Source organism: Mycobacterium sp. C31M (genome assembly GCF_053345865.1).
On the sequence record NZ_JBKFAX010000015.1, the window covers coordinates 113,091 to 166,981 of the forward strand.

The following is a 53,891-nucleotide window of genomic DNA, read 5'->3' on the forward strand; positions in this document are numbered from 1 at the left end:
GGATGAGCGCGACGCCGAGCGCGGGCAGCACGGTGCCCAGTACGTCGCCGGCGGGCACCGCGATGACGCCGATCATGAGACCGGTCAGGGTCAGGACGTTGACGAGGATGTTGAAGCCCAGTCCGAAGAAGGCGTTGGTGTCACCCTTGGTCCACCACGACACCGTGGGTGCGGTCTTGGGGGCGGGCGGATCTACAGGCGGGTCGGTTATCTCAGTGCTCATTGTGAACTCCTCTCAGGCGGCGTTGACGGCGATGGTCTGTAAGGCGGGAATGACGGCCGCACTGTCGGCGACCCAACCGAAGATGCCGCCCTGGGCGGCGATCATTTCCAGCCCGACACGCTGGAACTCCGGGAAATACGAACCGACACAATCGGATACCACCAGGCACTCGTATCCGCGGTCGTTGGCCTCGCGGGTGGTTGTGTGCACGCACACCTCGGTCGTGACGCCGGTGACCAACAGCTGGGTGATGCCGGCTGAGGTCAGCACATCCTGCAACTCGGTGGCGTAGAACGCGCCCTTGCCGGGCTTGTCGATCACCACCTCGCCCTCGATCGGGGCGAGCTCGTCGACGATGTCGTGCCCATATTCGCCCTGGATCAGGATGCGGCCGTACTTGCCCGCATCGCCGATCCGTTTCGACGGCGCCCCGCGATTCAGCTTGGCCGGCGGGCAGTCCGACAGGTCGGGCTTGTGACCCTCGCGGGTGTGGATGACCAGGATGCCGGCCTCCCGCGCCGCGGCGATCAGCGCAGCCAGTGGCGGGACCACCTTGAGCAGCTGGTCGACATCATTGCCCAGACTCTCGCCGAAACCACCGGGCAGCAGGAAGTCTCGCTGCATGTCGATGATGATCAGGGCGGTCTTCTCGGCGACCAGGTCGAACGGGCCGGGGGTGGCGGGGACGGGCGTGGTTTGGGTCATATGCGCTCCTGGGTGACGGCGGGGACGGTGATTTCTGCGGCGGTGTCGGTGGTGCGGGGCTCGTCGAGGATCTGGGCGGCCACCTGCAGTGCCAGGTCGTCGCGCTGGGCGGCCGAGAGCACGGTGGCGCTGTACGGGCGGCCGTCGGCGGTGCGGCCCAACGGGACTGCCACGCCCAGCAGGTCGAGCAGATTGCCGAAATGTGTGTAGTGCCCGAGCATCGTGTTGGTGTCGATGGGGCGCTCCAACACCTGCTCGACGGTGAAGGTGGTGCCGATGGTCGGCACGATCAGCACGTCGATATCGCGCCAGATCCGGCTCACCTTGGCGCGCAATTCCTGCAGCCGCTGCAGCGCGGCGAAGGCGTCCACGGCGGTGTAGCGTTCGCCGCTGCGCAGGATGTCGCGCACCACCGGATGGATCGAATCCGGGTGCTCGGCCAGGAAATCACCGAACACAACCAGCCTTTCGGCGACCCACGGGCCCTGGTACAACAGCTCGCCGGCAGCCAGGAACGGTGCCAGCGACACCTCGACGGTGTTCACCTGCCCGGCCAGGCGCTCCCGGAAGGCGAGGTGCGCGCGCGCCATCTCGTCATCGCCGAAGAACTCCAGCTCGGCGATCGCCGGAAGGCCGACCGTGATCGGTGCGCCGGCATAGCGCGGGCCGCGGTCGCGTGACCACCCGTCGGCGTCATCGCGGCCGGCCATCACGTCGAATACCCGGTCCACATCGTCGATGCAGCCGGCCATCATCGTGATGCAGTCCAACGATTTACACGCCGGTACCAGTCCGACGGTGCTGATCAGCCCGCGGGACGGTTTGAACCCGATGACACCGTTGAGCGCGGCGGGCACCCGGCCGGAGCCGGCGGTGTCGGTGGCGACCGCGAACGGCACCTGACCGAGCGCGACGGCCAGGGCCGAACCCGAGCTCGAGCCGCCGGAGATCATCTCGTTGCCGTAGACGCTGCGCGGCACCGTGTAGGGCGTGCGGGTGCCGTTGAGCCCGGTGGCGAACTGATCGAGGTTGGTCTTGCCGACATACAGCGCACCGGCGTCGAGCAGTCGCTGGACCGCGGGTGCGGTCTCGGTCGCCACATAGCTGTAATCCGGGCAGGACAGGGTTGTCGGCACCCCGGCCACGTCGATGCTGTCCTTCACCCCGAAGGGCACCCCGTAGAGCGGCAGGGTGCGCGCGCCGGGGCGCCGCTCGATCTCGGCGGCAGCGGTCAGCAGGTCATCGCGGGACACGGTGGACAGCCAGGTGCCGTCATCGCCACGTGCGGCAATGGCGTCGGCGACCCGTGCCGCGGTTTTTGTCGGCGATCCGCTGCCACTGGCATGTGAGGACAGAATCTCGGCCACCGACGGACCGATCGAAGGACCAAGTGCATCAAAACCCATGTCTGTCGATTGTCGACAGAATTGCGGCGATCTCGGAACGCTTGTGTGTCGATCGTGTTAGCGATCCGGCGGCAGATCCAGGAATTGCAGGTGGCCGTGATCGGCCAGCGCGGTGATCACGGTGTCGGCATCGTTGCTCTCCAACGCCGTCAGGATCGCGCGGTGCCGGTCGATCCCGTCGGTGGCCCGGTGATGCCGGGCCTCCTCGCGCAGGTTCATCGCCATCGGCAGCTGCAGTTTCAGCAGGATGGGCGCCAACGCGATGTCGAGCTGACGGTTGCCGGCCAGACCCACCACCGCGGCGTGGAACCGCCGGTGCGCGTCGTCGCGCTCCATTTCGTCGGCGGCGCAGTCCATCTCGTCGAGCATGCGGCGCACCGGTTCCAGCTCGACCGTCGGATCCGCCATCGGCAATGCGAGCTGGATGGCGTGCCGTTCGAGCACATTGCGCAGTGCGAACAACTGCAGGATGTCGGAGGGCGACCAGACCGTGACCCGCGATCCCCGGCGGGGCAGGTGCTCGACGAGGCCCTGCTGGGTCAGCAGCCGTAACGCCTCGCGTAGCGGGGCCCGGCTGATTCCGAAGTCGGCGCACAGCTGCTCCTCGACGAGTTTCTCGCCGGGGCCCAGCGCGCCGCTCAGGATGGCGGCACGAAGCCGGTCGGCGGCCACGTCGACGAGTGTCGCGGGCAGCTCGTGAACCGGGCCGTCCATCCTGGGTGCCGCCATGGCTGCTGTCATCATCCCTTCGCGTCGACATCGTCGGCTCTGCGGCCATCGTAGAAACATTTGCCGGCTCGCGTCGCGGCGGGGGAACGCCGCAGACTCGACAGGGTCGGTAGAACGTGTTCTAGTTCTTGGATGCTGGACTTCACACTCGAGGACCTCAGCGCTGAGGATGTCGAGCAACTGCGTCTCATCTACCGGCCGCTCACCCAGTCGGTACGCGAGCTCATCGACGCCACCATCCGCACCGCGACCGACGCCGACACCGTCGCGGCGGCCAAGGCACAGATCGACGCGGCGACCGCGGCGTTGCGCAGCAACCAGCTCGACGGTCCGTTCGGTGTCCGCGTCACCGCGCACGGTGACCGGATGCCCTGGGGTAACGCGGTGATCGGACTGCGCAATCCGATCGCGCCGCCGCTGCTGGTCCAGCGCGCCGGCGACGGCTCGGTCGCGGCCGAATTCACCCTGGGCGCCGCCTACGAGGGTCCGCCCGGACATGTGCACGGCGGTGTCGCCGCGCTGATCCTCGACCATGTACTCGGTGAGGCCGCCAGCCCGGCGACCAGCCCGCGGCTGACGGGCACCATCAGCATCCGCTATCTGCGACCCACGCCGCTGGGTGCGTTGCGTACCGAGGCCGCGATTGTCCGCACCGAAGGTGTCAAAACCTTTGCCGCCGGCACGATATCGGATGCCGAAGGCCCGACCGTGCAGGCCGAAGGTGTGTTCATCCGGCCCAAGTGGGCACGCGACTAACGGCTCACCTCGATATCCCGGGACGCCACCTCGGTCACCACCGCGGTGATGGTCGCGATCTCACCCACCAGCACCCGTTCGGCGGCGTCGGCATCGGTCAGCAGCGCCGCGGCCTGCCGCACCCCGGCGCCTGCGGCGAGTAGCGCGTCGGTGTCGACCCGCCAAGGCGCGGCCGGGGTGGCGGGATCCCCGGACAGTGCCTTGACGTATTCGTCCACCGCGGCCACGAACTCGCGATTCAGGGTGGCCGGCGGATGTGCAGGCAAATGCGCCTCCAAGGTCGCGCAGGACGTGGTGACGGCGTTCAGTGCCGCGCGGTAGGACCGCATCCACGGACGCAACTGCTGCCAGTCGGTGCCGGTCGCCCCGGCGCTGGCCTCGAAGGCGGTGCGGGCATTGACCGCCCGCGCCCAGGCCGCCTCGAGGGCTTCCTTGGGATGGTCGAGATCGTGGACGAAGGCCCGCACGACCATTGCCGCATAGTCGATCTCGGTCTTGAGCAACTCACCGGCGCGTTGCCGCAGCCGAACCAGCCCGTTGTCGGGCAGCGCGACGTGCACGGTCACCGCCAGCGCACCGCCGATCAGCACCGCCAGCAGTCGGTCACCGATCGCCTCGGCATCGGCGGTACCGCCGGTGTTTATGAGCAGCACCAGTGCCGCCGAGATCGCGGCGTGCACCGCCAGATAACTGAACTCGGCACTGGCATATGCCAGGGCCATGATCGCGACCGCCAGCACCGCCGACACCACGGCCGACGGCTCGAAGACGGCGATCAGCACCGCCCCGACCGCCACCCCGGCGGCCGTCCCGCTGATCCGCCATACACAGCGGGTATAGGTATGCGCGGTCTCCGGGCGCAGCACCATCAGGACGGTCAGTGCGATCCAGACGCCGTGTGGCACACCGGCGAACCGCCACACCACCACCCCGATCACGGTGGCCGCGGTGAGGCGCACCGCGTGCCGCAGGATGGGGGAGTTGCGGTCGGCCTGTTCGCGGACCAGGGCCGCCACCGCGATCACGGCGTGCGGCACACCCGGGCGGCGCAGGTGCGCGAGCTGCTCGGGTTCGAACTGTCCGAACCGCAGCTCGACGGCCTCGCGTAGTTGACTCGCCAGTCGCAGCGCCGGTTCGCGGGCCGCGCCCGTCACCGCCTCGGCCGCCCCGTCGAGTTGGCCGGTGGCATAACCGAGATCGCGGCGCGAACGCCGCCGCGCATGGGCGATGACCACCAGGAGCTCGGAGGCACTGCGCAACAGCCGGGTGACGGCGTCGTCCCGGGTGTGCGCGCCGAGTTCGGTCAGCGATTCGGTGATCCGCTCCGGCAGTCCGTACCAGCCGCGGTAGATCGGTGGGCGACGTTTGGCCAGCGCCTCGCTGACGGTGAACGCCTCGCGCAGCTTGAGTAGCGGCTCGGTGTCGACCGGAGCCTGCGGGTCGACGGCAATCCGGTCGGCATCGGCGGCCAGCGACAGGTAGGCGCGGGTGAGGGCGCTGCGTTGGGTGCGCCAACGACGTTGCGGCCACACGGCGATCAGCACGGCCTGGGTCAGCCCGGCCGCCAACGCGAGCCCGGCGGCGCCGAAGGCGGCGGCCGTCGACCCGGGTGGTTCGGTGGTCAACAGCAGCGCCGTACTCGCGGCGGCCACGAGCCCGGCGTTGGCGCTCAACGTCCAGTGCAGCCCGGCGGCGACGCACCACACCGTCAACACGATCAGCAGGGCGATATCGTCACCGCCGGCCAATGCGCCGAGCAACACCGCCAGCGCCATCTCCACCGAGACGACTACGACGATCGGGAATCTGCCCCGCGGGCTGTCCTGCAGCGCGCTGGCCCCGGCCACGATGCCGGCGACGGCGGCACCGGCGGCCGCGGACACCTGGGCCGGCACACCCAGCACCAATGACACCGCCACGATGCCCAGCACCCCGGCCAGGCTGCGCAGCACCGCGCCCGAGTCGTACAGCGTCAGTCGCAGCCGGCGGCTCCAGATCATCCCGCCATTGTCACCCGAGTCGCTCTGGTACCACCGGTATTCGCCGCCGACGTGACCGACTCGCGTCCGGACCCGACCCCGGTTGCTAGGTTCTGCTGGTGGAAAAGGTGATGGTCGCCATGCGTTCGGCCGATGCCGATGAGCAATGGTGTCAACGACTCCGGACCCGGGTCGCCTCGGCGCTCTCCGAGCTCGACCTGGCCGGGCTGACGGTCAACGTGCGCGACGACGCGGTGCGGGCATCGATGATGACGCTCACGACGCTGGATCCGCCCGTCGTCGCGGTGGTGAGCATCTGGACCCAGCAGTACTACGGCGCGGCACTGGCCGCGGCGCTGGCGCAGTTGAGGGCCGAATGCCAGTCGCTGGCCGCGTATCTGGTGACCGAATCGGTACCGCTCGCCGGCCCCGATGTGCCACCGAGCGCGCGCACCCCTGGCCTGGCCAATATCGCGCTGTTGCGCCGGCCCGCCGACCTGGATGTGTCAACGTGGTTGGCGCGCTGGCATATCGACCACACCCCGGTCGCAATCGCCACTCAGTCGACCTTCGGCTACACCCAGAACACCGTGGTCCGTGCGCTCACCCCGGACGCCCCGGCGATCGACGCGATCGTCGAGGAACTGTTCCCCATCGAGGCGATCTCGGACCTGCGCGCGTTCTTCGGCGCGGCCGACGATGCGGATCTGGCCGACCGGATGGGTAAGATGGCGGCCAGTGTGGCGCGCTTCGGCGCCGACCGGAATATCGACACGGTGCCCACCAGCCGGTACGTGCTGTGGACCCCTGCGCATACAGTGCAGGCGTGACACTTCTGATCTCCGATGACAACCGGGTCCGGACCCTGACGCTGAATCGCCCCGAGGCGCTGAACGCCTTCAGCGAGGCGTTGTACGACGCGACCACCGAGGCGCTGCTGGCCGCGGCCGAGGACCCCGAGGTGTCGGTGGTGTTGGTGACCGGCGCGGGCCGTGCGTTCAGTGCCGGCAACGATCTGGTCGAGATGCAGAAGCTCGTCACAGATCCCGACTACAAGCCGGGCAAGTATGGCTTCCGCGGTCTCATCGAGGCGTTGACGGCGTTCCCGAAGCCGCTCATCATCGCGGTCAACGGTGTCGGCCTGGGCATCGGCGCAACCATCCTGGGTTATGCGGACCTGGCGTTCATGTCCAGCACGGCGCGGCTGAAATGCCCGTTCACCAGCCTGGGGGTGCCGCCCGAGGCGGCCTCGTCCTATCTGATGCCGCGACTCATCGGGCGGCAGAACGCGGCCTGGTTGCTGCTGTCCTCGGAATGGGTGGACGCCGACGAGGCCATGCGAATGGGGTTGGTGTTCAAGGTGTGTGAGCCCGAGGAGCTGCTGGCCGAGGCACGCCGGCACGCCGAGGTGTTGGCCTCGCGCCCGCTGGGCAGCCTGCTGGCGGTGAAGCAGACGATGATGGAGGCCATCCGGCCGTCGATCGTCGCGGCCTCGGAACGGGAGAACGCCCTGTTCGCCGAACTGCTGGGACAGGCCGCCAATGTCGACGCCCTGGCCTCGTTCAACGACGGGCGCGGCTAGCGACCGGCGTGCACCGGGCATTCGGCGGTGCGGGCGGCCGCAAGAATGGCGCGCACTGTGCGCCGGCACCGCCCGCAGTCCGAGCCCGCTCCGCAGGCATCGGCAACCTGCCTGGACGTGGTCGCACCGGCGGCGACGGCGTCATGCACGGCCTGGGTGGTGGCACCGGTGCACAGGCAGACGAACATCGCTCAGCCCACCGACGTCATTGCTCGGGGGAAAAATCCGGCGGGCCCCGCACCGGCGCATGAATTCAGGCGTCCAGCCGCCGTGAATATCGGCGAAATACCGGCGTGGAAAGCAGTCGAAGAATTCGAATGGTAAATTTTGAAATTCGAGACGTGATCGTTCGGGCGGAAATTGCGCACGGCGGGCGAGGGAATCGAATTGAATCGACTATCGCTCACTGTTTCCGTCCTTGCTGTCCTGGCGACCGGAGGGTTTCGGCGGCCGATCCGACGACATCGTCCCTAAGTTAGGTCAGTGTAACCTAACTTAGGGAAGCCAGTCCATAGAAAGGCCTCTGACTAGGGTTAGCCTCACCTATGGCGCGCCGACAAGGGCCAAAAAATCATCACGAACCTCCCGTCGCACCCTCGCTGCGGACCGTTGCCTGGACTAGATTCAGAGACGCACGGCTTTAGCGACACCTGACCAGCCCTCAAGGTGCTTAGGAGCGACATGCAAGGCGATCCGGACGTTCTGAAACTGCTCAATGAGCAGTTGACAAGCGAACTCACGGCGATCAACCAGTATTTCCTGCATTCCAAAATGCAGGACAATTGGGGATTCACCGAATTGGCCCGTCACACGCGGGAAGAATCATTCGAGGAAATGCGTCACGCGGAGACCATCACCGACCGCATTCTGCTTCTCGACGGGCTGCCCAACTACCAGCGACTGTTCTCACTGCGGGTCGGCCAGACGCTGCGCGAGCAGTTCGAGTCCGACCTGGCCATCGAGTACGAGGTGGTCGAGCGGCTTCGGCCCGGCGTCATCATGTGCCGCGAAAAGGGTGATGCCACGTCGGCGAGCATCCTGGAGACCATCCTGGCCGACGAGGAAAGCCACATCGACTATCTGGAAACCCAACTGGAGTTGATGGGCAAGCTCGGCGAGGAGCTCTACTCCGCGCAGTGCGTGTCCCGCCCCCCGCAGTAGTTTCGGTGCCCCGGCTCGGCGTATATTAAGTAGCGAAGCTAAATATTCGTTGGGTCGGGGAGACCCAGGGGGAGTTCGTGACGGCTGTTGACGCCGGTTCGACCGCTGCGGTGATCAGTCCGCAGCGGCGCAACATCATCTTCGTCGCCGTGTTGCTCGGCATGCTGCTCGCCGCGCTGGACCAGACCATCGTGGCGACTGCGTTGCCCACCGTCGTCGCCGACCTCGGCGGCGCCGGTCACCAATCCTGGGTCGTCACCAGCTATCTGCTGGCATCGACCATCGCCACCGCGGTCGTCGGCAAGCTGGGCGACCTGTTCAGTCGCAAGCTGGTGTTCCAAGCGGCGATCCTGTTCTTCCTGGCCGGGTCCGTGCTGTGCGGCCTGGCCGGATCGATGTCCATGCTGGTGGCCGCCCGCGCCCTGCAGGGCATCGGCGGCGGGGCCATCATGGTCACGGCCACCGCGGTCATCGGTGAGGTCATACCGCTGCGCGATCGCGGCCGCTATCAGGGGGCGCTGGGTGCGGTGTTCGGGGTGACGACCGTGATCGGCCCGTTGCTCGGTGGCTTCTTCACCGACCATCTGTCCTGGCGGTGGGCGTTCTGGATCAATGTGCCGGTGGCGATCGTGGTGTTCGCGGTGGCTGCCATCGCGATCCCCGCGTTGGCGCGCAACGCCCGGCCCGTCATCGATTACGCCGGCATCGCGCTGGTCGGTCTGGGCGCCTCGGGGCTGACGCTGGCCACCAGTTGGGGCGGTGCCGAGTATGCGTGGTCCTCACCGGTGATCATCGGGCTTTTCGTCGGTTCGGTGCTGGCGCTGGCGGCCTTCGTCGCGGTGGAACGGCGTGCGCCCGAACCGATTCTGCCCATCCGGCTGTTCGCCGATCGGGTGTTCACGGTGTGCTGTGTGCTGGCGTTCATCGTCGGTTTCGCGATGTTGGGCGCGATGACGTTCCTGCCCACCTTCATGCAGTTCGTCGACGGAGTGTCGGCGACGGTGTCGGGTCTGCGGACATTGCCGATGGTGGCGGGCATGCTGATCACCTCGATCGGCAGTGGCTCCATCGTCGGACGTACCGGCCGCTACAAGGTGTTCCCGGTGGCCGGCACCGCGACCATGTTCGTCGGCTTCCTGCTGTTGTCGACGCTGGATGCCGACACATCGTTGTGGATGCAGTCGCTGTATCTGTTCGTGCTGGGCGCCGGTATCGGACTGTGCATGCAGGTGCTCGTGCTGGTGGTACAGAACACCTCCAAATTCGCCGACCTCGGTGTGGCCACCTCGGGTGTGACGTTCTTCCGGACCATCGGAAGTTCCTTCGGCGCAGCCATCTTCGGGTCGCTGTTCGCAAACTTCCTGGCCGGTCGCATCCCGGCAGCGTTGGCCGCCGGCGGCGCACCGCCCGCGGCGGCGCAGTCTCCACAGTTGCTGCGTGAACTCGATCCGGTCGCCGCGGCACCGATCGTGGCGGCCTACGCCGATGCGCTCGGTCTGGTCTTTCTGTGCGCGGCGCCGGTGGCCGCCGTCGGCTTTGTGGTGTCGCTGTTCCTCAAGGAAGTCCCGCTGCGCGAGATGGAGACGGTATCGGCCTCCGACCTCGGCGAGGGCTTCGGCATGCCGGTCCTGGAGACCTCCGACGAGATCCTGGAGATGGCGGTGGCGCGGATATTCCGGGACTCTCCCGACATCCGGCTGCGCAAGCTCAGCGGTCACCCGGGCTGCGAACTGGACGTGGCCAGACTGTGGGCCGTCGTGCAGATCTACCGGCACAACCAGATGTACGGTTCGGCGACATTGACCCAGATTGCGGACGCCAAGCGGGTGCCGCCGGAGATCCTGGAGCCATCGTTCGTCCGTGTGGTCGACACTGGGTACGCGCTGCGCACCGGCGATCAGCTGTGGCTGACACAATCCGGCGCGCAGCAGGTCAGGGTGGCCATCGATGCGCTGGTGAGCAAGTTGATCGAACGCCTCGAGCAGTCCCCGGGCCATGCCGGGCGACCGGACCGCGAGCAGGTCGAGACCGCGTTGGAGCGCATCGCCCAGCGGATGATGCTGCAGCCGCAGTGGGTCGAGGATCGCGCCGAGATCACCGCCGGAACGAAAAACTAGAACACGTTCCAATTGGGTCGGTTCGGGCGTACGCTCCACCTCATGAGCCGTATCGGAGATTTCGCAGACGACGACGCCGCCGCGTGGATCACCAAGTCGCCCGATATCGGGGTCGCGATGGCCGGATTCACCCACGCCGTCTACAACAAGAACCGATTGCCCATGCGGGTGCGCGAACTGGCCCGGATGGTCATCGCGCTCAACAATGAATGTGTCGTCTGCCAGAACACCCGGGACTCCGAGGGTGCGGCGGCCGGGGTGGACGAGGACCTGTACGACCACGCCGCGGTCTGGCAGACCTGGCCCGGCTACAGCGAGCAGGAACGTGTCGCTGCCGAATTCGCCGAGCGGTTCGCCATCGACCACACCGGGCTGCGTGACGACGAGGAGTTCTGGGAGCGGTGCCGCGCACAGTTCTCCGAAGAACTGCTGACCGATCTGGCACTGTCTTGTGCGATGTGGCTGGGCATGGGCCGCATGCTGCGCACCCTCGACATCGGGCAGAGCTGCAAGATCACCCTTTGACACCCGCCGCCGCGACCGCCGTCGCACTCATTTTCGTCTGGCTCGGCATGGTGTCGGCCATCTCGTTCCTGGAGGCGCCGCTGAAGTTCCGGGCGCCCGGCGTGACGCTGCCGCTCGGGCTCGGTATCGGGCGGTTGGTGTTCCGTGCGCTCAATGCCGTGGAGGTGGGGTTGGCGATCGGAATCGTCTTCGCACTGGCTGTTTTCCGGCCCACACCCCCGGTGCTGATCGCGGTCGGTGTCGCCGTGACCTGTCTGGCTGTGCAACTACTCGCCGTCCGGCCACGGTTGGCCCGGCGTTCCGATGCGGTGCTGGCCGCCGGTCAGCGGGCCGCCGAGCTACCCCGATCACGGGCCCACATCGCTTATGTGGCATTGGAATCGGTCAAGGTGGTGGCCCTGATCGCCGGCGGGATCGCGCTGCTCGCCGGATGACCGCACCGGCACCCAAGGCCGCCGCCAACAGCACCAGCCACGGCCATCCGCCGTACGCGTGTACCCAGGCTGCCAGCGCACCCTGAACCCGCCCGGCCGCTGCGACGACCGGATCCACGGGTAAGGCGTCACCGTGGAACAACCGAATTTCGTAAGCGCCGTAGTACCCGACGTAGAGCCCGACCAGAACCAGTAGCGCACCACCGAATCTGTTGGCATGCGGCAGAATTCCCCGTATCCGATCTACCATCGCGGTGCTGGTCACAGCCAACGACACCGCCAGCGCGCCGACGATCACCGCGAAACCCGCCGCATAGGCCACATACACCGGCACGGCCTGTGCCCACCCGCCACCGCGTGCGGCGCTCGCGGTGACAGCGAGGAACGGGCCGACGGTGCACGACAGTGATGCCAGCGCAAATCCGATGCCGTAGAACAGCATCGAGCCGATACTGCCGGTGGGCGCCCAGCGCGACCCGGCTCGCAGCGGTAGCCCCAGCGTTCGGCCGGACAGCAGCCACCCGCCCAGCAGTACGAGGGCGGCACCGATCACGACGGTCGCGAACGGCACATACCGCTGCACGATCGAGGCCAGCGACACCGTCAACGCGCCGAATGCCGCGAACACCGGGAGCACACCGAGCGTCATGGTCACCGTCGCTGCCGCAGCCCGGCCGACCGCGCGAAACAGCCCATCGCCGGGCGTCACCACCAGGGCCAGATAGCCCGGCAGCATCGCGAATCCGCACGGGTTCACAGCGGCGACCAGACCGGCGCCGAAGGCCGGCCCGATCAGATCGAGGGCCATCTAGTCGGTCAGCGCACGGACCCGGTCGGTGAGCTCGCCCTCCGAGATCGCCGTAGTCGGATTGTTGACGAATGTCGACGCACCGTCCGGCCGGACGAACAGATACGCGGGCTGCCACGGCACGTTGAAGCGTGACCACAACGATCCATCCGCATCGTCGAGATTGGTGAACCCCAGCCCGTACTTGGCCACGAAGCCCTGCATCGCAGCGATGTCGGAGCGGGCCGCGATGCCGACGAAGGTCACGGCGGGGTGGGCGGCTGCCACACGTGCCACCGTCGGCGCCTCCTGATTGCAGAACGGGCACCACGGCGTCCAGAACCACAGCACCACCGGTTTGCCCTGCAGCGTGGCGCCGTCGAACGGCGCCCCGGACAATGTGGTGCCGCTGAATGCGAGCCGGTCGTCGGCGACGGCGGCCGGTGGTGCCGCGACACCGAGCGATGACAGTGCGATCGCCAGGATCACGATCTGGCGGCGGATATGCGGGAATCTCATGGGGCGACCTCTCCGTGATGGGCACACGGCGTCACCGCACGCCCTACTGCTGATACGAGGCGTGTGGTGTTTCGGTTCGGTCGCCGACAAGCGGGCACGCCGGGGCGGCCCGCCTGGCCCGCACCCGGATCCGTGCGCCGCGGTGCGGGATCAGGATGACACCCTTGACCCGCTGACGTTCACCGCGTGCGGTCGTGGTGTCCAGGTCGACACGCGCCAGCACCTCGCGCAGCACGATGCCCATCTCGACCATCGCGAAATTGGCGCCCAGGCAACGACGATTGCCACCGCCGAACGGTAGCCAGGTGGTCGGGCCCAGAGTCGCGCCGAGCATCCGGTCGGGATCGAAGCGCCCCGGCGCGACGTACTGGTCGGCGTCGGCATGCACCAGCCCGATGGTCGGGGCGACCATGACCCCGGCCGGCAGCCGGTACCCGGCGATCTCGACCGGCTCGGTGAGGATGCGGCCGACGTCGAACACCACCGGCCGGATCCGCAACACCTCCTTGCAGACCGCATCCAGGTATTCGTCGTCTCCGCTGCGTGCCGCCGCGACGGCCTTGTCCAACAGCACGGGATGGCGGGTCAGCCGCTCCAGCGCCCAGGACAGCGCGGTGTCGGTGGTGTCGTGTCCGGCGACCAGCAGCGTCATCAGTTGATCGCGCAGCTGTTCGTCGGTCATCCCGCCGGTGCGGATCAGCATCGCCAGAGCGTCGGTGCGGGAATCGAGTTCGGGATCGGCGCGGCGTTCGGCGATTTCGGCATACAGCAGCCGGTCGGCCGCGGCCAGCCGGTCGGCGAATGGTCGCCACGGCGCCAACCGCTGCAGTCCGGGGGTGTTGATCGCCAACGATTCCCAGGCGCCGACACTCAGCAGTTTGGGCATGATGGCCCGCAGCTGGGCCAGCCGGTCGGGGTCGCTGGCGCCGATGACCGTCCGCAGGATCACCTCCAGGGTGATCTCGGACATCTTGGGCGCCACCGCGAATCGTTGCCCGACCGGCCACCGGGCGATGTTCTCGGCGGCGATCGTCGCGATCACGTCGGTCTGGCGGGCCACCGCCTCCCGACGGAACGGGGCCAGCATGACCCGACGGCGTTCCTTGTGGGCGTCATCGTCGACCACCAGCACCGAGCTGGCGCCGAGCAGCCCGGCCAGCATCGAGTTCGCCTCGCCGGCATGGTAGATCGACGGGTCGCCGCCGAACACGGTCTTGATATCGGCCGGGTCGGACAGGTAGATCACCGTGCCCATCGAGGCGATCCGCAGGGTGAAGACGTCGCCGTAGCGACGTCGGCAGCCGGCAAGCAGGCGTGGCCAGAACTTGAGCAGCAACGCTGCCTGCACCCCGGGTGGCAGGGGTGGTCCGGGCGGCAGCGCCGATTCGGTCACCTGTATGAGTCTACCGACGGAGGCAAGCCTCAGAGCTGATCGGTGGCGTTGTACAACCAGGACATGTCGGCGCCGGCGAAATCGGCCAACCAGCTTGCCGGCGCATGATTGGTCAGCCCGCCCATATCCCAGTAGTCCTTCCACATGGTGATGCGGCCGTCGTCGACGTGGTGCACGGTGACGAACGGCAGCACCGCCCGTTCGCCGGTGGGCCACGTCCAGGTTTCGGAGTGCTCGTACATGACGTGGCGGCCGTCGGCGACCAGCAGCCCGTCATGGTTCTCGTAGGCCGCCAACGGTTCCAGTCCGATCTTGAGTCGCTTGATGATGTCGACCGGACCGCGCGCGGCGGCTGCCGGCCCGACCGGCATGTCCGCGTAGATGCAGTCCGGGGCCAGCTGGTCGGCCACGCCGTCCCAATCCCGTTTTGACAGCGCACGCCACATACGCAGAACGGTCTCCTCAGCCGACACTGGCCAATTCGCTCTCCTCGGCGGTGAGTGCGGGGGAGCGGTGCGCGACCCGCAGGAACCGTCCGGTGCGCCGCTGCCCGACCAACTCGGTCGGCTGCCCGTTCCGCACGACGGTGCGGCCGCCGACCAGCACGGCGGTCACGGTGTCATCGTTACGGTTGACCATCCGGGACAGCCCGCCGTAACAGTCGACAGACTCCTCGGCGTAGGCATCCAATTCGGCGTCCAACCGGGCCGGGTCGACGATGACCGCATCGGCGCGGTCGCCGATGCGCAGATGGCCGGCATCCAGCCGGTACCAGTCGGCCAGCTCACCGGTGAGCCGGTGCACGGCAGCCTCGACGCTCATGAACGGCGCCCCGGCGTTCTGGGCATCGCGGACATGACGCAACAGTCGCAGCCCCATGTTGTAGAACGCCATGTTGCGCAGATGTGCGCCGGCATCGGAGAAGCCGAGCTGGATGCCTGGTTCGCGCGCCAGCTGCTTGAGGACATCGGGCCGGTGGTTGGAAATGGTGGTGCGCCAACGTAATCCGTGTCCGTGCTCCAGCACCAGATCCAGGAAGGCGTCGACCGGATGCAGTCCGCGATCCTGACCGACCTGCCCGAACGACTTCCAGACGACGTCGCCGTCCGGGCAGCCGACGATCTCGGCGTCGAAGAAGTCGCGGTGCCAGACGCGGACCCCGTACTTGTTCTCGTAGTCCTTGCGGAACTGGCGCCGGTAGATCGGATCGGCCAAGAGGTGGTTGCGTTGCACCTCGTCGCGCAGGTGCAGAGCCGCCGCGCCCGAGCCGAACTCCTCGAACACCACCAGGTCGATCCCGTCGGCATATACCTCGAACGGGACGGGCAGATGCTGCCAGCGGAAGTTGCCGCCGAGGGCGTTGATCAGCCGCGCGGACGGGCCCAGGATCTTGATGGCATACGGGTTGGCCTTGATATCAGCGGCCGAGAGCAGGCTGGTCTTGAGCGGATTGCGCAGCACACCGAGTGACTGAGCCAGCTGCGACAGCAGGTTGAGTGGGTTGGCGATATCCGGCCCGGACTGCAGGGCGCGGCCGGTACGCCGCAGCAGCGACTTGAGCCGGCGCAACTCGCGCGGCTTGGCGTACGTCGACGGCAGCGTGCGCGACCGGCAGGTGTCACCGTCGATCTTGTCGAAAAGCAGTTGCTGTGACGACATTCCGACGAACCCGGCGTCCAGCGCCTCGGTCAGCATGCGCTCCATCGCGGCCTGCTCGGCGCGGGTGGGTCGCTGATCGGCACGGGTCGCGCGGTCCAGTCCCATCACTGCGGTGCGCATATCGGAGTGACCGATGAACGCCGCCAGATTCGGCCCCAGTGGCATCTCCTCCAGGGCGGCGACATACTGCTCGGCGTTGGCCCAGGTCTTGTTCCGGTCGACGACGTCGATGACGTGCTCACGCGGGATCGCCTCCACCCGGCCGAACAGGTCGCCGGCGTCGGTACCTCCGACGTGCACCGTGGACAGTGAGCACGAGCCGAGCATGACCGTGGTGACACCGTGGCGCAGCGATTCCGACAGCGACGGCCGGCCCAGCACCTCGACGTCGTAGTGGGTGTGGATGTCGATCATCCCCGGCAGCACCCAGCGGTCGGCGGCATCGATCACCTGCGGGCATCCGGTGGCATCGAGTTCGTCGGCGCTGACGGCGGCGACGTGGCCGCCCCGGATGCCGATGTTCCGGACGGCCGATGGCGCGCCGGTGCCGTCGAACCAGCGTCCGCCGAGGATGATTGTGTCGTAGGTCACCCAGACATGACAGCAGCGCGGTGACGTGAGTGTCAATGAAAATCGTGAACAGATCTGGAAATATGTCTACACAGCCGGGCGCATACTCGACATGTGACGCCGCTACAGCGCTACATCGCCGAAGAGATCGCCACCGACCACGTCGACGGCCTGCTGTCCCGACGCGAGGCGCTGCGCCGGCTCGCGCTGCTGGGCGTCGGCACCGCCGCGGCCACCGCGCTGATCGCCGCGTGTGGCGATGGCGAGCAGTCCGCTGGACAGGGCACTGCGGAAACCGGCACCGAGTCAGCCGAGACGCCCACATCGTCCCCGCCGGGCATGGCCGCCGCCCGCCCGACCGAGGCCGTCACCTGGGCCGGGCCGGCGGGCGAACTGCAGGGGGCCTGGGCGGCCGCCGAGCAACCGCGGGGCGCCATCCTGGTCATCCACGAGAACAAGGGCCTCAACGACTGGGTGCGCTCGGTGGCCGGCCGGCTCGCCGGCGCGGGCTACTCGGCGTTGGCGATCGACCTGCTGTCGGCCCAGGGCGGTACCGCCACCTTCGCCGACCCGGCCGAGGCCACCGCGGCCCTGGGTAACCGGCCGCCCGAGGGCATGGTCGCCGACCTGCGATCCGGCATCGCCGAGGTGCAGACCCGCACCCCTGGCGTGCGGGCCGCCGCGGTCGGCTTCTGTATGGGCGGCGGGCTGGTCTGGCGACTGCTGGCCGCCGGTGCGCCCGAGCTGGCCGCGGCGTTCCCGTTCTACGGTCCGACCCCGGATGCCCCCGATTTCTCTGGCTCCAAAGATGTTGCGGTACTGGGCTTCTACGGCGAGGTCGATCAACGCGTCAACGCCACCGAGCCGGTGGCGGCGGCGGCCTTACAACAGGCCGGTCTGGTCCACGAGCTGGTCACCGAGGCCGGCGCCAACCACGCGTTCTTCAACGACACCGGGGATCGGTACGACCAGCGCGCCGCCGACGATGCCTGGCAGCGGATGCTGGACTGGCTGACGACCCACGTCGACTGACCCGCTCAGGGTGCGGCCCAGCCGTCGGGCCGGGCGCCGTCGATATCGGTGAAGCCGTACTCGCGGGCCAGCTGTGCCGAGGTCACCGACCGTTGGTTCCACCGCGCCCGGTTGCCGTCGGCGGCGATCGCGGCCACCGCGCGACCCACGAAGCGCGGGGACTCCGAATCGGCGAACCCTGGCGGGGCGGTGGGATGGCCATCGGTGCGGCCCGGCCGCAGGGCATCCTGCCAGTTCTGCTCGGCCACACCGTAATTGTCGAGCATCATCTCCGATCGCAACCAGCCCGGCGTGACGGCGACCGCGGTGGCGCCGACCTGCTGCAGCTCATGCCCGTGGCTGAACGCCAGCCGGTTCACCGCCACCTTGGCCAGGTCGTAGAACACCGACAGCCGGAAGTTCTCGGCGTTGTATTCCCATGTGCCGTCCGTGATCTCGACGAGCAGGCCACCCGGTCGGGTGACCATCAGCGGCAGCAGGCGATGCGCGGTGATCAGGTGGGTGCGCACCCCCAGATCGACGATGCGCAGCCCGTCGGCCAGGTCGTGCTCCCAGATCGGCCGGCCCCAGGACGACGGCGGACCCTTGAGCAGTTCGGCACCCCACACATCGTTGACCAGGATGTCGATCCCGCCGAAATCGGCGCGCAGCCGGTCGGCGAGGCTGTCCACCTGGCCGATATCGAGGTGATCGACCTGGATGGCCACGCCCGTCCCGCCCAGCGCATCGACCAGTTCCGCGGTCTCCTCGATGGTTTCGGGGCGGTCGTAGTCGGAGCCGGCGCGGCCACGCCTGCTGCTGCGCCCGGTGCAGACGACCGTGGCCCCGGCCTCGCCCAAGGCGGCCGCGATACCGCGACCGGCGCCGCGGGTGGCGCCGGCCACGACCGCGATCCGGTCACGCAACGGTGCGGTGCCGCGGTGTGCCATGGACGCAACGTACGCGTGGATGCGTCGCCGCGTGGGCGATCGGCAGGGCCGTTCGCATCGGGGCACATTCACCGCCCATTAACGCACCGGTAGACCGGCCGTGTCCGTCCGCACATGGGTTGCGGCTACTCATTGACCATGCGGGTTGTCCAGGTCGCGAACTTCTACGGTCCGCGCTCGGGTGGGCTGCGCACCGCTGTCGACCGGCTGGGCGCGGAATACACCGCGGCCGGCCATGACGTCGTCCTGGTGGTGCCCGGCGCGACGGTCGAGCGGCGGCGGCTGGACACCGGTGTTCTGCGGCTGTCGCTGCCGGCCCGGTTGATCCCGTTCACCGGCGGCTACCGGGCGGTGCTGCCCGGCCCGGTGACCGCGCTGCTGGAGGATCTGGCGCCCGATGCTCTGGAGGTCTCCGACCGCCTCACGCTGCGCTCGCTGGGGCCGTGGGGACGCCGGCACGGGGTGGCCACCGTGATGATCTCGCACGAACGGCTGGACCGGCTGGTCGGCCAGATCCTGCCGGGCCGTGCCGCCCGCACCGTCGCCGATATCGCCAACCGGCGCACCGCGGCCAACTACGACGCCGTGGTCTGTACGACGGCATTCGCCCGGGAGGAGTTCGAACGGATCGGGGTGGGCAATGTGGTGACCGTCCCGCTCGGCGTGGACCTCGAGCAGTTCCACCCGCGGTACCGCAGTGCGCAGTTGCGCAGCCGGTGGGCGCACCCCGAACAGACCCTGCTGGTGCACTGCGGCCGGCTCTCGGTGGAGAAACATGCCCACCGCAGCATCGACACCGTCGGCGCGCTGCGCGATTCCGGGGTCGACGCCCGACTGGTGGTGGTCGGGGAGGGCCCGATGCGTACCCGGTTGGAACGTCAGGCGGTCGGACTGCCGGTGGACTTCACCGGATACATCGGTGAACGCGACACCGTCGCCGCCATCCTGGCCTCGGCCGATGTCGCGCTCGCGCCCGGTCCGCACGAGACCTTCGGACTGGCCGCGCTGGAGGCGCTGGCCTGCGGCACGCCGGCCGTCGTCTCGCGCACGTCGGCGCTGGCCGAGATCCTCACCGCCGACAGCGGCGCCGCCGCCGACAACGACCCACGGGCCATCGCGCACGCGGTGTCCACCGTGATCAGCAGGCCCGAGCCGGTACGCCGCACCAGCGCCCGTCGGCGCGCCGAGCAGTTCACCTGGCCGCGCTCGGCGGCCGGAATGCTGGACGTGCTGAGCCGGCGCTGAGCGACAAAGCGGGCTGCGCCCGAGCCCGGGTGTCCTACCATCTGGGCATGAAACGGCTTGCGGTGGTTCTGCCGACACTCGGCGTTGCGGCGCTCATCGGCAGCGGCCTGGCGGCCGCAGCGCCCAATGAGCAAGGGTGCGCGGTCAACCTGGTGTCGCCGCACGTCGTCGAACAGAACGGGGTCACCGCCGTCATCGCGTCGGTGCGCCCGGGCGCCTGCAGCCGTGCCGAACCGCAGCTTCAGGTCGCCTGCTTGCAGAAGGTCGGCGCCCCGGTCGCGCCGCTGTGCGTGCAGTCCGAGGGCCCCGGTACCGCCGAGGTCCGGCTGACGCCGTACGTCCCGGGCGCTGCCTACACCGTCAGCGGGCGGGTCTGCGCCAATGCCGGCAGCCCGCCGGTCACGTACTGCACCACGGCCGGACCCACCACCGTCACCCTCTGAGCCGGCTCAGGCCCGGTACCGGTCGGTGTCGGCCGGCAGGTAACGCACATCGGGACCCGCATCGAAGCGGTAGCCGCTGCCGCGGATCGTGGTGATCACGTCCGCGTAGCGACCCAGCTTGACCCGCAGTCGGCGCACATGGGTGTCGACGGTCCGGCCGGCGCCGGGCCGGTCATGCCACAGGTCGGTCATCAGCACCGCCCGCGAGACCGTCCGCCGCGGACGCTCGGCCAGAAAGCACAGCAACTCGAACTCGCGGTAGCTCAGCCGCACCGGGACCCCGTCGACACTCACCCCGCGCCGGGCCCGGTCGATGTGCAGACCGTCGGATCGCCGCGACACCGTGTCCGCGGGTGCCGTGCCCGCCGGCGCGACGACGGCCGGCAGTGCCCGCACCCCGGGCACCGAACGGGCGATCACGCTGCCGTACTCGTCGGCCAACTGTGCTGTGCGCAAGGGTAGTTCGGTGAACCCGGGCGGTACCTCCAGTACCAGCACCACCTGGACCGGTTCGGTGGTCTCCGCCGCCGGATACGCACCCGCTTGGTACATCGGCTCAGATTTGTTGACCGCCGCCCGGAGCACCATGGTTTTCCGCGTCGTGAGTCCAACCCGCCGCGGCCACCTGCCCCGAATACGTCGTCTCGATGAACCGCCGGGTCTGCTCCCCGGTCAGGGCGGCGGCCAGCACGGCAATATCCGGGTCGGCGCGCAGGTCGGGGCGGGTAACCAGATACTCGGCATAGGTGGGATTGCCGCGGTCGCAGTGCAGTGCGGTATCGGTGTGCACATTACGTTCCATTGCCTGATTGCCGAACAGGAAGACCGCGTCGAAGTCATCGAGGGCCGACGGCATGGTCCAACTGGTCAACTCCTTGAACACCAGGCGGAGCGGATTGGCGTGGATGTCGACGGTGCAGGCCAACTGATCAGGATCGGGTAGGCAGTCGATCAGACCCAGCCGGTCCAGCAGCATCAGCGAGCGGTCGGCGTTCACGGGATCGGCGGGCAGGGCCACCTCGGCGTACTCCGGCAGCGCGGCAAGGTTGGTCACGCGGCTGGAATACAGCCCGAAGGGCTCGATGTGCACGGGCGCCACCGCCACCAGGCCCGCGGCGGTACGCCGGTTGAACTCGTGCAGAAAGGGCAGGTACTGGAAGTAATTGGCGTGCAGACGACCGGCGGCCAACCAGTCGTTGGGCTCGTCGAAGCTGTCGAACACGACGATCTGCAGATCGATACCCGCGGCGGCCACCGTGGCACGGACGTTCTCCAAGATCTCGGCGTGCGGCACGGGCGTCGCGCCGACTCGCAGCGGCCGAAGGCCTTTCGTGCTGACTGATCGCACCGAGCTGGTCAACATGGCCCCGAGGGTACTGGTGTGAGCGCCGGACGCAAGGCGGCCGTGCGGCCAATGTGTCGCCATGTTACGGACTTTGACGCATGGTGACCGCAGTGATGGTCCGGCGCCCATCGGTCACCCTACGGTCACCGCAGCATCTACCCCTACGTCGATCGGCCCAGCATGTCTGAGATCACCGCTGTTCCCGAGGAATTGGGCAACTTTGCGGACAAGCCCGAGCGTCGCCTGCGTGGCAACCTCGGAGTGGCGTCCATCGTGTTCATGGTGGTCGCGGCCGCCGCGCCGCTCGGAGTCGTCGGCGGTGTCTTCCCGCTGGGCATCGCCAACGGCAACGGCGCAGGCTTCCCGGCCACTTTCATCCTCTCGACGGTCATCCTGCTGCTCTTTGCGGTGGGCTTCACGGCGTTGACCCCGTTCGTCGCGGAGGCGGGCGCCTTCTTCTCCTATATCCGTCATTCCCTTGGCTTCCCGGTTGGTATCGGGTTCGGCTTCGTCGCCCTGGTGAGTTATGTGGCACTGGAGGCCGGTGTCTACGGGCTGCTCGGGCCGGCCGGCGTCGGGGTCATCACGCTGTTCGGTGGGGCGGAGATCCCGTGGTGGATTCTCGCCGCTGTCGCGTTCGCCATCACGACATTCCTGGGCTACCGCAACATCGAACTGTCCAGCCGGGTGCTGGGCGTGCTGTTGACCGCCGAGATCGCGATCATTCTCGTCCTGGACCTGGTCATCGTGGTGCGCGGCGGCGGTGACGACGGGCTGTCCACCGGCGTGATCGCACCGGCCACCGTGTTCTCCGGCTCGTTGGGCATCGGACTGCTGTTCGCGATGCTCAGCTATATCGGTTTCGAGGCCACCGCGGTGTTCCGCGACGAGGCCAAGGACCCGCAACGCACCATTCCGCGGGCCACCTATGCCGCCCTGATTCTCATCGGCGCGTTCTACGCCGTCACCAGCTGGGCGCTTATTTCGGCGTTGGGGGACGAGCAGGCCGTCTCTGCGGCAACGGATTCCGGTGGCACCTTCCTGTCCGATATCGCGCAGACCTATATCCGTACGGCCGGCAACGACATCATCACGGTGCTGTACTTCACCAGCCTGTTCGCCTGCATCCTGGCCTTCCACAATGTCGCGTCGCGGTACGTGTTCGCACTGTCGCAGCACGGGGTGTTGCCGCAGTCGCTGGGTGCCGCGCATTCCGTACACGGGTCGCCGCACAAGGCTTCGCTATGGATCTCCGGGGTCGTCGCGGTCAGCATCGTGGCCGCGGTGCTGTTCCAGCTCGATCCGGTCACGCAGTTCTACACCTGGTTCGCCGCGGCCACCACGGTCGGTTTTGTGGTGCTGTTGATCGCCACCAGCGTGGCCGTGCTGGTGTTCTTCGCCCGTGACCGGCGCGGTTACTCGCAGTGGCGGGTGCGGATCGCGCCGGCACTGGGCCTCGCCGGTTTGGCGTTGACGCTGGTGCTGATCCTGACCAACCTGGAGGGATTGGCCACCTCGAATGCGTTGGGCTGGGGCATCGTCGGGCTGTTGGTGGTGTCGTTCATCGTCGGCGCGGTGATCGGTCGTCGGGTGTCCGACGGCGTCGACGATGCGGCGGAGGTGGGCCGGTCATGACGCACACCGTCGAATCTCCCGTCGCGCAGGACCTGCTGCACCGGCTCGCCGCGGGCGCGTTGCGTGAGGTGGAGGTCGCCTGGAGCGACCCGCTGGGCCATGCGCAGGGCAAGCGCATCCCGGCGGCGCAGTTCCTGGATCGGGCGCAGGGCAGCGGATTCGCCTTCTGTGAGGCCTCGCTGGGCTGGAACGCCGACGGCACCGTCATCGACGGGTTACGCCTGACCAATTGGGACGGTGGTTACCCGGATGTCTTCGCGATGCCCGATCTGGCGACGTTCCGTGAGGTGCCCTGGCGCCCGGGTGTCGGTCACGTCATCTCCGATATCGTCGCCCACGACCGGTCGCCCTCGCTGCTGGATCCGCGCGCGGTGCTGCGCCGGGTGTTGGATCGGCTTGCGGTACTGGGGTATACGGCCAAAATCGGGGTGGAACTGGAGTTCTACCTGTTGAACCCGGATGGCTCGCCCTTCCAGCAGGACATCCACGCGTACTCGCTGGAGAACGCCAACGCGCTCGATCCGATCCTGTCCGATCTCTACGAGACACTCGGCGTATTCACCCGGCTCGAGGGTATCCAGACCGAATATGGGCCGGGGCAGGTGGAGACCAATCTCGTCTACGCCGACGCGCTGGAAGCCGCCGATGACAGCGCCCGACTGAAATACGCCGCCAAGGAGGTGGCGCGCCGGCACGGCAAGCTCGCGAGCTTCATGGCCAAACCGTTCGCCGAACACTCCGGAAGCTCGGCGCACCTGCATATCTCGCTGTGGCGCGACGGTGAGCCGGCCTTCGCCCGCGTCGACGGTGGCGAGAACGATCTGAGCCAGTTCGCGATCGCCGGGCTGTTGGAGCACCTGCCGTCGATCACCGTGTTCGGCGCGCATTCGGTGAACGCCTACCGGCGCTTCGTGCCGGACTCGTTTGCGCCGGCCACCGTCACCTGGAGCCGGGACAACCGCAGCGCAGCAGTGCGCTCACTGCTGGAGGCCGACCCGCGGGCCACCCGCATCGAACTGCGTACCGGCGGCGCCGATGCCAATCCCTACTGGTTGATCGCCTCGGCGCTGGCGGCCGTGGTCGCCGGTATCGAGGCCGGCCGTCGTCCCGACGCCGCGCAGGGCGGCAACCTGTACGGGTCGGGCACCCAGCTGCCGGAGTCGTTGGCCGTTGCGGTGGCGCTGGCCACCCGCGACGACACCATCACCGAGATCCTGGGTGCGGATTCGGTGGCCGATTTCGCGGCCATCGCGCACAGCGAGTGGTTGGCGTACACCAGCCAGGTCACCGACTGGGAGCGGCAGCGCTACCTGGCGTCGTCCTGAGCAGCTGACCAGCGCACCGGCAGCCGCTTGATGCCGTGGATGAAGGGGGACAGCAGCCGATCCGGTTCGGCATCGGCGGTCAGGTCCGGTACCTGGCGGTGCAGTTCCTCGAAGGCGACGGTGATCTCGCGGCGGGCCAGGTTGGCGCCCAGGCAGAAATGTGCGCCCCCGCCGCCGTATCCCAGGTGCGGGTTGGGGGAGCGGCGCACGTCGAAACGCCACGGGTCCGCGAATCGGGACTCGTCGCGGTTGGCCGATCCATACCACATGGTGACCTTGTCGCCGGCCGACATCGTCACCCCGCTCAGTTCGGTGTCGCGGGTCAGCGTGCGGCGCATGTAGGCCACCGGGGAGGCCCACCGGACGATCTCCTCGACGGCCGTCGGGGCCACCTCGTCGTAGTCGGCCCACCAGATCTCGCGTTGTTCGGGGTGGCGGCTGAGCGCGACGACACCGTGACTGATCGCGTTGCGGGTGGTCTCGTTACCGGCTACCACGAGCAGGATGAAGAACGAGGCCACCTCGGCCGAGGTCAGTCGCTCGCCGTCCAACTCGGCGGCCACCAGCGCGGTGGTGAGGTCGTCACGCGGGTGTGTGCGGCGGTCCTCGGCCAACGCCGTTGCGTAGGAGCCGATGTCGATGGCCACACGGGCGAACTCGTCGAAGTCGGTGGTCAGATCGGGATCGCCGAATCCGAGAATGACATTGGTCCAGTGAAAGATCTTTTCGTGATCGGCCTCGGCGATGCCCATCATGTCGCAGATCACCTGCAGTGGAAGCGGTCCCGCCAGCGCCGCCACCAGATCTGCCCGCCCGTCGGGGTGTTCGGCGATCATCGAGGACACCAGGGTGCGGGCCCGTTCGCGCACCGACTCCTCGACGCGGGCCAGCACCCGCGGGGTGAAGGCGCTGCGCACGATGTTGCGCAACCGGCCGTGCCGCGGATCGTCCATGGCGATCATCGACCCGAAGTACTCGGCCAACTCCGGGGTCTGATCACCCATCGTGATGTTGGGGCTGGAACTGAACACCTCGGGGTGGCGGCTGGCGTGGTGCACGTCGTCATAACAGGTCAGCGCCCAGTGCCCGGCGCCGGCATCCACCCCCATAGCGGTGACCGGGCGATGGAACGAGACCGGTTCCTCACGGCGCAGCGTGGCGAAGGCACCGTCCCGGAAATCGTCGTCGCCGCCCCAGAACCGCCAGGACCCCAGGTCGACCGCGGCCCGGTCGACCGCCGGTGGGGGCGCGCCGTTGACACGTGCAGCGATCGGCATGCCGACAGACTAGAGACCGGCCGCGCCGGACATCGCCGAATCGGGACAGGTCAGTCGGATTCGGGTTCGGGATCGTCGTGCCGGACAAGGCGTACGTGGCCGTGCGGCAGGCAGGCCGCGTAACCGTGGTGTTTGCCGTACAGCTCCCAGGCGGTGTGCACGTCATCGCTGGGCACATCGATGAGTTGGCCGCCGGAGAACTGCAGATGCAGGCTGCCGTCGTCGTCCCAGTCGGCATGTGTGCAGGTGGCCCCGGCGAAATCGAAGAGCGGTCGATGTTCGGTCCGGACGGCGTTCGGGTCGATCTTGACCACTTCGCTGGGTTGGCCCGCCAGGGCCGGCAGGGTCAGATCCATCGGCGCGGAGATCACGAGTTCGTTGTAGTCGTCGAGGTTGAGCACCAGGCCGTCGCGGAACATGATCCGCTGCAGTGTGCGGCCCCGAATCCATTGTTCGGTCATCGACCAACTCTGCGCGCTCTGGCCGGTCCGGCACAAGGGTTCAGCGGGACTCGAAGATGCGGCGCAGTTCCGCAGGCACCGGGCGTTTCGTCCAGTCCGCGGTGGACACCACCACGTAGATGTTGCGGCCCACCACCGCGGCCTGCTCGACCCCGTCGTCATCGGTGCGTAGCACCGTGAAGGCAACGGTGAAGCTGGTGGTCCCGACCGTCTCGCACATCGCGGTGACGCGCACGGTGTCGCGCCAGCGCACCGAGCTGCGGTAGTCGAGTTCGCTGCGCACCACCTGGAAATCGATGCCCGCGGCGATCATTTCAGGATAGTCGAGAGACCTGTGGTCGAGGTAGGCGGTCCAGGCTTCGTCGAACCAGGTGAGGTAGTGACCGTGGAATACCACGGACTGCTGGTCGACTTCGGCATAGCGGGGGATGACCGCGAGTGCGAACGGCGCATCGTCGTCGGGGCTCACGAAGCACACCCTACGATCGTCGGGTGGCCCCCACCCTCGTCACCCTCGCCGATATCCGGTCCGCCGCCGCACGCCTGCACGGTTCGGTGCTGCGGACCCCGCTGATCCCGGTCAGCTGGGGCGATCCCGACCGGCCGCTGTGGCTGAAACCGGAGAGCCTGCAGGTCATCGGTGCCTTCAAGGTACGCGGCGCGCTGAACGCGATCAGTCGGCTCGACGACGAACAGCGCGGCCGTGGGGTGGTCGCCTACTCCAGCGGTAACCACGCGCAGGCAGTCGCCTACGCCGCGGCCCGGTTCGGTATCGAGGCGCATATCGTGATGCCCGAGGAGACCCCGCAGATCAAGGTCGACCGCACGCGTGAGCACGGTGCGAACGTCGTGCTGTGCGGTATCGGACAGCGCGAGGTGGTGGCCGCCGAATTGGTGGAACGGACCGGGGGCACCCTGATCCCGCCGTTCGACCACCCCGACGTGATCGCCGGGCAAGGCACCGCCGGTCTCGAGGTTGCCGAGGATCTGCCCGAGGTGGCAACCGTGCTGATCCCGGTCAGCGGCGGCGGGCTGGCATCCGGGATCGGGACCGCGGTGCAGGCGTTGTGCCCGAACGCCAAGATCTTCGGTGTGGAGCCCGAACTGGCCGCCGATGCCGCCGCCGGACTGCACCGCGGAAGCCGGGTTGAGATGTCGATCGAGGAGCGCAATCGCACCATCGCCGACGGGCTGCGGTCACAGCCCTCGGAACTGACTTTCTCCCATCTGCAGCATGTGCTGACCGATATCCTGACCGTCACCGAACACGAGATCCGTTCCGCTGTGGCAGAACTGGCGTCCAAGGGGCGGTTGGTGGTGGAGCCGAGTGGGGCGGTCGGGCTGGCGGCCTACCGGCAGCACCGGACACCGTCGGGTCCGACGGTGATCATCGTGTCCGGCGGCAATATCGAGCCGACGCTGTTCACCGAGATCCTGGCTGCCTCAACGGCGGTCGGGGAACACCAGCGGGACTGAGACCTCGCAGCCCTGGCGGGCGCAGTGTGACCAGGCGTCCTGTTCGGCGGCCGCCCGCAGGCGTCGCCGCCTGCCGGTCCACCCGCATGAGCAGCCGGCGGTGGAATCGCCGAATCCGCGGTTGTATACATAGGCCACTCCTTGCGCGGTCGACTCGGCAAGAAGGTCCTCCAGCAGTAGGACTTTCATCTGGTGCGTCTCCTTCGTCGACCTGACCTCGGTGTCATGCAGACGTGCGGCGACCTGGTCGCACAGAGAATTCTGCGCGCATTCACCGCGGTTGGGCGGGATCAGCGGGTCACGAGTCGGTGCTGATCTCGACAAGCAGTTGTAACGGACTACGAGCTGTCTACCCGCGCCATGCCGTTGCCAAACAACGCGTAATCGCACGTCCACACGATCAGATGACTTGCTGTCGCGTCAATTTTGGACGTGAACGGTGTTAGTGCACACCCTCCATCAGCCGGCTGATCCGCCCGGCGATTGTCAGCACACCCAACCCGGCCACGATGGCGACCAGGCCCAGGATGCCGAAGTAGGCGAACTCGTGTGCCGGGTCGTAGTACTTGGACAGCACACCGGACATCGCGGTGCCCAGGCCGACCGAGAAGAAGTAGAGCGCCATCATCTGGGCCCGGAATGCGTCGGGGGCAAGCTGGGTCGTGACGGCCAGACCGATCGGCGAGAGCAGCAGTTCGGAGATGGCGAACACCGCCATGATGCCGACCACCAGCAATGCGGGCACGACCTTGCCGGTCGTCCCCGCGGTCGGCAGGAACAACAGGAAGGCCAGCCCCATCCCGATGACGCCGTAGGCGAATTTCTGCGGCGTGGTCGGTGCGCGGGTGCCCAACCGGGTCCACATGATCGCGAAAAGCGGTGAGAGCAGGATGATCCACACCGGTTCGATCGACCCGATCCAACTCGACGGTGCCGTCCAACCGAAGATCGACCAGTTCATCCGCTCGTCGGAATACACCGCGAGCACCGTGAAGATCTGCTGGAACAGCGACCAGAACACCGCGTTGGCGATGAAAAGCGGGATGAACGCACGAACCCGGGTGCGTTCGGTGCCACTGACTTTCGGGCTGCGCAGCAATACCGCGAAGTACCCGATCGAGGCCACGATGATGACCCCGGTCGTCACCTGCGACAGGTTCGCCAGCGTCACCAATCCGGTGGCGAACGCGATCGCCGCGACCACAACAACCGCGATCCCGACCCCGACGGCGGGCAGGATGCCATTGCGAGGCAGGGGATTGGGCACGTCGCGGCCGTGGCCGCCCAGGTTGCGGCGGAAGGCGACGTACTGGGCCAGGCCGATGGCCATGCCGACGGCGGCGGCGCCGAACCCGTAGTGGAACCCGACGCGGGTCTGCAGCAGCCCGGTCAGCAGCGGGCCGATGAACGCGCCCAGGTTGATGCCCAGATAGAACAACGTGAAACCGCCGTCGGCACGGGCGTCGCCCTTGTCGTAGAGGGTGCCCAGCAGCGAGGATGCATTGGCCTTCAGCGCGCCCGACCCGAGCGCCACCAGCACCAGGCCCACGGCGACACCGGTGATGCCCGGCAGGATCGCCAGCGCGACATGGCCCAGCATGACGACGACACCGCCGTAGAACACTGTGCGTTCCATGCCGAGCACCCGGTCGGCCAGCCACCCGCCGAGCACGGTGGACAGATAGACCAGACCGCCGTAGGCGCCGACGATGCCGGTTGCGGTGGTCTTCGCCATCTCCAGGCCGCCGTCGGTCACCGAGTAGTACAGGTAGTAGCCCAGGATGGTGAGCATGCCGTAGAAGGAGAATCGTTCCCACAGTTCGACACCGAACAGATTGGTCAGGCCGATCGGGTGACCGAACAGTGTGCGGGTTGTTTGTGCGTCCTCGGATCCGATCCGAGCAGGTTCCGCCCCAGTCATGCGGGCCACCCTGCCACGCGGGTGGGTGTTCCCGGTCGATATCGGCCATTCGATTCGGTCGGCGAACGCGACGCATGTCATGACAACTGCTTTTGTGGCTGCTGGCAAACAGTTCGGGAGTGCCGGACGGTCTGTGGGTGGGTCGATCGGCGTCACCCCAGGTAAGGTCGGCCCGATAACGGGGCGGTGACCGAATCGTCTCGACCCGGTTGCGTGCCCGCGACCGGGTGGTCCGAAGGGATTCATGTGGACGCGGTGCTCGGCTTGTCGATGACGCCAACCTCGCTCGGCGTGGTCGTCGTCGACGGTGACGACACGGCCGTCGGCGCGGGTCGGGAGTCGTTCGAGGTCCGGGTGGACGGGTCCGATGTGCGCGCCGCGACCGAGCAGGCCACCGCTGCCGTCGGCGCGATTGCCGCCGCACGCGGCCAGCGGCTCAAGTCCATCGGTGTGACCTGGAGCGATGACGCCGACGCCGAGGCGTCGGTGCTGCTGGCGTCCCTGAGTCGATCCGGCTTCGGCAATGTCGTGCCCATCCGGTTGCCCGAGGCCACCGAGGCGCTGGCCCGCGGCATGGCCGATGTGATCGGTTATCAGACGTCCGCGGTCTGCGTCATCGAACCGGACGCCGCCATCGCGTTGATCGTCAACACCGGCGACGGTGCCGTCCAGACCGCGGTCAATCACGGTATCGACAGCGACGAGAGTCTGATCGGCTGGCTCAGCACGGTGTTCACCCGGGCCGACTGGCAGCCCGAGGCGCTGGTGGTGGTCGGGTCCGCCGGTGGGTTCGACGCGGTGCTGCCGCGGCTCGAAGAGGCGCTGTCGGTGCCGGTGTTCGCACCCGCCGAGGCGCCGCTGGCGCTGGCGCGCGGTGCCGCACTGGCGTCCTCCACGAGTATCGATCTGCCGTTCAGCCTGGATCTGCCCACCGAGGGCCGCAGTGGCCGGCATGCCGCCAAGGAACCCGCGTTCAACTCGTCACGGGTGCTGACCGGGCTCCTGATCGCCGGGGTCGTCACCTTCGTGGTGTCCGCGTCGGTGGCCGTCGCCGTCGAGACCTCGCCGCAGCGCGAGACCGCCGCACCCGAGCCGGCCGCGCTCGTCGAGGACGCGCCCGCGGTGCCGGTCCGCAAGACCGCGCCCTCGCCCGCCGCGCCGATCGGTGAGGTGCGCTCTCCGCTGGCCGAGGCGCTCACGCCACCGGTGGAGTTCGTGCCCGTGGTGCCGCAGGCGCCCGTCGAATCCGTGCCGCAGGCGCCCGTCGAACCCGTACCGCAGGCTCCGGTGCAGGAGGTCAACACCGTCTACGAGCCGGCGCCGATCCAGGCTCCGTTGCCCGAGCCCGCGCTGGCCCCGGCGCCCGTACCCCCGGTGGCGGCGCCGCCGGTCGCGGTCCCGCCGCCGGTGCCGCCCGTCGGCACGCCGCCGCAGGTCTACGAGGCACCCAAGAAGCCGTTGTTGCAGCGAATCAGGGACCGGCTGCGGATCGGCGGCCCCGAGCAACCCCCGGGGCAGATCATCGTCAGCCCGCCCCAGGGCTGAATTCCGCACACGCGTGCATACGCTGGCTAACGTTGCCGGCACCCGAAGCGATCTAGCATGTAGTCGTTGACGTCGGGACCGGATTGTCCGGAATACAGGGGAGGTTCGGCAGCGTGCGCAGAACAATTCGGGATGTGCTGGCCGTCGTGGGTATCGCCGCCGTTTCGCTGGCGTCGTCGACGACCGCTGGGGTGGCTGCCGTCAGTACCCCGGCGTCTGCGGTCGCCGTGTCACCGGCGCCTGGCGAAGTCGTCGGTGTGGCCATGCCGGTCACGGTGTCCTTCGGCGAACCGGTTATCGAGCGGTCCCGCGCACAGCAGGGCATCGCCTTCTCGGCGCCGGTGGACGGCGCCTTCGAATGGCTGAATGCCTCGACGGTGCGCTTCACCCCGGACGGGTACTGGCCCGCACACTCGACCATCTCGGTCGAGGCGCTCGGATTCAAGACGTCGTTCCAGACCGGCGCGGTGGTGCTCGGGGTGGCCGATATCGACGCGCACACCTTCACCGTCAGCATCGACGGTGAACTCGCCCGTGAGATGCCCGCGTCGATGGGCAAGGCCGGATTCGCCACGCCGGTGGGCAATTTCACCGCGCTGGAGAAGCAGAGCGTGGTCATCATGGACTCGCGCACCATCGGCATCCCGCTGGACGACCCGGAGGGTTACAAGCTGACCGTGTACGACGGTGTCCGGGTCACCTGGGGCGGGGTGTACGTACACGGTGCGCCGTGGTCGGTCGGTTCGCAGGGGTATGCGAACGTCAGCCACGGGTGCATCAACCTGAGCCCCGACAATGCCGATTGGTACTACAACAACGTCAGCATCGGTGACCCGATCGTGGTGCAGGCCTAGGGCTTTCATGCATCGGCGTGCAGGTTACGCGCCGTCGGTGAGGATTCGACGGAGGTCGGGTCCGGATAGGTGCCCAGCACCCGGTCGGCTGTGCCGCTGCTGGTCACGGTGAACCAGTAGTGCTCGTTCTTGAAGTGGTGTTGCCGGTGGTTGCGCCAGATCGACCGGTAGAGCGCGGTTTTCGGCTTGTAGTCGGTGTGGATCAGGTAGTGGCACCATTCGTAGCCCAGGCCGAGGACGGCCAGGAAGGTCAGGAACGTCAGCCCGCGGCCGAGGCTGGGGAACGCCCATAGTGCGATGGCGATCGCCAGCGGTAGCACCCACAGCAGCGACTGCCAGGGAATGAAGACCAGCGGCAGATCCCGCGGCTGCACATGATGTTCGCGGTGCTTGCGGGACAGCAGTGGATCGAGTCGGATGCCGGCGATCCGGCGGGGGCGCCAGTGCAGGATCAGCACGTGGATCAGCCACTCGGCGAATGGAAATACCGCCAGCATCAGTATCGGTACCAGCGCGTCGGTGAGCTGCCAATCCCCGACGGCGATCCGGGCGGCCAGCGCCGCCGCGACCGTGCCGGCCAGCATCCACGGAGTCGGGTGACGCAAGAACTCCCGGCTCATGTCGGCCAGTGTGCCGGGGCGGCGGCTGCTCATTTCTGGTCCTCCAATGCGGTCAACGCCGCCAGCAGTGCAGTGGTGGCGGGTTCCAGCAGATCGTGGGCTGCCCGGGCGGCGCGGTCGGCGTCACCGGCCGCCACGGCGTCGGCGATGTCGCGGTAGGCGTCCGGGCGGCCGACCTCGGCGGCCATCATCACCGCCAGGGCAGGTAGCGCCGGCTCGTAGGTGGCGCGCAGGGTGTTGTACATCAGCCGGAAGGCGATCGAGTCGGCACCGTCGACCAGGTGATCCCAGAAATCGAGTGCGTGGCGCTGTCGTTCGATGGGATCAGTTTCGGCGCGCAGGGTTTCGATGGTGGCGTCGAGCAGAACGGGCAGGTCATCGCCGCGACGCTGCGCGGCAAGCTCGGCGACCTTGGGGCCGTTGTGCAGTCGGGTCTCCAGGATGGAGCGCACCACGGCGGTGTCGACTTCGCCATTTTGGACGAGTAGCCGGGGGAGCAGGTCCAGCCCGGCATGCCTGCGGAAGTCGCGCACGGTGGTGGTGTCGCCCTGGCGGATCTCGACAAGACCGATCGCGGTGAGCCGTTTGAGTGCCTCGCGGATGGCGGGACGGGAGACGCCGAGCACCTCGGCGAGGCGGCGCTCGCTGGGCAGTGGGTCGCCGGGTTGCATCGCGCCGCTGAGGACCTCGCCGACGATCTGCTCGAAGACGTCCTCGGGGACCGAGCGGCGGTTGACCGGTTGGAGCGCCATGGGTCCGAGCATGGCACCGGAACAGGAAGAGGTCAAGTGGTCAGACCAGTAGATCGCACGACGTTTATCCCGCCGTCGCCGGCGTGGAATCCGTTGCCCACTTGACCGGCCTAAATTACCGAGATGATCTAACTTATCTATCTACATAGAGTTTCTATGTATGAGCCGCGGCGTCGCGGATCGGTTCTTGCAGCGTCGAATTGGGCGTGGGAGAGCAAGAGGGGTCAGTGGCTCGCGCAAGATAAAGCTGCATACTTTGTGCCCGACTGGGACCGTCGGGTGGGTGCGCCGTACCGGAAAGAAAAAACCAATATGAATAGGTATCTCTTCGCAGGTTTGACGGGTGTCACGTTGTCTGTCGGATTCGTTGGGCTGGTGCCCGCCGCAACGGCCGCACCGTCGGGAGCATCGTCGGCCGTCGATACGGTCAAGGAGCTTCGTGCGCAGGGCTACAACGTTGTGGTCAGCGGTACCCGCAACGGGCCGTTGACGAATTGCTCTGTGGATGCCGTGCGTGGACAGGTGGACCACGGACCGTTAGGCACTGTCTACGTGGATCTTTCGTGCCCTGCGGAGTACACATCCTGACGCGGAAGGGCGTAGCGCAGGGTCGGTCAGTTCGAGTTGGACGCCCCCAAGTTGTCGACGACGTAGTCGGCTGCTTGGTCGGTGAGTCCCCGTGCGATGTAGGCGCCGTGGGCGCCGTGGTCATGACCGGTGGGGGAGCACACGGGATCCTCCGACAGGCACTCGTCCAGTGTTCGATCGGCATAGCGTGAGCCGACTGTGATCGGGGGCGCGCCGTTGTGGATCATCTGGAGAAAGCCGCTGGACGGTTTGCCGAAAAGGGCAACCGCCGCGACGCGGTCGGCCACTTCGGCGGGTAGTGGCCCGGTGATGCCAGGTGGCAATGAATATCCCTCGGGGACGGAATCCATGGTCAGGTACGCCGCGACGGCGGCTCCCTGCGAGTAGCCACCCACGACCAATTCGGTGTCGGGGCAGGTGGCCGCGGTCGACAGCACCTTGTTTCTGGCATCGATGACGCCGTCGGCTGCAGTGGCGAAGTCGAGTGAAGCCGGATAGTTGACCGCATAGATGTCGACAGTCCTGCCTGCTGCCCGTTGTTGGACGGCATCGGAGAAGGCCTGTCCGGTGGATCCGACGCCGGGGGCTTCGAATGTGCCTCGGGCGAAAATCAATTGGACGTCAGGGCAGGGCTCGGCGGCTGCCGGGCTGGCGGCCCCGAAGCCGGCAGCGCCGAGAACGAGTCCGGCAGTGCACAGCATGGATTTGCCGAACCTGATTTTGGGTTGCCTTGCCATCGTGATCTCAGCTCTTTTCTGTCTGCGCAACTACTGGCCGCACGTGCCGATGACCAGAAGTGCGAACGTGCACATCGTTGCTGAGTCAATCAAAAAACTTCTAGATGCACTAACTGATGTGAGCGGCGTCGCAACTGGCTCGTTAGGTGAGTAACGATCAGTGGCGTAAGGTTCCCGACGAGCTGCAGGCGGAACTTGAGTTCCGTCTGTCGGGTGCAGGGGACAACGGTCCGTCGCGTGGTTCTGGTTGAGGAGATTCGGTGCTCCGGTTGTTGAAGAGGGCCTGGCTTCCGGTGACCTTGGTGGTCGTCGTGGTGTTTGGGTGCCTGTGTGATCGTTCGGATCCGTGATTCGGCGAACGTCCCGGCGGCCGGGTGGTCACAGCAGCGGAACTGGTGTTCGCGTTCACGATGGCCTCGATGATCGTCAGCGATCTGCGGGTGGTCGGCCAGTTGGGTATGACCATCGGCATCGGTTTGATCGTCGACACCCTGATCGTGCGTGCCTTCATGACCCCATCGATCGCCGCGAAGCTCGGGCGCTGGTTCTGGTGGCCGCTGAACACCTACAAGATCACCCACCCCCCGAAGCCTCCGGCCGGACCGGAGCCCGAGGAACCGCAGACCGCACCGATACGGCAACCGACAGCGTGAGACAGGGGAAGGGGGCCGATGAAAAGATCGACAGCAACAGGCGTTCTCGGGGCAATGGTTGTGATCGGAGTGGTGTGTGCCGCCCCGGCGCAGGCCGATGTCGACACCGATTTCGCGAGAACGCTGCACGGATACGGTATCTACGGTCCGCGCGACTACAACGCGTGGCTGGGCAAGCTCAGCTGCAAACGGCTCAGCGTCGGACTCGACGCCGACGCCGGCCAGTCAGCGGTGTTCCTGTCCAATAATCTTGCCCGCACGACCAACACCGAGCAGGTGTGGCAGTTCCTGGGCGCGCCGATTTCGGTGTACTGCCCGCAATACCAGACGGCGTTGACCGCTTTCTCAGGAGCACACGCATGAACGTCCATTCGCTGAGGTGGAGTGTGCGGGCACTGCTGATGATCACCGCTGCCGCGGCAGCCGCGGGCCTGCTGGCCGCCCCGCAAGCGTCCGCTGATGCCACCGATGACTACCCGATCCCGCACCGGCAGATCGAAACAGCCTGTGACGCCGAGCAATATCTGGCGGCGGTGCGTGATACCAGCCCGATCTACTTCGAGCGCTACATCATCGACAAGAGCAACCGGCCACCCGATGTCCAACAGATGGCTGTCGACCGGATCCACTGGTTCTACGCCCTGGACGCGGCAGGGCGGCGCCAGTATTCGGAAGACACCGCCACCAACATCTACCACGAACAGGTCGCGACCCGGTGGGGCAACTGGGCCAAGGTGTTCTTCAACAACAAGGGCGTCGTCGCCAAGGCCACCGACGTGTGCGCCGGGTACCCGCGCGCCGGCATATCGGTGTGGAACCGGCCGGTCCCCAGATAGCCGTGGACGACAGCACAGACGTACCGCACCCGCAGGACGTCATCGACACCGACGCTTTGGCGGGTCGGATGCTGGCAGCGCTGATGACGATGTATGTCCGGGCGCGGGGGACCGTCATGGCCGAAATCGGGACCGGGTAGCTCAGCGGTGCGCAATTCGCCGTCATGCATCGGCTCGCCCAGTCCGACGGTATGCGCATCACCGATCTGTCGGACGCAGAGAACGTTGCGGTGCCGACCATCTCGGTCGCCGTGCGTCGGTTGACCAGACAGGGCCTCGTCGAACGATGGTCGACCGGTGGTGACCAACGGTCCTGGCCGGTGCGGTTGACCGCCCGCGGCCGAGCGACACTGGCGGCATCGAGGGCGGTCAAGCACCGCATCATCTTCGAACGCCTCATGGTGATGACCGACAATGATCGGCAGGCCCTCGGCGACATCGCCCGCGTCCTCGGTCACCTGGTCGACGGCACCCAGACCGAGTCGCAGCGCTGAGACACCCCCGCGATCTGTAACATTGGGTGTCACCAATGACCGATCCAGAACCCAAGCTGCGGCAACGAACCCAGGGACGCCTCGACCGTTCGCGTGATCCAGCGATCCTCAACGCCGCACTCGCTGCATTGGCCGAGCACGGCTACAACAACACCAATATGAACGATATCGCCGCCCGCGCCGGTGTCGGCAAGGCGGCGATCTACCGCCGATGGTCCTCGAAAGCGGCACTGATCACCGACACCCTGCTCTACTGGCGTCCCGATCTGCTGACCGACGACATCCCCGACACCGGCAGCCTCGCCGGCGACCTCGACGCCATCGTCGAACGCGCCGCCCGCAACGACGACCAACTCATCTCCAACGACCTCGTGCTCCGGGTCGCGCTGGAATCGGCCCACGACCCGGAACTCGCCTCCGCGCTCGATGACCTGATGCTGCTCCGCGGACGCCGCGTGATGGCGGCGATCCTGCAGCAGGCCGTCGATCGCGGCGAGATCGCCGACCGGGACTGGACCTTGGTCGCCGACGCCCTCACCGCCATGGGACTGCTGCGCGTGGTCAGCGGCCACAGCCTCGACGCCGCATACCTACGCCAAGTCGTCGACAGCATCGTGCTGCCCGCGGTGCGCGCTTGACGTCGTCGGATGTTCTCGGCGTAAGCGTGCGGCTGCGGTCAACGCATCGTCATAAGGAGAATCTACCGAGTCTGCTCACGCCGTGACGGCACGATTCCGACCCGGAATGCGCAGGGCGGAAACGACATTGGTGTTCAGTACGTAGCTCGTCGGTCTGGGGCCCGAGCGGTCAGTCCGTGGCGCTCGGTTCGAAGTCGATATCTTGGCCGCTGTCGGCGGCCAGCAATACCGACATCGGGACATCTTCACCCACCAGCCCTGCTGTGAGGACCGTGCGGGCCTCGGCCTCGACGGAGTGATGGTGCCGAGTGGCGCGCACCTGCAGAGCTGCCGTGGTTCCGTCAGGAGGATTTCGGATCACGATCTGCTCCATCTGGGCACGATAACGCCATGAGGTCCGCGCTTTGGCGGACGTGCGCTCAAGTTGCCTGCCGAAACTCCACATCGCAACGAATCAAAATTTGCTGTAAAACGAATGCTATGTAGAGAACAGTGTTGTAGGGCACATATAGTGCCGCTTGGCAGATTGCCAAAACTGTCGTACCGTTACTAACGTATCCGTCAAATAAGCGGCGGTGACGACACAGGAAGAGTTCTCATGGCGATCTCGGCGACCCGTTCCCTGGCTGTATTGGTGGCCGCGGCAGCCCTGCTGACCACCGGCTGTGAAGGCAGCCGGGCCGATGCGTCGGTCGACGTGCCGGATCTGTGGCCGACGGACAAGGTCGAGTTACTGGTCGGCTACGCCGCCGGCGGTTCCAGCGATGTGATCGGCCGGGCCGTGGCCAAGGGGCTCAGCGCGGGCCTCGACGCCCCGGTGCGGGTCGCCAATCGCGCGGGCGGCAACGGTGCGGTCGCCGCCGCGCAGGTCGCCGCCGCCCCGTCGGACGGGTCGGTGATTGCCATCCAGAACGCCTCGCTGTACACCCTCACCCCGCTGGCGGTCAGCCCCGACCAGGTCAGCCACATCGACGATGTCGACATCGTCTACGGCATCTCCAGTGAGGACTACGTCCTGGTCGCCAATCCCACCAACGGTTTTCGCACCGTCGACGACCTCAAGCTCGCCGACCACAACATCAGGTACGGCACTTCCGGCGTCGGCACCGGCGCGCACCTGGCGGGCGCACTCCTGATGAAGGATGCCGGTGTCGTGGCCGAGGCGGTGCCCTTCGCCGGGGGAGCGGCGGACCTCGCGGCGGTGCTCGCCGACGAGGTCGACCTCGCGGTCGTCCACGTCGGCGAGGCGATCGAGAACATCCGGTCCGGAAAGCTGACGCCACTGGTGGTGTTCAGCCCGCACCGCATCGGTCACCTACCCGAGGTGCCGACCGCCACCGAATTGGGGTTCGACGTCACCGTGTCGCAGTACCGCTTCCTCACCGCGCCGAAGGGCACCCCGGCGCCGGTGACGAACGCACTCATCTCGGGTCTGAAGGCGACCTTCGCCACCCCGGCCTACGAGCGCTTCAACGAGCACAACAGCCTCACACCGATGGAAATCCCCGCCGATCAGGTGCTGTCACGACTGACCGCGGACACCCGGCGCTACGCCGAGATGGCCGCCGCGGCCGGGATCAACCTGCACGACGTCACCTGAGTCGCAGACTAGTGACTCGGGATGCCGGTGTACTCCGGGTTCGGCGGCACCGACAGCGCAATCCCGATTCGGTTGGTGGCACCGATGAAGGCCGCGATCGAGATCCCTTCCAGGATCAGCTCATCGGTCAATCCGAGCTCGCGTAGCCGGTCCAGATCTGCCGCACCGATGGCCCGCGGATCGTTGTTCACCGCGACCGCCAGATCGGCCAGTGCACGCTCGCGGTCGGTCAGCTCGGCCACCTGGTGGTGATCGATGGCCACCCGCTGCCCGAACGACCAGTCGCCGGCCACCTTGCCCAACTTGTTGGCATGGTTGGAATGGCAGTAGGAGCACCGGTTCTCGCCTGAGACGACCGTCGCGATCACCTCACGCTCACGAGCGGTCAGCCCGCCGCGGCCGTCGGTGCCCAGCAGTGGCAGCAGGTAGCCGTTGAGCCGTTCCAGGTCACCCTCGTTGAGCGAGAGCGCGCGGAACCAGTTCGACGTCAGGCCCTCGTCACGCTGCTGCTTGGCGAAGAAACCCTTCACCGCCACATTGGACAGTTCGTCGAGGGCGGGCACCCGCAGCCGGGAGATGGTGTCCGGGGTCAGCGAGGTCGGGGCGTCAGCGGTCGCAGTCATGTCCGCCACCATCCCGGCCGACCGGCGCATCGACAACGGTTTTACGCCGCGCGACGGAAACAATTGTCAGCGTAGGGCTTCGGCGGTCGCGTCGTCGGCGGGCAGGAAGGCCTCGATGCTCAGCTCGGCCGCGGTGAGATCCAGGGCGGTGCCGAAGGTGGTGACGGTGCTCAGGAACCTCAACACCTGCCCGCCGGCGCCCTCCAACTCCAGGGGCACGACGACCCCACCCAGGTCGGTGGTCTCGGACTGCCCGCCCGGGTAGGACTCGATCTCGGCGAGCAGTGCCGCCGACTCGGCCGATCCGCTGGTGGCGGTCTCACGTCGCAACCGGCCGATCACGTGGTGGCGCCATTGGGCCAGATTCCGGATCCGCGGCGCCAGGCCGTCGGGATGCAGCGAGATGCGCAGCGCATTCGGCCGTTCCACCAGGTGCGCCGTGACGCCTTCCAGCAGGATGGCCGCACCGGCGTTGACCTGCAACACATTCCAGCTACGATCCACCGCCAGACACGGAAACGGGTTGTAGGCATCCAGCACCCGCTCCACTCCGGTGCGCACCGCGGCCATACCGGGATCGTCGAGCCCACGTTCGGAGTATGCCGGGGCCAGTCCGGCCGCGAGCAGCAGCTGATTCTGCTCACGGGCAGGAACCTCGAGCGCCTGTGCCAACCGCAGCACCATCGCCCGACTCGGCGCCGACCGGCCGGTCTCGATGAAGCTCACATGGCGGGCGGATACATCGGCCTCCAGTGCGAGGTCGAGCTGGCTGAGCCGGCGCCGCTGACGCCACGATTTCATCAGCGAACCGAACGGCGGACTCTGCAGCTGGGCACCGGTCATAGGGCAAGTCTCGGCCAGATCCGGGTGCTGCACCATTACCTCACGCGTAATTGTGTCGCCTACCGCGCGCGACGATCGTGGTGGGCATGACAACTACAGCACTACCCGCATCGGCCATTCCGCGGTGGTTAAGGCTCGTGCTGCGCTGTGACCGCGCCGGATCCTCCTGGTACATCGGCACCGGGTTCTTCTTCGCCCCGGTGCTGGCGATCCTGTCGCCATGGCCGACGGTCACCGCCGTGCTGTGGGCGCTGATCGCGCTGGCCGGGCTGTGGCTCGGGCTGCTCGGCATCGCGATGGCGACCGGCCTGGCGCTGGTGCTGCGCCAGGGCGGCGAGATCGACGAGGACTACTGGAGGTCCATCCTGGACTACCGCGGCGCCGGAGATGTCACTGCTTCGCCGCGCCCAGGTAGTCGACCTGCCAGTGTTTGATGCCGTTGAGCCAGCCCGAGCGCAGCCGCTCGGGCTGGGCCAGTGAGGCGATATCGGGCATCGCATCGGCGATCGCGTTGAACATCAGGTCGATCGTCATCCGGGCGAGGTTGGTGCCGATGCAGTAGTGCGCGCCGGTGCCACCGAATCCGACATGCGGATTGGGGTCACGCAGGATGTTGAACGTGTACGGGTCCTCGAACACGTCCTCGTCGAAATTGGCTGCGCGGTACATCATCACGACGCGCTGGCCCTTCTTGATCGGTACCCCGGACAGTTCGGTGTCCTCCAGCGCGGTGCGCTGGAATGACGTCACCGGGGTGGCCCACCGGACGATCTCGTCGGCGGCCGTCGCAGGCCGCTCCCGCTTGAACAGCTCCCACTGGTCCGGGAAATCGGTGAAGGCCATCATGCCCTGGGTGATGGAGTTGCGGGTCGTCTCGTTGCCGGCCACCGCCAGCAGCACCACGAAGAAACCGAGCTCGTCATCGGAGAGCTTGTGGCCCTCGACATCGGCCTGCACCAGCTTGGTGACCAGATCCTCGCCGGGGGTGTCGGCGCGTTCGGCGGCCAGTTTCATGCCGTAGGTGATCAGTTCGACCGAGGCACTGATGGCGTCGTTGTCGGCGAACTCGGGATCCATATCGCCGACCATCTGGTTCGACCAGTGGAAGAGCTTCATCCGGTCCTCTTGCGGCACACCCATCAGACCGGCGATGGCCTGCAGTGGCAGCTCGCACGAGACCTGCTCGACAAAATCGCCGGACCCCTCGGCCGCGGCCTTGACCGCGATCTGGCGGGCGCGTTCGGCGAGGTCGGCGCGCAGCAGTTCGATCGCGCGCGGGGTGAACGCCCGGGAGATGATCTTGCGTAGATGGGTGTGGTGCGGGGCGTCCATGTTCAGCAGCACGAACTTGCCGGTGTCGATCTGGGCCTGCACCGTGCCGTCGGCGTACCGGGGGAGTGCGGTCTTTTCCAGGCTGGAGAAGACGTCGCTGCGCCGCGACACCTCCTTGACGTCGTGGTGCTTGGTGACGACCCAGTAGCCACCGTCACCGAAGCCGCCCTTGTCCGCGGGTTGTTCGTTCCACCAGATGGGCGCGACGCGGCGCATCTCGGCGAACTCCTCGACCGGCAGGCGGTGGGCGTAGATATCGGGATCGGTGAAATCGAAACCGGCGGGCAGGTTCGGCTTCGGGTTGGCGGAGGTGGCGGTCATGACGTCGGTGACTCCTCACGACGATGTGCTCTAGTGGCCTGATCCATTGCTACACCACCGCCCCACCTGGGTGGAGCCGCTTTGCACAAACTCGCGCGATCTGCCCAATGGAACCTGTTCTCGCCGATTCGGCGCCCAGGAATGTAACAAGAAGACGGCCGACGGAGATCTATCTGTCGATACCATCAGTCCCTGGAGTCACAGCGAGAGGCAGCACGATGACGGTCGACATCCGACGGCTTCTGACCACGACGGGCTGGTTCGCAGCGGGCGTGATCGTCGCCTTCAGCGCCCCGGCGACGGCACTGGCCGCACCCGAACCTGCCCCGCCGGTGCTACCCGTCCCCGACCCCGTCGTGCCGGCCCCACCGGCCCCGGACGTCGCCGTCGTCGCCGCCCCCGCGGAGGGCACACCACACCTGGCGAGCCCCGACGCGCTGCCGGTCGGCACCACCATGGATCCCGCGCTCGCCGGACGCGACCCGTCACCGCACACGAGCTACCTGCGCGACCTCTGGCAGGCCGTCCAGAGCCGGGAGATCAGCGGTAAAGAGGCCGTCATCCTCGGGCTGTCCCAGCGCAATATCAACACCCCGATCCCGCAGCAGGCGCCCGGGCCCAACGTGCCGATCCAGTACCCGCAGAACCCCGTGCCGGTCCCTGCGCCGCTGCCGCCGGCGCCCGCCGTGCCAGCCCCGCCGGCCCCCGCGCCGCTGCCGTAGCTAAACGCGTTCCACCCGCGCGGGCACATGCTTGTGCCACGGCGTTCCCGCATAGGCATCGCGCCAGTGTGAGGCCGTCAGTTCGTTGGGCGCGACCCCCGGAACCACCAGCGCACCGTCGTCCTCGACATGGTCGACACCGAACCCGTTGGGCAGCGAGATGTGTCCGGGCTGCATGACATCGCTGATCTCGACACATGCCTGCGCGGTCCCGGTCGCCGTGGTGATCCGCACCCGGTCGCCGGCAGTCACGCCCGCGGTGGCGGCATCTTCGACGCTGATCCGCAGCGCACCGTCGGGATCACGCTTACGCCAGGACGGATCGCGCAGGATGTCGTTGGCGGTATAGGCGCGCCGCTCCCCGGCTGAGAGCACCAGCGGGTACTCGGCACTGGTCAGCTCCCACGGCACATCGGTCAACGCGGCGGTGTCGGCGAGCATCTCGGGGATCGCCAGCGCGATCTTGTGGTCGTCGTGAGTGATCAACAAGAAGTCGTCGGCGTACTCGTGTTCGGTGAACGTCACACCCGACCGGCCGTCCAGGATCGCCCGGAACAGCGCATTGCCGTCGGCATGACCGGCCCGGCGCACCGCATCCGGATAGCCCATCGCGGTCTTCTGCGCCAGGCCCCACAGTGCGGCTGCGCCGGCCAACCCTTCGGGCAGCGTCGGGCCCAGCGTTTCGTACAGCACGTACGGAAGCACCCGTCCCAGTGCGGGATTGGTGCTCACCGCGGTGAGGAACGCGACCGTGTAGGCATCCAGGCCGTCGCGGGCCGCGACCCGCAGCGGATGCAGATCCCGCTCGCTCACCACCTCGAGCGCGCGGACCAGGCGGGCCCAGATCTCGGGTTCGGCCAACGTGCCGGGCAGCGGTTCGAGCACCCGGTGACGCAGGTGGAAGGTGTTGTGCGGGAACTCCAGGTTGAAGAACGTCGCCTCGGGCTTCTCGAACTGGCTGGCGGCCGGCAACACATAGTGCGCCAGTCGGGCGGTCTCGGTCATCGCCACATCGACGACCACCAGCAGCTCCAGCGATCCCAGCGCCTCGCGGACCCGCGCGGAATCGGCGACCGAATGCGCGGGGTTGCTGCTCTCGACGATCATCGCCCGTTGACGATCGGGGTGATCGGTGAGGATCTCGTCGGGAACCACGTTCGACGGGATCAGACCCGCGATGATCGGGGCGCCGGTGACCGGCGTGCGACCGACCCCACTCGCGCTGAACAGCGGCGCGAACGACGAATGCAGATGCTGTGCACCACGTTTGGCGAAGTTACCGGTGAGGATCCAGAGCATCTTGTTCAGATACGAGCACAGCGTGCTGTTGGGTGCCTGCTGAATGCCGAGGTCCTCGAACACCGAGACGCTGCCCGACGCCGCGATCCGGCGGGCGGCCGCGCGGATCAGCGACTCGTCGACACCGCACCGTTGCGCGTAGTCGCCGACCGGAACCGAGGCCAGCACCGCGCGCACCTGCTCGACCCCGGTGACATGCGCGGCCAGGAACTCCTCATCACAGAGGTCCTCCTGGACCAGCACGGCGGCCAGCGCGGCCAGACACCACGCGTCGGTTCCCGGCTTCACCCGTAGGTGGAAATCGGCCAGCTTGGCGGTATCGGTGCGCACGGGGTCGATCACGATCATGGACCGCGCCGGGTCCTTGGCGATCTCGTTGAGCACCGTGCGGGCGCGCGGGAAGCTCTGCGACATCCACGGGTTCTTGCCGACGAACACCGACACCTCGGCGTGCTCGAACTCGCCGCGGGTGTGGCCGCCGTACAGCTGGGCGTCGACCCAGAACTCACCGGTCTTCTCCTGCGCCAGCGCATTCGAGCGGTAGCGCGATCCGATCGCCTTGAGGAACGCGCCGCTGTACGCGCCGCCGAGATGGTTGCCCTGACCGCCGCCGCCGTAATAGAAGATCTTGTCGCCGCCGTACACGTCGCGGATCGCCATGAACTTCTCGGCGATCTCGGAAATCGCGGTGTCCCAGTCGATCTCCTCGTAGCTGCCGTCGGGACGGCGGCGCAGCGGCGAGGTCAGCCGGTTGCGGTTGTTCTGGTAGTGGTCCAACCGCAGCGCCTTGTTGCAGGTGTACCCCTGCGACGCCGGGTGTTCCTTGTCGCCGCGGATCTTGGTCAGTCGGCGGTCGTCGGTTTGCACCACGATGCCGCAGTTGCACTCACAGAGGATGCACGCGGTGGGGTGCCATGTCGCAGTGTCGGTCACGGTCCGGGTTCCTTTCGTTCGGCGGCCACGAGGGTGCGTAGCTGCCGGTGGATGAGATCCAGGGGTGCGGTGCTGCCGGTAGTGCGGCAGACCAGGATGGCGCCTTCGACGGCGGTGGTGACCAGCATCGCGAGTTCGGCCGCCCGCTCGGTGCCGACACCGTCGGCAAGCAGGCGCTGCTCGATGAGCCCGATCCAGCGGGTGAAGGCGGCCCCGGCGCGCTCGGTGATCTGCGGGTTGTCGGCCTCCACGGCGACGGCCACCACCGGGCAGCCGGCCCGGTAGCCGGTGTCGGTGAGCCGCGTGCGGAAGCCGTCGACGATCACATCGAGTGCGGCGACTGCGTTCGGCGCGGCAGCCAGCAGCCCGGCGATCACCTCACCGGCGAAGTCGACTGCCTCGCAGAGCAATTGGGTGCGGCCGCCGGGGAAGTAGTGGTAAGCCGAGCCACGCGGTGCCCCGCTGTGTTCCAGCACATCGGAGATCGCCGTCGAATGGGCGCCGCGCTCCCGGATCAGCAGGGCGGCGGAGGCGACCATGCGATCGCGATGGTTGGGCATGCTGCTCCTCCCGCGGAATTATGTAGAGCAGCATACATAGCGCGTCGGTCGACCGAAAGCACGAATCCCGCCGGTCCGGGAGAACGGAGGCCGGCGGGATTCGCGGGTAAGGGACGAGGAGGGTTACCCCGGCTATCCGGCGGCTGCCTCGTTCAAGGTGTTCAGCGTGCTGGTGGCATCCAGATATTCCTGGGCCCAGCGCTCGATCACCGCGGAGGTCTTCTCGACCTTGGCGAATTGGCCGACGACCTGACCGACCGGGTTGAACGCGACGTCGACGGACTCATTGGGGTACTTGTGTGTCGCGGCGACCGCCATCCCGGACACCATGTACTGCAACGGCATGCCCAGCGGGGACGGGTTCTGCGGGTTCTCCCAGGCCTCGGTCCAGTCGTTGCGCAACATGCGGGCCGGCTTACCGGTGAAGGACCGACTGCGCACGGTGTCCTTGCTGGTGGCCTTGGCATAGGCGGCGTGCTGCTGCTCGGTGTGCTCGGACTCCTCGACCATGACCCACTGCGATCCGGTCCAGGCGCCCTGGGCACCCAGGGCCAGCGCCGCGGCGATCTGCTGGCCGCTGCCGATACCGCCGGCGGCCAGCACCGGAACGGGCGCGACCTCCTTGACCACCTGCGGCCACAGCACGATCGAGCCGATCTCACCGCTGTGCCCGCCGGCCTCGCCGCCCTGGGCGATGATGATGTCGACACCGGCGTCGGCATGCTTGCGCGCCTGCGACGGCGAACCGCACAGCGCGGCGACCTTGCGGCCCTCGGCGTGGATGTGGTCGATCATGTCCTTCGGCGGGGTGCCCAGTGCATTCGCGATCAGCGTCATCTTGGGGTGCTTCAGCGCGATCTCGACCTGCGGGGTCGCCGTCGCCTCGGTCCAGCCCAGCAGCTGCAGGGCATCGTCATCGCTGTGCTCGACCGGCACACCGTGATCAGCCAGCAGCTTCTTGGCGAAGTCGATGTGCTCCTGCGGCACCAGATCGTTGAGCGTCTTCTTCAGCACCTCGGGGTCCATGTCCGCGGCGTCCATGCCCTCGTACTTGTTCGGGATCACGATGTCGACGCCGTAGGTGTGATCGCCGATGTTCTCGTCGATCCAGTTGAGCTCGATCTCGAGCTGTTCGGGACTGAAGCCCACGGCGCCGAGCACGCCGAACCCGCCGGCCTTGCTGACGGCCACCACGACATCGCGGCAGTGAGTGAAGGCGAAGATCGGGACGTCGATCCCGAGCTCGTCGCAGAGGGGAGTGTGCACGTGCGGCTCCTTGTTGGGCGATCGGTAATCGCAAGACTGAAACGTGTTCTAGTTTATTATCACAGGCCCTTGTGGCGACAGGGCGGTCCGGACAAAATCTGAGGCGACGCACTCGACACCGTGCGAGAATTAGATTTCCGGTTTGTGGAAGTCGTATTAACAGCTGCATTATCCGACAACCGCGTCGTCCGAGAATCAAGGGGAGAGTGTCGACCATGAAGGACTGGCTGGCGAACTCTCTGGTGCTGGTCTCGGATTACCGGGTGCCCGACCCGGGCAAGGTGTGGCCGATGCTGCAACGCCGCGCCGAGGCCCTGGCCCAGATGGGGGTGCACCACGTACTGGTCTACACCTCGACCACCGATTCGGAGCGGGTTCTGGTGATCCTGGGCATTCGCGCCCACGAACCCGTCCGGGATCTGCTGCGGTCGCGGGTGTTCTTCGACTGGTTCGACGCCGTCGGCGTCGTCGACCTGCCCGCGGTGTTCGCCGGTCAACTGGTCGACCGCATCGACTTCGACGAAGACACGCACCCGGCGCCGCCGGTGATGGTCTCGATGGTCACCCCGGTGGCCGATGTGGACGACCTCAACACCCGGGTTCGCGCTGCGGCCAAGGCGTTTCATGCTTCCGGAGTTCAGCGGTTCTGGAGTTTCCGGGCGTTCGACGACCCGCAGGAGGTGCTGATCCTGCAGCAGATCGACGACGAACGGAGTGCGCGACGGTGGCTGCACGATTCCGACGACGCCGCCGAATGGTTGACCGAGGCCGGCGTGGGTGCCTATCCGCCAGTCTTCATCGGCCAATTCCAGCAGATGATGACCATCGAGCCACGCTGATGTTCGTATGCCTCTGCGAAGGCATCACCAGCCACCAGGTCATCGACGCGGTGGACGGCGGTGCCTGCACCACCAATCAGGTCGCCGCGGCCTGCGGGGCCGGAGTGGACTGCGGACGCTGCCGACGCACCGTGCGCGCCATCATCGAATCCCGGAGCGTGGGGCGCGGGACCACCAGCGGCGCTCCTCACCGGAATTGACCCGCAGGATCGGCCAGCCGTTGCGGGCGGCCGCCGCGGCCAGCCCGGGCCGCGGGTTCACCGCGTGCGGGTGCCCGACGGCGTCGAGCACCGGCAGGTCCTCGGTGCCGTCGGCGTAGCAGAAGCTCTCGCTCAGGTCGATACCGCGCTGGGCGCTGAAGTCGATGACGGCGCGGGCCTTGTTGCGGCCCCAGATGATCGGCCGCGCGATATGTCCGGTCAGCCGGTCGCCGTCGGTGACCTCGAAGTGGTTGCACAGCAGATGTTCGATGCCGAGATGCTCGGCCACCGGCCGGGCGTGCATGGTCAACGCCGACGAACTGAGCGCCACGGTGTGGCCGCGCTCCTGATGGGCGGCCACCACCGCGGCCATCACCGGGAACAGTCGCGGTGCCACCCGGTCGGCGAACAACTCGTCGCCGAGCGCCTCGAGCTCGGTCAACGACTCGCCGGCCAGATAGCCCGAGGCACGCTCGAGCAGTCGGGCGAACTGCATACGCCCGATCTTGTAGCGGACGCTGGCCTCCAGGATGCCGGTCAGCTCCCCGAACCCGGACTGCCCGTTGCGGATTCGGTGACCCGCGTGCACGGTGGCGGTGAACCCGCGCACCAGGGTGCCGTCCACGTCGAAAAATGCGCCGATATGAGGCCCGGGCGGACTGGCGGCGATGGCGGCGAGCGGGTCGGTCACTCCTCCATTGTGCGGGTGCGGGCTAGCGGGACGCCGGTACCAGTCCCTTGCCGGTGCCCAACGGCAGATCAAGGGTGGTGCGGATACCGGCCGGGGCGGCGATGGCATCGGGGATGGCGTTGACGATGCGGCCCGCGGCGGCCAGGATCGCGGCGTAGTTGTGGTCGCCCCGATCGCTGGTGGGGCAGATATCCACCACGTAGGACGGCTCACCGGTGATCTCCACCCGGTAGGACCCGCCGGGCTGGGCGGGTTGGGTCCAGTCCGGGCGCAGATCCTCGCGGACGCGGGTGATGTGCTCGACGACGATCACCGGCTCGCCGGCGACCATGCCGTTGATCTGGAAGCGCATCGCGGCCACCGTGCCCTTGGCGATGACGCCGGTGGCAACCTCGATATCCTCGGGTGCGGGTTCCAATTCGTAGCTCTCGGTGATCTCCTCGACCTCGACACCCAGGCCGGCGGCGAGCATCCTGATCGCGGTTCCCCAAGCGGCACTGAGGATTCCGGGTAGGAAAAGCATGCCGGGCTGGTCGATCGGATTGCCGAACCCCATGACGATCGACATCACCTCGGTGCCGTCGTAGGTGGCGTAGTCGGCGATCTCCATGGTCTTGATCTGGTCGATACGCTGACAGGTGCTGGCGATCGCGAACGGCACCAGGTCGGTGGCGAACCCCGGATCCACACCGGTGATGAACACGCTCGAATCACCGGCCCGCGCAGCCTGTTCCACCCGGTTGATGGCCTTCTCGGGCATGGCGCCCCACGGGAACTGCAGGCCGCCCGGCGCCGAGCCGACCACGTTGATACCGGCGGCCAGCGCGGCCATCACATCGCGGGTCGCCTCCACCGGTCGGGTGTCACCCATCGCGCAGTACACCAGGCAGTCAGGCTTGGCGGCGAGCGCGGCATCGATGCCCAGCGTGGCGGTCACCCCGGTGACGGTGTCCACCCCGGCCAGTTCGCCGGCGTCCACCCCGACCTTCGCCTCGGTCGACGTGCCGACCGCGACGAGTTCGAACCGGGGGTCGTCGATGAGCTGGATCAGGGCCAGTCGGCCGCAGTTCCCGGTGCCGACGAGCGCCACGCGAATGGCCATACAGATCTCCTTACGGTGTTTGGTCCATTCGCAGTATGCGTGCTCGGACGACGAATTGGAACAGGTTCTAGTTTCTGATGGCCGTGCGGTAGCCTCTGGCCCCATGGGACGCGTCGATGACAAAGTCGTACTGATCAGCGGTGGTGCTCAGGGCATGGGTGCCGCGTACGCCAAGATGCTCGTCGCCGAGGGCGCCAAGGTCGTCATCGGCGACATCCTCGACGAGAAGGGCGAGGCGCTGGCTGCCGAGATCGGGGATGCGGCCCGCTACATCCACCTCGATGTCACCCAGGCCGACCAGTGGGATGCAGCGGTCAACCTGGCCGTCGACACCTACGGCAAGGTCACCACGCTGGTGAACAACGCCGGCATCGTGGCGCTGGGCAAGATCGGCAAGTTCGACATGGACAAGTTCCGCAATGTCATCGATGTCAACCTGATCGGTACGTTCCTGGGCATGCAGGCCGTCGTCGAGCAGATGAAGGCCGCCGGTGGCGGATCGATCATCAACGTGTCGTCCATCGAGGGCCTGCGCGGCGCCCCGATGGTGCATCCCTATGTCGCCTCCAAGTGGGCCGTGCGCGGCCTGGCCAAATCGGCGGCAATCGAGTTGGGCAAGTTCAACATCCGGATCAACTCCGTGCACCCCGGCTTCATCCGCACCCCGATGACCAAGCACTTCCCCGATGACATGGTGACCTCGCCGCTGGGCCGGCCCGGCACCTCCGAGGAGGTGGCGACCTTCATCGTGTTCCTCACCAGCGACGAGTCCTCGTTCTCCACCGGCGCCGAGTTCGTGGTCGACGGTGGTCTGGTCACCGACGTCCCGCACAAGGACTTGTTCTAGAAGCGGCACCGGGCGTCGGCGGCGCGGTCGTGGCAGGGCAGGATGGTGACAGCCCACCACAGGAGGACCAGATGGCAGACGTAACCGAACGGCAGGCGCTCGCCGACTTGACCGCCGACAAGGGATGGGATCGGCGTGTCTCCGATCGGGTCGACATCTACATGCGCGGCACCACCCGGATCCGGGTGATCTGGGCCGGCGATGATGCGCTGACCGGCAGCTCGCGCTACCAGGACGACCTCATGGAGACCTACACCCGCGAACTGGACACGCTCAAGGGCTGGTTGTCACGCTGACGACGGCGCTGAATAGGCTTACGGCATGGGTGTGCGCGCCGGAATCGTGGTGACCGGGACCGAGGTCCTGACGGGGCGGGTCCGTGACCTCAACGGGCCGTGGCTGGCCGACCAGCTGCTGGAACTGGGTGTCGAACTGGCCCACATCACCCAGTGCGGTGACCGGCCCGCCGATCTGCGGGCACAGTTGCAGTTCCTGGCCGGCCAAGGCGTCGATCTGATCATCACCAGCGGCGGGTTGGGGCCGACGGCCGATGATCTGACGGTGGCCACCGTCGCGGAGTTCTGCGATCGCGAGCTGGTGCTCGATGCGGATCTGGAGCAGCGCATCGCCGGCATCCTGCGTCGCCTGACCGCGGGCCGCCAGGGTGTCGACTTCGAGGCCGTGATGGCCGCCAACCGCAAGCAGGCGATGGTGCCGGTGGGCGCACAGATCCTGGATCCGGTGGGCACCGCGCCGGGTGTGGTCGTGCCCGCTGGTATCCCGGGGGCGAGCGGAGCGACGGGGGATGAGCCGGCCAACCCGGTGGTCGTGGTGCTGCCCGGCCCGCCCAGGGAACTGCAACCGATGTGGCCGACCGCGCTGGCCACGCCGGCGGTGCAGCAGGCGATCGCCGGGCGTACCGAATACCTGCAGGACACGGTGCGGATGTTCGGCCTGCCTGAGTCCGGCCTGGCGGAAACCCTGCGGACGGCCGAGATTCGGGTCCCCGGGTTCGATCAGCTGGAGATCACCACCTGTCTGCGCCGCGGTGAACTGGAGATCGTCACCCGCTACGAGCCCGCCGCGGCGGACAGCTACACCGCGCTGGTCGAGGTGCTGCGCGAACACCACCCGCGTGAATTGTTCTCGCTCGACGGAACATTCGTCGACGACCAGGTCGCCACGCTGCTGGCGGGCCGCACCATCGCCACCGCTGAATCCTGCACCGCCGGCCTGCTGGCCGCCCGGCTCGCCGACCGGGCCGGGTCCTCGGCGTATCTGGCCGGCGGCGTCGTGTCCTACTCGAACCAGGCGAAGATCGACCTGCTCGGCGTCAACGAGGCGCTGATCGCCACGCACGGTGCCGTGTCCGAACCGGTCGCCCGCGCGATGGCCGAGGGTGCGCTGCGACGGTTCGGCGCCGATACCGCGGTCGGTATCACCGGTATCGCCGGACCCAGTGGCGGCTCAGAGGAAAAGCCGGTCGGCACAGTGTGCTTCGGGCTGGCGCTGGTCGGCCGTGAGACGCTCGTTCGGACGCTGCGGCTGCCCGGTGACCGCAGCGATGTCCGGGAACGCTCGACCACCGTCGCGATGCACCTGCTCCGGCAGGTTCTGCAGCGATCCTAGGCGAACTCGGCGATCACGCCGGCCGCCAGATTCTCCAACGTCGCATCCGAGGCGCGGTCGTGGGTGAACAACACCACCTGCCCGAACCCCATCGCCTGCCACTGCCGCAGGCGCTCGGCGATCATCGGTGCCGTCCCGATCAGGCCACCCTCGCGTAGCCCGAAACCCGCCCCGCCGAACCGTTTCTCGGCGAATGCCCGCACCCCGGGCAAGGACTGCTCATCGGGGGACAGTGCCATCACCGCCTCCACCGACATCAGGATGTCGGCTGGATCGCGTCCGATCTCATCACACAGTCGACGCAGCACCGATACCTTGTGCGTCAGCTCGCCGAGTGCGTAGGTGGGCACGTTCCACACGTCGGCGTATCGGGCGACCAGTGGCAGCGTGTACTTCTCGCCGACCCCGCCCACCACGATCGGTGGCTGCGGTTGCTGTACCGGCAGCGGCCGGATCGTCATCTCGGACACCGTGTAGTGCGCACCGCTGAAGGTGACCGACCCGGTGGTAAAGGCCTGGGTGAGGATCTCGCAGGTTTCGCCGAGGCGGGCCGACCGCTCGGCGAACGTGCCCCAGTCCAGCCCGGCGCGCCGGTGTTCGTCTTCGATGGATCCGCTGCCCAGGCCCAGCTGCAGTCGGCCGCCCGAGATCTGGTCCAGGGTCGCGGCCATCTTGGCCAGCACCACCGGGTGCCGGAACTGGTTGCACAACACCATGTGCCCGACCCGCAGCCGCTCGGTCCGGCTGAGCAGTGCGGTGGCCAGCGTCCAGGCCTCCAACGAGTCGATCTCGGGCATGCCGGGCCCGTACAGATGGTCGTAGAGCCACAGCGACCCGATGCCGAGTTCCTCGCAGCGCATCGCCCGGTGCAGCACCTCGGCGTAGCTGAACGCCATCTGCGGGACGTAGACCCCGATATCGAGCTGCGCCATCGGCGTGCGGTCAGTTCAGGACCGGAGCCAGGCGACGCCACTGCTCGCGCGGGAACACCGCCAGATCGGCATCGAGCACCTGGACACAGACGTGATCGGCGCCGGCGTCCCGATGCTCGGCCACCCGGTGGGCGATGGTCTCCTCGTCACCCCACACCACGACCGCGTCGACGAGTCGGTCGCTGATGGTATGCACATCGTCTTCGGTGAAGCCGGTGCGCAGCAGGTTGTTGACGTAGTTGGGCAGCGACAGATAGCTCTTCAGGAAGGTGCGGGCGATGGTGCGGGCCTGCTCGGCATCGGTGTTGAGCACCACCGTCTGCTCGGGCAGCACCAGCGGTCCGGCGCCGAGCGCGGCCCGCGCGGTGGCGGTGTGCTCAGGTGTCACCAGATACGGGTGGGTGCCGCGGGATCGGTCGGCCGCCAGTTGCAGCATCTTGGGTCCGAGCGCGGCGATCACCCGATCGGCCACCGGCACCGGTTGTTCGGCGGCGTCCAGACCGTCCAGGAACGCCGCGGTGGCGGCCAGCGGTTTGCGATAGGTGCCCGGCGATTTGGAATCGATCAGCGGCGCGTGGCTGACGCCGATGCCCAGCAGGAAGCGTCGGCCGTGCGCGGCGGTCAGCCGGGCATGGGCGACGGCGACATCGGCAGGGGAGTGCATCCACAGGTTCAGGATGCCGGTGGCGATGGTGACGCCGCGGGTGGCCGCCAACAGGTTCTCGACGGCATCGATCACCGGGCCGCCGACGTCGGGGATCCACAGCGCCGGATAACCGAGTTCCTCCAGTTCGGCCGCCG

General features: G+C 67.5%; 59 protein-coding genes and 3 pseudogenes (2 of these 62 cut by a window edge). 29 read left to right on the plus strand and 33 right to left on the minus strand.

Translation table 11 applies throughout. From position 1 onward, the window contains the following. The 4 genes in view from ACLBYA_RS22305 to ACLBYA_RS22320 are tightly spaced (at most 57 nt apart) and all read right to left on the minus strand, a layout consistent with a single transcriptional unit that may run on beyond the window. Positions 1–223, minus strand: the start of a protein-coding gene (locus tag ACLBYA_RS22305; RefSeq protein WP_447711628.1) for a regulator. It extends 1,373 nt beyond the left edge of the window; only the first 223 of its 1,596 coding nucleotides appear in the window; it begins with the start codon at positions 221–223; its stop codon lies beyond the left edge, outside the window. A 12-nt stretch (positions 224–235) separates the two neighbouring features. Beyond that, positions 236–928 carry a cysteine hydrolase family protein gene (locus ACLBYA_RS22310; protein WP_447711629.1) on the minus strand — a complete coding sequence of 231 codons (693 nt, stop codon included), beginning with the start codon at positions 926–928 and terminating at the stop codon, positions 236–238. Continuing rightward, positions 925–2,334 (minus strand): allophanate hydrolase, encoded by a 1,410-nt coding sequence (locus ACLBYA_RS22315; protein ID WP_447711630.1) that lies wholly within the window; start codon positions 2,332–2,334, stop codon positions 925–927. Before ACLBYA_RS22315 ends, ACLBYA_RS22310 begins: the two co-directional genes overlap by 4 nt. Positions 2,335–2,391: 57 nt before the next feature. Further along, positions 2,392–3,063 carry a GntR family transcriptional regulator gene (locus tag ACLBYA_RS22320; protein ID WP_447711631.1) on the minus strand — a complete coding sequence of 224 codons (672 nt, stop codon included), beginning with the start codon at positions 3,061–3,063 and terminating at the stop codon, positions 2,392–2,394. Positions 3,064–3,195: 132 nt separating this feature from the next. On the opposite strand from ACLBYA_RS22320, the gene ACLBYA_RS22325 reads away from it, so the two are divergent. Continuing rightward, the gene (locus tag ACLBYA_RS22325) at positions 3,196–3,819 is read left to right on the plus strand and encodes a PaaI family thioesterase (RefSeq protein WP_447711632.1); all 624 of its coding nucleotides are present in this window, start codon (positions 3,196–3,198) and stop codon (positions 3,817–3,819) included. Here ACLBYA_RS22325 and ACLBYA_RS22330 read toward each other — a convergent pair. After that, complete coding sequence (locus tag ACLBYA_RS22330; RefSeq protein ID WP_447711633.1) at positions 3,816–5,819, minus strand: FUSC family protein; 2,004 nt, start codon at positions 5,817–5,819, stop codon at positions 3,816–3,818. The two genes, ACLBYA_RS22325 and ACLBYA_RS22330, sit on opposite strands and share 4 nt — an antisense overlap. A 98-nt stretch (positions 5,820–5,917) precedes the next feature. On the opposite strand from ACLBYA_RS22330, the gene ACLBYA_RS22335 reads away from it, so the two are divergent. Then, a complete protein-coding gene (locus ACLBYA_RS22335; RefSeq protein WP_447711634.1) occupies positions 5,918–6,628 on the plus strand; it encodes an EthD domain-containing protein in 711 nt (236 codons plus the stop codon). Beyond that, positions 6,625–7,380, plus strand: a complete 756-nt coding sequence (locus tag ACLBYA_RS22340) for an enoyl-CoA hydratase/isomerase family protein (protein ID WP_447711635.1) — start codon at positions 6,625–6,627, stop codon at positions 7,378–7,380. Before ACLBYA_RS22335 ends, ACLBYA_RS22340 begins: the two co-directional genes overlap by 4 nt. On the opposite strand, the gene ACLBYA_RS22345 is transcribed toward ACLBYA_RS22340, so the two are convergent. Continuing rightward, the gene (locus ACLBYA_RS22345; protein WP_447711636.1) at positions 7,377–7,568 is read right to left on the minus strand and encodes a (2Fe-2S)-binding protein; all 192 of its coding nucleotides are present in this window, start codon (positions 7,566–7,568) and stop codon (positions 7,377–7,379) included. The two genes, ACLBYA_RS22340 and ACLBYA_RS22345, sit on opposite strands and share 4 nt — an antisense overlap. Before the next feature lie 493 nt (positions 7,569–8,061). Here ACLBYA_RS22345 and bfr point away from each other — a divergent pair, with 493 nt between their 5' ends. From bfr to ACLBYA_RS22365, 4 genes are all read left to right on the plus strand, one after another. Beyond that, positions 8,062–8,541: a bacterioferritin gene (bfr, locus tag ACLBYA_RS22350; RefSeq protein ID WP_447711637.1), complete on the plus strand. Its 480-nt coding sequence runs from the start codon at positions 8,062–8,064 to the stop codon at positions 8,539–8,541. Between the two features lie 77 nt (positions 8,542–8,618). Continuing rightward, the gene (locus ACLBYA_RS22355) at positions 8,619–10,658 is read left to right on the plus strand and encodes an MDR family MFS transporter (protein WP_447711638.1); all 2,040 of its coding nucleotides are present in this window, start codon (positions 8,619–8,621) and stop codon (positions 10,656–10,658) included. A gap of 42 nt (positions 10,659–10,700) precedes the next feature. Further along, on the plus strand, positions 10,701–11,183 hold the full coding sequence (locus ACLBYA_RS22360; protein WP_447711639.1) for a carboxymuconolactone decarboxylase family protein: 483 nt from the start codon (positions 10,701–10,703) through the stop codon (positions 11,181–11,183). Further along, complete coding sequence (locus ACLBYA_RS22365; protein ID WP_447711640.1) at positions 11,180–11,617, plus strand: hypothetical protein; 438 nt, start codon at positions 11,180–11,182, stop codon at positions 11,615–11,617. Before ACLBYA_RS22360 ends, ACLBYA_RS22365 begins: the two co-directional genes overlap by 4 nt. Here ACLBYA_RS22365 and ACLBYA_RS22370 read toward each other — a convergent pair. The 5 genes from ACLBYA_RS22370 to ACLBYA_RS22390 are packed head-to-tail and all read right to left on the minus strand — an operon-like array spanning position 11,568 to position 16,566. Then, positions 11,568–12,425, minus strand: a complete 858-nt coding sequence (locus tag ACLBYA_RS22370; protein ID WP_447711641.1) for a cytochrome c biogenesis CcdA family protein — start codon at positions 12,423–12,425, stop codon at positions 11,568–11,570. The two genes, ACLBYA_RS22365 and ACLBYA_RS22370, sit on opposite strands and share 50 nt — an antisense overlap. Further along, positions 12,426–12,923: a protein disulfide oxidoreductase gene (locus ACLBYA_RS22375; RefSeq protein ID WP_447711642.1), complete on the minus strand. Its 498-nt coding sequence runs from the start codon at positions 12,921–12,923 to the stop codon at positions 12,426–12,428. Between the two features lie 43 nt (positions 12,924–12,966). Further along, positions 12,967–14,316: a cytochrome P450 gene (locus ACLBYA_RS22380; protein ID WP_447711643.1), complete on the minus strand. Its 1,350-nt coding sequence runs from the start codon at positions 14,314–14,316 to the stop codon at positions 12,967–12,969. Positions 14,317–14,345: 29 nt separating this feature from the next. Then, positions 14,346–14,789: a nuclear transport factor 2 family protein gene (locus ACLBYA_RS22385; protein WP_447711644.1), complete on the minus strand. Its 444-nt coding sequence runs from the start codon at positions 14,787–14,789 to the stop codon at positions 14,346–14,348. Further along, complete coding sequence (locus tag ACLBYA_RS22390; protein WP_447711645.1) at positions 14,779–16,566, minus strand: N-acyl-D-amino-acid deacylase family protein; 1,788 nt, start codon at positions 16,564–16,566, stop codon at positions 14,779–14,781. Before ACLBYA_RS22390 ends, ACLBYA_RS22385 begins: the two co-directional genes overlap by 11 nt. A gap of 93 nt (positions 16,567–16,659) precedes the next feature. On the opposite strand from ACLBYA_RS22390, the gene ACLBYA_RS22395 reads away from it, so the two are divergent. Beyond that, entirely contained in the window at positions 16,660–17,577 is a 918-nt protein-coding gene (locus ACLBYA_RS22395) for a dienelactone hydrolase family protein (protein WP_447711646.1), read from the plus strand. Between the two features lie 5 nt (positions 17,578–17,582). Here the strand turns inward: ACLBYA_RS22395 and ACLBYA_RS22400 are convergent, their stop codons facing one another. Beyond that, positions 17,583–18,506, minus strand: coding sequence for an SDR family oxidoreductase (locus ACLBYA_RS22400; RefSeq protein WP_447711647.1), 924 nt, complete (start codon positions 18,504–18,506; stop codon positions 17,583–17,585). A 138-nt stretch (positions 18,507–18,644) separates the two neighbouring features. Between ACLBYA_RS22400 and ACLBYA_RS22405 the strand changes: the two genes are divergently transcribed. After that, a complete protein-coding gene (locus ACLBYA_RS22405) occupies positions 18,645–19,751 on the plus strand; it encodes a glycosyltransferase (protein WP_447711648.1) in 1,107 nt (368 codons plus the stop codon). 47 nt (positions 19,752–19,798) lie between these two features. Then, the gene (locus tag ACLBYA_RS22410) at positions 19,799–20,194 is read left to right on the plus strand and encodes a hypothetical protein (RefSeq protein WP_447711649.1); all 396 of its coding nucleotides are present in this window, start codon (positions 19,799–19,801) and stop codon (positions 20,192–20,194) included. Between the two features lie 6 nt (positions 20,195–20,200). Here ACLBYA_RS22410 and ACLBYA_RS22415 read toward each other — a convergent pair whose 3' ends face one another. Both ACLBYA_RS22415 and ACLBYA_RS22420 read right to left on the minus strand, forming a co-directional pair. Beyond that, positions 20,201–20,746: a winged helix-turn-helix domain-containing protein gene (locus tag ACLBYA_RS22415; RefSeq protein ID WP_447711650.1), complete on the minus strand. Its 546-nt coding sequence runs from the start codon at positions 20,744–20,746 to the stop codon at positions 20,201–20,203. Between the two features lie 4 nt (positions 20,747–20,750). Continuing rightward, positions 20,751–21,557 (minus strand): MetQ/NlpA family ABC transporter substrate-binding protein, encoded by an 807-nt coding sequence (locus tag ACLBYA_RS22420; RefSeq protein WP_447711651.1) that lies wholly within the window; start codon positions 21,555–21,557, stop codon positions 20,751–20,753. 162 nt (positions 21,558–21,719) lie between these two features. Between ACLBYA_RS22420 and ACLBYA_RS22425 the strand changes: the two genes are divergently transcribed. Together ACLBYA_RS22425 and ACLBYA_RS22430 are read left to right on the plus strand one after the other, a co-directional pair. Continuing rightward, the gene (locus tag ACLBYA_RS22425) at positions 21,720–23,174 is read left to right on the plus strand and encodes an APC family permease (protein ID WP_447711652.1); all 1,455 of its coding nucleotides are present in this window, start codon (positions 21,720–21,722) and stop codon (positions 23,172–23,174) included. Further along, positions 23,171–24,499, plus strand: a complete 1,329-nt coding sequence (locus ACLBYA_RS22430; protein ID WP_447711653.1) for a glutamine synthetase family protein — start codon at positions 23,171–23,173, stop codon at positions 24,497–24,499. The genes ACLBYA_RS22425 and ACLBYA_RS22430 overlap by 4 nt, the downstream gene beginning before the upstream one ends. Here the strand turns inward: ACLBYA_RS22430 and ACLBYA_RS22435 are convergent. The 3 genes from ACLBYA_RS22435 to ACLBYA_RS22445 are packed head-to-tail and all read right to left on the minus strand — an operon-like array spanning position 24,481 to position 26,706. Next, positions 24,481–25,776: a cytochrome P450 gene (locus ACLBYA_RS22435; protein WP_447711654.1), complete on the minus strand. Its 1,296-nt coding sequence runs from the start codon at positions 25,774–25,776 to the stop codon at positions 24,481–24,483. The two genes, ACLBYA_RS22430 and ACLBYA_RS22435, sit on opposite strands and share 19 nt — an antisense overlap. A gap of 50 nt (positions 25,777–25,826) precedes the next feature. Beyond that, positions 25,827–26,237, minus strand: coding sequence for a DUF6188 family protein (locus ACLBYA_RS22440; protein WP_447711655.1), 411 nt, complete (start codon positions 26,235–26,237; stop codon positions 25,827–25,829). 40 nt (positions 26,238–26,277) lie between these two features. Then, positions 26,278–26,706: an acyl-CoA thioesterase gene (locus ACLBYA_RS22445; protein ID WP_447711656.1), complete on the minus strand. Its 429-nt coding sequence runs from the start codon at positions 26,704–26,706 to the stop codon at positions 26,278–26,280. 23 nt (positions 26,707–26,729) lie between these two features. Between ACLBYA_RS22445 and ACLBYA_RS22450 the strand changes: the two genes are divergently transcribed. Beyond that, entirely contained in the window at positions 26,730–27,713 is a 984-nt protein-coding gene (locus ACLBYA_RS22450) for a threonine ammonia-lyase (protein WP_447711657.1), read from the plus strand. Here ACLBYA_RS22450 and ACLBYA_RS22455 read toward each other — a convergent pair. Further along, positions 27,681–27,902, minus strand: a complete 222-nt coding sequence (locus ACLBYA_RS22455; RefSeq protein ID WP_447711658.1) for a hypothetical protein — start codon at positions 27,900–27,902, stop codon at positions 27,681–27,683. The genes ACLBYA_RS22450 and ACLBYA_RS22455 overlap by 33 nt on opposite strands. 253 nt (positions 27,903–28,155) lie before the next feature. Continuing rightward, positions 28,156–29,634: a peptide MFS transporter gene (locus ACLBYA_RS22460; RefSeq protein WP_447711659.1), complete on the minus strand. Its 1,479-nt coding sequence runs from the start codon at positions 29,632–29,634 to the stop codon at positions 28,156–28,158. Positions 29,635–29,880: 246 nt separating this feature from the next. Here ACLBYA_RS22460 and ACLBYA_RS22465 point away from each other — a divergent pair, with 246 nt between their 5' ends. Both ACLBYA_RS22465 and ACLBYA_RS22470 read left to right on the plus strand, forming a co-directional pair. Beyond that, complete coding sequence (locus ACLBYA_RS22465) at positions 29,881–31,179, plus strand: DUF7159 family protein (protein WP_447711660.1); 1,299 nt, start codon at positions 29,881–29,883, stop codon at positions 31,177–31,179. A gap of 113 nt (positions 31,180–31,292) precedes the next feature. After that, positions 31,293–32,033 carry a L,D-transpeptidase gene (locus ACLBYA_RS22470; RefSeq protein WP_447711661.1) on the plus strand — a complete coding sequence of 247 codons (741 nt, stop codon included), beginning with the start codon at positions 31,293–31,295 and terminating at the stop codon, positions 32,031–32,033. Between the two features lie 5 nt (positions 32,034–32,038). Here the strand turns inward: ACLBYA_RS22470 and ACLBYA_RS22475 are convergent, their stop codons facing one another. From ACLBYA_RS22475 to ACLBYA_RS22485, 3 genes are all read right to left on the minus strand, one after another. After that, positions 32,039–32,686 (minus strand): sterol desaturase family protein, encoded by a 648-nt coding sequence (locus ACLBYA_RS22475; protein ID WP_447711662.1) that lies wholly within the window; start codon positions 32,684–32,686, stop codon positions 32,039–32,041. Further along, positions 32,683–33,405 carry a FadR/GntR family transcriptional regulator gene (locus ACLBYA_RS22480; RefSeq protein ID WP_447711663.1) on the minus strand — a complete coding sequence of 241 codons (723 nt, stop codon included), beginning with the start codon at positions 33,403–33,405 and terminating at the stop codon, positions 32,683–32,685. The genes ACLBYA_RS22475 and ACLBYA_RS22480 overlap by 4 nt, the downstream gene beginning before the upstream one ends. A 614-nt stretch (positions 33,406–34,019) precedes the next feature. After that, positions 34,020–34,694, minus strand: a complete 675-nt coding sequence (locus ACLBYA_RS22485) for a cutinase family protein (protein WP_447711714.1) — start codon at positions 34,692–34,694, stop codon at positions 34,020–34,022. Between the two features lie 404 nt (positions 34,695–35,098). Here ACLBYA_RS22485 and ACLBYA_RS22490 point away from each other — a divergent pair. The 6 genes and pseudogenes from ACLBYA_RS22490 to ACLBYA_RS22515 form a co-directional block, all read left to right on the plus strand. Further along, a pseudogene (locus ACLBYA_RS22490) lies at positions 35,099–35,383 on the plus strand (MMPL family transporter); the annotation flags it as partial. 54 nt (positions 35,384–35,437) lie between these two features. After that, on the plus strand, positions 35,438–35,746 hold the full coding sequence (locus tag ACLBYA_RS22495; protein WP_447711664.1) for a DUF732 domain-containing protein: 309 nt from the start codon (positions 35,438–35,440) through the stop codon (positions 35,744–35,746). Continuing rightward, on the plus strand, positions 35,743–36,219 hold the full coding sequence (locus ACLBYA_RS22500) for a DUF5078 domain-containing protein (protein ID WP_447711665.1): 477 nt from the start codon (positions 35,743–35,745) through the stop codon (positions 36,217–36,219). Before ACLBYA_RS22495 ends, ACLBYA_RS22500 begins: the two co-directional genes overlap by 4 nt. A gap of 2 nt (positions 36,220–36,221) precedes the next feature. Further along, positions 36,222–36,359 carry a hypothetical protein gene (locus ACLBYA_RS22505; RefSeq protein WP_447711666.1) on the plus strand — a complete coding sequence of 46 codons (138 nt, stop codon included), beginning with the start codon at positions 36,222–36,224 and terminating at the stop codon, positions 36,357–36,359. Between the two features lie 12 nt (positions 36,360–36,371). Continuing rightward, positions 36,372–36,713, plus strand: a pseudogene (locus ACLBYA_RS22510) (MarR family transcriptional regulator); the annotation flags it as partial. Between the two features lie 35 nt (positions 36,714–36,748). Then, positions 36,749–37,351 (plus strand): TetR/AcrR family transcriptional regulator, encoded by a 603-nt coding sequence (locus ACLBYA_RS22515; protein WP_447711667.1) that lies wholly within the window; start codon positions 36,749–36,751, stop codon positions 37,349–37,351. A 134-nt stretch (positions 37,352–37,485) separates the two neighbouring features. Here the strand turns inward: ACLBYA_RS22515 and ACLBYA_RS22520 are convergent. Then, positions 37,486–37,712: pseudogene (locus ACLBYA_RS22520) on the minus strand (FitA-like ribbon-helix-helix domain-containing protein). A gap of 237 nt (positions 37,713–37,949) precedes the next feature. Here ACLBYA_RS22520 and ACLBYA_RS22525 point away from each other — a divergent pair. Next, positions 37,950–38,951, plus strand: coding sequence for a tripartite tricarboxylate transporter substrate binding protein (locus ACLBYA_RS22525; protein WP_447711668.1), 1,002 nt, complete (start codon positions 37,950–37,952; stop codon positions 38,949–38,951). An 8-nt stretch (positions 38,952–38,959) separates the two neighbouring features. Here the strand turns inward: ACLBYA_RS22525 and ACLBYA_RS22530 are convergent, their stop codons facing one another. After that, positions 38,960–39,574 carry a peroxidase-related enzyme gene (locus ACLBYA_RS22530; protein ID WP_447711669.1) on the minus strand — a complete coding sequence of 205 codons (615 nt, stop codon included), beginning with the start codon at positions 39,572–39,574 and terminating at the stop codon, positions 38,960–38,962. 66 nt (positions 39,575–39,640) lie between these two features. Beyond that, a complete protein-coding gene (locus ACLBYA_RS22535; RefSeq protein ID WP_447711670.1) occupies positions 39,641–40,417 on the minus strand; it encodes a helix-turn-helix domain-containing protein in 777 nt (258 codons plus the stop codon). Positions 40,418–40,503: 86 nt separating this feature from the next. Between ACLBYA_RS22535 and ACLBYA_RS22540 the strand changes: the two genes are divergently transcribed. Further along, on the plus strand, positions 40,504–40,851 hold the full coding sequence (locus ACLBYA_RS22540) for a hypothetical protein (protein WP_447711671.1): 348 nt from the start codon (positions 40,504–40,506) through the stop codon (positions 40,849–40,851). Here ACLBYA_RS22540 and ACLBYA_RS22545 read toward each other — a convergent pair. Beyond that, positions 40,808–42,070: a cytochrome P450 gene (locus ACLBYA_RS22545; protein ID WP_447711672.1), complete on the minus strand. Its 1,263-nt coding sequence runs from the start codon at positions 42,068–42,070 to the stop codon at positions 40,808–40,810. The genes ACLBYA_RS22540 and ACLBYA_RS22545 overlap by 44 nt on opposite strands. Positions 42,071–42,288: 218 nt before the next feature. Between ACLBYA_RS22545 and ACLBYA_RS22550 the strand changes: the two genes are divergently transcribed. After that, positions 42,289–42,792: a hypothetical protein gene (locus ACLBYA_RS22550; RefSeq protein WP_447711673.1), complete on the plus strand. Its 504-nt coding sequence runs from the start codon at positions 42,289–42,291 to the stop codon at positions 42,790–42,792. On the opposite strand, the gene ACLBYA_RS22555 is transcribed toward ACLBYA_RS22550, so the two are convergent. The 3 genes from ACLBYA_RS22555 to ACLBYA_RS22565 form a co-directional block, all read right to left on the minus strand. Beyond that, entirely contained in the window at positions 42,793–45,024 is a 2,232-nt protein-coding gene (locus ACLBYA_RS22555) for a molybdopterin-dependent oxidoreductase (protein WP_447711674.1), read from the minus strand. Beyond that, positions 45,021–45,584, minus strand: a complete 564-nt coding sequence (locus ACLBYA_RS22560) for a TetR/AcrR family transcriptional regulator (RefSeq protein WP_447711675.1) — start codon at positions 45,582–45,584, stop codon at positions 45,021–45,023. The genes ACLBYA_RS22555 and ACLBYA_RS22560 overlap by 4 nt, the downstream gene beginning before the upstream one ends. 132 nt (positions 45,585–45,716) lie before the next feature. Continuing rightward, positions 45,717–46,850: a nitronate monooxygenase gene (locus ACLBYA_RS22565; RefSeq protein ID WP_447711676.1), complete on the minus strand. Its 1,134-nt coding sequence runs from the start codon at positions 46,848–46,850 to the stop codon at positions 45,717–45,719. A gap of 215 nt (positions 46,851–47,065) precedes the next feature. Here ACLBYA_RS22565 and ACLBYA_RS22570 point away from each other — a divergent pair, with 215 nt between their 5' ends. After that, positions 47,066–47,689 (plus strand): fatty-acid--CoA ligase, encoded by a 624-nt coding sequence (locus tag ACLBYA_RS22570; protein ID WP_447711677.1) that lies wholly within the window; start codon positions 47,066–47,068, stop codon positions 47,687–47,689. After that, positions 47,689–47,889: a (2Fe-2S)-binding protein gene (locus tag ACLBYA_RS22575; protein WP_447711678.1), complete on the plus strand. Its 201-nt coding sequence runs from the start codon at positions 47,689–47,691 to the stop codon at positions 47,887–47,889. The genes ACLBYA_RS22570 and ACLBYA_RS22575 overlap by 1 nt, the downstream gene beginning before the upstream one ends. Here the strand turns inward: ACLBYA_RS22575 and ACLBYA_RS22580 are convergent. Both ACLBYA_RS22580 and ACLBYA_RS22585 read right to left on the minus strand, forming a co-directional pair. Beyond that, entirely contained in the window at positions 47,831–48,580 is a 750-nt protein-coding gene (locus ACLBYA_RS22580) for an HAD family hydrolase (protein WP_447711679.1), read from the minus strand. The genes ACLBYA_RS22575 and ACLBYA_RS22580 overlap by 59 nt on opposite strands. Before the next feature lie 22 nt (positions 48,581–48,602). After that, positions 48,603–49,682 carry an NAD(P)H-dependent amine dehydrogenase family protein gene (locus ACLBYA_RS22585; RefSeq protein ID WP_447711680.1) on the minus strand — a complete coding sequence of 360 codons (1,080 nt, stop codon included), beginning with the start codon at positions 49,680–49,682 and terminating at the stop codon, positions 48,603–48,605. Positions 49,683–49,785: 103 nt separating this feature from the next. On the opposite strand from ACLBYA_RS22585, the gene ACLBYA_RS22590 reads away from it, so the two are divergent. The 3 genes from ACLBYA_RS22590 (at position 49,786) to ACLBYA_RS22600 (ending at position 52,158) form a co-directional block, all read left to right on the plus strand. Next, entirely contained in the window at positions 49,786–50,529 is a 744-nt protein-coding gene (locus ACLBYA_RS22590; RefSeq protein WP_447711681.1) for a glucose 1-dehydrogenase, read from the plus strand. Between the two features lie 71 nt (positions 50,530–50,600). After that, positions 50,601–50,825, plus strand: a complete 225-nt coding sequence (locus ACLBYA_RS22595) for a hypothetical protein (protein WP_447711682.1) — start codon at positions 50,601–50,603, stop codon at positions 50,823–50,825. A gap of 25 nt (positions 50,826–50,850) precedes the next feature. Continuing rightward, entirely contained in the window at positions 50,851–52,158 is a 1,308-nt protein-coding gene (locus ACLBYA_RS22600; protein ID WP_447711683.1) for a competence/damage-inducible protein A, read from the plus strand. Here the strand turns inward: ACLBYA_RS22600 and ACLBYA_RS22605 are convergent. Next, positions 52,155–53,090 carry an LLM class flavin-dependent oxidoreductase gene (locus tag ACLBYA_RS22605; RefSeq protein ID WP_447711684.1) on the minus strand — a complete coding sequence of 312 codons (936 nt, stop codon included), beginning with the start codon at positions 53,088–53,090 and terminating at the stop codon, positions 52,155–52,157. The two genes, ACLBYA_RS22600 and ACLBYA_RS22605, sit on opposite strands and share 4 nt — an antisense overlap. 10 nt (positions 53,091–53,100) lie before the next feature. Next, positions 53,101–53,891, minus strand: the 3' portion of a protein-coding gene (locus ACLBYA_RS22610; RefSeq protein WP_447711685.1) for an LLM class F420-dependent oxidoreductase. Its footprint extends 70 nt past the window's final position; the window shows 791 of its 861 coding nt (coding positions 71–861); its start codon lies beyond the right edge, outside the window; its stop codon occupies positions 53,101–53,103.

What these genes read in the sequence shown, in the direction of transcription:
- ACLBYA_RS22405 (WP_447711648.1), top strand. Translation starts at nt 18,645, where the DNA reads ATGCGGGTTGTCCAGGTCGCGAACTTCTACGGTCCGCGCTCGGGTGGG.
- ACLBYA_RS22500 (WP_447711665.1), top strand. Translation starts at nt 35,743, where the DNA reads ATGAACGTCCATTCGCTGAGGTGGAGTGTGCGGGCACTGCTGATGATC.
- ACLBYA_RS22370 (WP_447711641.1), bottom strand. Translation starts at nt 12,425, where the DNA reads ATGGCCCTCGATCTGATCGGGCCGGCCTTCGGCGCCGGTCTGGTCGCC.
- ACLBYA_RS22320 (WP_447711631.1), bottom strand. Translation starts at nt 3,063, where the DNA reads ATGGCGGCACCCAGGATGGACGGCCCGGTTCACGAGCTGCCCGCGACA.
- ACLBYA_RS22595 (WP_447711682.1), top strand. Translation starts at nt 50,601, where the DNA reads ATGGCAGACGTAACCGAACGGCAGGCGCTCGCCGACTTGACCGCCGAC.
- ACLBYA_RS22550 (WP_447711673.1), top strand. Translation starts at nt 42,289, where the DNA reads ATGACGGTCGACATCCGACGGCTTCTGACCACGACGGGCTGGTTCGCA.
- ACLBYA_RS22600 (WP_447711683.1), top strand. Translation starts at nt 50,851, where the DNA reads ATGGGTGTGCGCGCCGGAATCGTGGTGACCGGGACCGAGGTCCTGACG.
- ACLBYA_RS22485 (WP_447711714.1), bottom strand. Translation starts at nt 34,694, where the DNA reads ATGCTGTGCACTGCCGGACTCGTTCTCGGCGCTGCCGGCTTCGGGGCC.
- ACLBYA_RS22585 (WP_447711680.1), bottom strand. Translation starts at nt 49,682, where the DNA reads ATGGCCATTCGCGTGGCGCTCGTCGGCACCGGGAACTGCGGCCGACTG.
- ACLBYA_RS22360 (WP_447711639.1), top strand. Translation starts at nt 10,701, where the DNA reads ATGAGCCGTATCGGAGATTTCGCAGACGACGACGCCGCCGCGTGGATC.
- ACLBYA_RS22315 (WP_447711630.1), bottom strand. Translation starts at nt 2,334, where the DNA reads ATGGGTTTTGATGCACTTGGTCCTTCGATCGGTCCGTCGGTGGCCGAG.
- ACLBYA_RS22455 (WP_447711658.1), bottom strand. Translation starts at nt 27,902, where the DNA reads ATGAAAGTCCTACTGCTGGAGGACCTTCTTGCCGAGTCGACCGCGCAA.
- ACLBYA_RS22605 (WP_447711684.1), bottom strand. Translation starts at nt 53,090, where the DNA reads ATGGCGCAGCTCGATATCGGGGTCTACGTCCCGCAGATGGCGTTCAGC.
- ACLBYA_RS22440 (WP_447711655.1), bottom strand. Translation starts at nt 26,237, where the DNA reads ATGACCGAACAATGGATTCGGGGCCGCACACTGCAGCGGATCATGTTC.
- ACLBYA_RS22330 (WP_447711633.1), bottom strand. Translation starts at nt 5,819, where the DNA reads ATGATCTGGAGCCGCCGGCTGCGACTGACGCTGTACGACTCGGGCGCG.
- ACLBYA_RS22525 (WP_447711668.1), top strand. Translation starts at nt 37,950, where the DNA reads ATGGCGATCTCGGCGACCCGTTCCCTGGCTGTATTGGTGGCCGCGGCA.
- ACLBYA_RS22560 (WP_447711675.1), bottom strand. Translation starts at nt 45,584, where the DNA reads ATGCCCAACCATCGCGATCGCATGGTCGCCTCCGCCGCCCTGCTGATC.
- ACLBYA_RS22540 (WP_447711671.1), top strand. Translation starts at nt 40,504, where the DNA reads ATGACAACTACAGCACTACCCGCATCGGCCATTCCGCGGTGGTTAAGG.
- ACLBYA_RS22345 (WP_447711636.1), bottom strand. Translation starts at nt 7,568, where the DNA reads ATGTTCGTCTGCCTGTGCACCGGTGCCACCACCCAGGCCGTGCATGAC.
- ACLBYA_RS22460 (WP_447711659.1), bottom strand. Translation starts at nt 29,634, where the DNA reads ATGACTGGGGCGGAACCTGCTCGGATCGGATCCGAGGACGCACAAACA.
- ACLBYA_RS22535 (WP_447711670.1), bottom strand. Translation starts at nt 40,417, where the DNA reads ATGACCGGTGCCCAGCTGCAGAGTCCGCCGTTCGGTTCGCTGATGAAA.
- ACLBYA_RS22400 (WP_447711647.1), bottom strand. Translation starts at nt 18,506, where the DNA reads ATGGCACACCGCGGCACCGCACCGTTGCGTGACCGGATCGCGGTCGTG.
- ACLBYA_RS22410 (WP_447711649.1), top strand. Translation starts at nt 19,799, where the DNA reads ATGAAACGGCTTGCGGTGGTTCTGCCGACACTCGGCGTTGCGGCGCTC.
- ACLBYA_RS22425 (WP_447711652.1), top strand. Translation starts at nt 21,720, where the DNA reads ATGTCTGAGATCACCGCTGTTCCCGAGGAATTGGGCAACTTTGCGGAC.
- ACLBYA_RS22420 (WP_447711651.1), bottom strand. Translation starts at nt 21,557, where the DNA reads ATGTTGACCAGCTCGGTGCGATCAGTCAGCACGAAAGGCCTTCGGCCG.
- ACLBYA_RS22575 (WP_447711678.1), top strand. Translation starts at nt 47,689, where the DNA reads ATGTTCGTATGCCTCTGCGAAGGCATCACCAGCCACCAGGTCATCGAC.
- ACLBYA_RS22590 (WP_447711681.1), top strand. Translation starts at nt 49,786, where the DNA reads ATGGGACGCGTCGATGACAAAGTCGTACTGATCAGCGGTGGTGCTCAG.
- ACLBYA_RS22480 (WP_447711663.1), bottom strand. Translation starts at nt 33,405, where the DNA reads ATGGCGCTCCAACCGGTCAACCGCCGCTCGGTCCCCGAGGACGTCTTC.
- ACLBYA_RS22545 (WP_447711672.1), bottom strand. Translation starts at nt 42,070, where the DNA reads ATGACCGCCACCTCCGCCAACCCGAAGCCGAACCTGCCCGCCGGTTTC.
- ACLBYA_RS22515 (WP_447711667.1), top strand. Translation starts at nt 36,749, where the DNA reads ATGACCGATCCAGAACCCAAGCTGCGGCAACGAACCCAGGGACGCCTC.
- ACLBYA_RS22475 (WP_447711662.1), bottom strand. Translation starts at nt 32,686, where the DNA reads ATGAGCAGCCGCCGCCCCGGCACACTGGCCGACATGAGCCGGGAGTTC.
- ACLBYA_RS22415 (WP_447711650.1), bottom strand. Translation starts at nt 20,746, where the DNA reads ATGTACCAAGCGGGTGCGTATCCGGCGGCGGAGACCACCGAACCGGTC.
- ACLBYA_RS22495 (WP_447711664.1), top strand. Translation starts at nt 35,438, where the DNA reads ATGGTTGTGATCGGAGTGGTGTGTGCCGCCCCGGCGCAGGCCGATGTC.
- ACLBYA_RS22375 (WP_447711642.1), bottom strand. Translation starts at nt 12,923, where the DNA reads ATGAGATTCCCGCATATCCGCCGCCAGATCGTGATCCTGGCGATCGCA.
- ACLBYA_RS22430 (WP_447711653.1), top strand. Translation starts at nt 23,171, where the DNA reads ATGACGCACACCGTCGAATCTCCCGTCGCGCAGGACCTGCTGCACCGG.
- ACLBYA_RS22530 (WP_447711669.1), bottom strand. Translation starts at nt 39,574, where the DNA reads ATGACTGCGACCGCTGACGCCCCGACCTCGCTGACCCCGGACACCATC.
- bfr (WP_447711637.1), top strand. Translation starts at nt 8,062, where the DNA reads ATGCAAGGCGATCCGGACGTTCTGAAACTGCTCAATGAGCAGTTGACA.
- ACLBYA_RS22435 (WP_447711654.1), bottom strand. Translation starts at nt 25,776, where the DNA reads ATGCCGATCGCTGCACGTGTCAACGGCGCGCCCCCACCGGCGGTCGAC.
- ACLBYA_RS22570 (WP_447711677.1), top strand. Translation starts at nt 47,066, where the DNA reads ATGAAGGACTGGCTGGCGAACTCTCTGGTGCTGGTCTCGGATTACCGG.
- ACLBYA_RS22325 (WP_447711632.1), top strand. Translation starts at nt 3,196, where the DNA reads ATGCTGGACTTCACACTCGAGGACCTCAGCGCTGAGGATGTCGAGCAA.
- ACLBYA_RS22310 (WP_447711629.1), bottom strand. Translation starts at nt 928, where the DNA reads ATGACCCAAACCACGCCCGTCCCCGCCACCCCCGGCCCGTTCGACCTG.